At 38.3% G+C, this 57,671-nt stretch carries 58 protein-coding genes and 1 pseudogene (1 of these 59 only partly in view); 22 read left to right on the top strand and 37 right to left on the bottom strand.

From position 1 onward, the window contains the following. Positions 1-235: 235 nt before the first annotated feature. Positions 236-817: an RNA polymerase sigma factor gene (locus tag LV716_RS17215; RefSeq protein ID WP_163419010.1), complete on the top strand. Its 582-nt coding sequence runs from the start codon at positions 236-238 to the stop codon at positions 815-817. Positions 818-1,064: 247 nt separating this feature from the next. Here the strand turns inward: LV716_RS17215 and nth are convergent, their stop codons facing one another. Further along, the gene (gene nth / locus LV716_RS17210) at positions 1,065-1,727 is read right to left on the bottom strand and encodes an endonuclease III (protein WP_163419009.1); all 663 of its coding nucleotides are present in this window, start codon (positions 1,725-1,727) and stop codon (positions 1,065-1,067) included. 55 nt (positions 1,728-1,782) lie between these two features. Between nth and bcp the strand changes: the two genes are divergently transcribed. Continuing rightward, a complete protein-coding gene (gene bcp, locus LV716_RS17205) occupies positions 1,783-2,235 on the top strand; it encodes a thioredoxin-dependent thiol peroxidase (protein WP_163419008.1) in 453 nt (150 codons plus the stop codon). Positions 2,236-2,307: 72 nt separating this feature from the next. Here the strand turns inward: bcp and LV716_RS17200 are convergent, their stop codons facing one another. After that, positions 2,308-3,765: a TonB-dependent receptor gene (locus tag LV716_RS17200; protein WP_163419007.1), complete on the bottom strand. Its 1,458-nt coding sequence runs from the start codon at positions 3,763-3,765 to the stop codon at positions 2,308-2,310. 87 nt (positions 3,766-3,852) lie between these two features. Here LV716_RS17200 and LV716_RS17195 point away from each other — a divergent pair, with 87 nt between their 5' ends. Together LV716_RS17195 and LV716_RS17190 are read left to right on the top strand one after the other, a co-directional pair. Next, positions 3,853-4,617 carry an MBL fold metallo-hydrolase gene (locus LV716_RS17195; protein WP_163419516.1) on the top strand — a complete coding sequence of 255 codons (765 nt, stop codon included), beginning with the start codon at positions 3,853-3,855 and terminating at the stop codon, positions 4,615-4,617. Between the two features lie 4 nt (positions 4,618-4,621). After that, a complete protein-coding gene (locus tag LV716_RS17190) occupies positions 4,622-5,116 on the top strand; it encodes a hydrolase (protein ID WP_163419006.1) in 495 nt (164 codons plus the stop codon). Here LV716_RS17190 and LV716_RS17185 read toward each other — a convergent pair. The 10 genes from LV716_RS17185 to LV716_RS17140 form a co-directional block, all read right to left on the bottom strand. After that, positions 5,113-5,772: an alpha/beta hydrolase gene (locus LV716_RS17185; RefSeq protein ID WP_163419005.1), complete on the bottom strand. Its 660-nt coding sequence runs from the start codon at positions 5,770-5,772 to the stop codon at positions 5,113-5,115. The genes LV716_RS17190 and LV716_RS17185 overlap by 4 nt on opposite strands. 10 nt (positions 5,773-5,782) lie before the next feature. Beyond that, complete coding sequence (locus LV716_RS17180) at positions 5,783-6,106, bottom strand: hypothetical protein (RefSeq protein WP_163419004.1); 324 nt, start codon at positions 6,104-6,106, stop codon at positions 5,783-5,785. A gap of 4 nt (positions 6,107-6,110) precedes the next feature. Then, positions 6,111-7,364 (bottom strand): dihydroorotase family protein, encoded by a 1,254-nt coding sequence (locus LV716_RS17175; protein WP_163419003.1) that lies wholly within the window; start codon positions 7,362-7,364, stop codon positions 6,111-6,113. Then, the gene (locus LV716_RS17170; RefSeq protein ID WP_233759173.1) at positions 7,361-9,283 is read right to left on the bottom strand and encodes a BatA domain-containing protein; all 1,923 of its coding nucleotides are present in this window, start codon (positions 9,281-9,283) and stop codon (positions 7,361-7,363) included. The genes LV716_RS17175 and LV716_RS17170 overlap by 4 nt, the downstream gene beginning before the upstream one ends. A 297-nt stretch (positions 9,284-9,580) precedes the next feature. After that, positions 9,581-11,140 (bottom strand): BspA family leucine-rich repeat surface protein, encoded by a 1,560-nt coding sequence (locus LV716_RS17165; RefSeq protein WP_163419002.1) that lies wholly within the window; start codon positions 11,138-11,140, stop codon positions 9,581-9,583. Positions 11,141-11,407: 267 nt separating this feature from the next. Then, positions 11,408-12,415, bottom strand: coding sequence for a glycosyltransferase (locus LV716_RS17160; protein WP_163419001.1), 1,008 nt, complete (start codon positions 12,413-12,415; stop codon positions 11,408-11,410). 31 nt (positions 12,416-12,446) lie between these two features. Beyond that, positions 12,447-13,385: a PD40 domain-containing protein gene (locus LV716_RS17155; RefSeq protein WP_163419000.1), complete on the bottom strand. Its 939-nt coding sequence runs from the start codon at positions 13,383-13,385 to the stop codon at positions 12,447-12,449. Beyond that, positions 13,382-14,017 (bottom strand): SGNH/GDSL hydrolase family protein, encoded by a 636-nt coding sequence (locus LV716_RS17150; RefSeq protein WP_163418999.1) that lies wholly within the window; start codon positions 14,015-14,017, stop codon positions 13,382-13,384. The genes LV716_RS17155 and LV716_RS17150 overlap by 4 nt, the downstream gene beginning before the upstream one ends. 44 nt (positions 14,018-14,061) lie before the next feature. Next, entirely contained in the window at positions 14,062-14,643 is a 582-nt protein-coding gene (locus LV716_RS17145) for a hypothetical protein (protein ID WP_163418998.1), read from the bottom strand. Between the two features lie 10 nt (positions 14,644-14,653). Continuing rightward, the gene (locus LV716_RS17140; protein WP_163418997.1) at positions 14,654-16,141 is read right to left on the bottom strand and encodes a S10 family peptidase; all 1,488 of its coding nucleotides are present in this window, start codon (positions 16,139-16,141) and stop codon (positions 14,654-14,656) included. A gap of 138 nt (positions 16,142-16,279) precedes the next feature. On the opposite strand from LV716_RS17140, the gene LV716_RS17135 reads away from it, so the two are divergent. Next, entirely contained in the window at positions 16,280-17,416 is a 1,137-nt protein-coding gene (locus tag LV716_RS17135) for a Gfo/Idh/MocA family protein (protein ID WP_163418996.1), read from the top strand. 1 nt (position 17,417) lies between these two features. Here the strand turns inward: LV716_RS17135 and LV716_RS17130 are convergent, their stop codons facing one another. The 3 genes from LV716_RS17130 to LV716_RS17120 form a co-directional block, all read right to left on the bottom strand. After that, entirely contained in the window at positions 17,418-18,581 is a 1,164-nt protein-coding gene (locus LV716_RS17130; protein WP_163418995.1) for a serine hydrolase, read from the bottom strand. Between the two features lie 12 nt (positions 18,582-18,593). Next, the gene (locus LV716_RS17125; protein ID WP_163418994.1) at positions 18,594-19,187 is read right to left on the bottom strand and encodes a hypothetical protein; all 594 of its coding nucleotides are present in this window, start codon (positions 19,185-19,187) and stop codon (positions 18,594-18,596) included. A 103-nt stretch (positions 19,188-19,290) separates the two neighbouring features. Continuing rightward, complete coding sequence (locus LV716_RS17120) at positions 19,291-20,109, bottom strand: LytTR family DNA-binding domain-containing protein (protein ID WP_163418993.1); 819 nt, start codon at positions 20,107-20,109, stop codon at positions 19,291-19,293. 332 nt (positions 20,110-20,441) lie between these two features. Between LV716_RS17120 and LV716_RS17115 the strand changes: the two genes are divergently transcribed. Together LV716_RS17115 and LV716_RS17110 are read left to right on the top strand one after the other, a co-directional pair. Then, positions 20,442-21,989 carry a phosphatase gene (locus LV716_RS17115; RefSeq protein ID WP_163418992.1) on the top strand — a complete coding sequence of 516 codons (1,548 nt, stop codon included), beginning with the start codon at positions 20,442-20,444 and terminating at the stop codon, positions 21,987-21,989. 85 nt (positions 21,990-22,074) lie between these two features. Next, complete coding sequence (locus LV716_RS17110; RefSeq protein ID WP_163418991.1) at positions 22,075-23,892, top strand: cytochrome-c peroxidase; 1,818 nt, start codon at positions 22,075-22,077, stop codon at positions 23,890-23,892. On the opposite strand, the gene LV716_RS17105 is transcribed toward LV716_RS17110, so the two are convergent. Then, positions 23,889-24,653 (bottom strand): TIGR02757 family protein, encoded by a 765-nt coding sequence (locus tag LV716_RS17105; RefSeq protein WP_163418990.1) that lies wholly within the window; start codon positions 24,651-24,653, stop codon positions 23,889-23,891. The two genes, LV716_RS17110 and LV716_RS17105, sit on opposite strands and share 4 nt — an antisense overlap. A 10-nt stretch (positions 24,654-24,663) precedes the next feature. Continuing rightward, positions 24,664-25,326 carry an ABC transporter ATP-binding protein gene (locus LV716_RS17100; protein WP_163418989.1) on the bottom strand — a complete coding sequence of 221 codons (663 nt, stop codon included), beginning with the start codon at positions 25,324-25,326 and terminating at the stop codon, positions 24,664-24,666. Between the two features lie 155 nt (positions 25,327-25,481). Here LV716_RS17100 and msrA point away from each other — a divergent pair, with 155 nt between their 5' ends. From msrA to LV716_RS17085, 3 genes are read left to right on the top strand one after another with little or no spacing between them, the layout of a single operon-like run. After that, the gene (gene msrA / locus LV716_RS17095; protein ID WP_163418988.1) at positions 25,482-26,042 is read left to right on the top strand and encodes a peptide-methionine (S)-S-oxide reductase MsrA; all 561 of its coding nucleotides are present in this window, start codon (positions 25,482-25,484) and stop codon (positions 26,040-26,042) included. Positions 26,043-26,046: 4 nt separating this feature from the next. Continuing rightward, positions 26,047-26,646, top strand: coding sequence for a GTP cyclohydrolase I FolE (folE, locus tag LV716_RS17090; protein ID WP_163418987.1), 600 nt, complete (start codon positions 26,047-26,049; stop codon positions 26,644-26,646). 40 nt (positions 26,647-26,686) lie between these two features. Next, on the top strand, positions 26,687-26,962 hold the full coding sequence (locus LV716_RS17085; RefSeq protein WP_163418986.1) for a hypothetical protein: 276 nt from the start codon (positions 26,687-26,689) through the stop codon (positions 26,960-26,962). A gap of 101 nt (positions 26,963-27,063) precedes the next feature. Here the strand turns inward: LV716_RS17085 and LV716_RS17080 are convergent, their stop codons facing one another. The 9 genes from LV716_RS17080 to LV716_RS17040 all read right to left on the bottom strand — a co-directional run bounded on the left by LV716_RS17080 (position 27,064) and on the right by LV716_RS17040 (position 35,793). Further along, positions 27,064-27,687 (bottom strand): GTP cyclohydrolase, encoded by a 624-nt coding sequence (locus LV716_RS17080; protein ID WP_163418985.1) that lies wholly within the window; start codon positions 27,685-27,687, stop codon positions 27,064-27,066. Positions 27,688-27,803: 116 nt separating this feature from the next. Beyond that, on the bottom strand, positions 27,804-30,206 hold the full coding sequence (locus tag LV716_RS17075; RefSeq protein WP_163418984.1) for a TonB-dependent receptor: 2,403 nt from the start codon (positions 30,204-30,206) through the stop codon (positions 27,804-27,806). A 204-nt stretch (positions 30,207-30,410) separates the two neighbouring features. Further along, positions 30,411-30,659, bottom strand: coding sequence for a hypothetical protein (locus tag LV716_RS17070; protein WP_163418983.1), 249 nt, complete (start codon positions 30,657-30,659; stop codon positions 30,411-30,413). Positions 30,660-30,759: 100 nt separating this feature from the next. After that, the gene (locus LV716_RS17065) at positions 30,760-31,275 is read right to left on the bottom strand and encodes a DUF6787 family protein (protein ID WP_163418982.1); all 516 of its coding nucleotides are present in this window, start codon (positions 31,273-31,275) and stop codon (positions 30,760-30,762) included. A 30-nt stretch (positions 31,276-31,305) separates the two neighbouring features. Further along, complete coding sequence (locus LV716_RS17060) at positions 31,306-31,752, bottom strand: DUF6146 family protein (RefSeq protein ID WP_163418981.1); 447 nt, start codon at positions 31,750-31,752, stop codon at positions 31,306-31,308. A 69-nt stretch (positions 31,753-31,821) separates the two neighbouring features. After that, on the bottom strand, positions 31,822-32,463 hold the full coding sequence (locus LV716_RS17055; protein WP_163418980.1) for a DUF937 domain-containing protein: 642 nt from the start codon (positions 32,461-32,463) through the stop codon (positions 31,822-31,824). A 74-nt stretch (positions 32,464-32,537) separates the two neighbouring features. After that, entirely contained in the window at positions 32,538-33,488 is a 951-nt protein-coding gene (locus tag LV716_RS17050) for a D-2-hydroxyacid dehydrogenase (protein ID WP_163418979.1), read from the bottom strand. A gap of 78 nt (positions 33,489-33,566) precedes the next feature. Beyond that, the gene (gene serC / locus LV716_RS17045) at positions 33,567-34,631 is read right to left on the bottom strand and encodes a 3-phosphoserine/phosphohydroxythreonine transaminase (RefSeq protein WP_163418978.1); all 1,065 of its coding nucleotides are present in this window, start codon (positions 34,629-34,631) and stop codon (positions 33,567-33,569) included. Between the two features lie 115 nt (positions 34,632-34,746). Next, positions 34,747-35,793 carry an acyl-CoA reductase gene (locus tag LV716_RS17040; RefSeq protein ID WP_370637441.1) on the bottom strand — a complete coding sequence of 349 codons (1,047 nt, stop codon included), beginning with the start codon at positions 35,791-35,793 and terminating at the stop codon, positions 34,747-34,749. Positions 35,794-35,881: 88 nt separating this feature from the next. On the opposite strand from LV716_RS17040, the gene LV716_RS17035 reads away from it, so the two are divergent. From LV716_RS17035 to LV716_RS17015, 5 genes and pseudogenes are all read left to right on the top strand, one after another. Beyond that, entirely contained in the window at positions 35,882-36,235 is a 354-nt protein-coding gene (locus LV716_RS17035; RefSeq protein ID WP_163418976.1) for a 4Fe-4S dicluster domain-containing protein, read from the top strand. A gap of 292 nt (positions 36,236-36,527) precedes the next feature. Then, a complete protein-coding gene (gene ychF / locus LV716_RS17030; RefSeq protein WP_163418975.1) occupies positions 36,528-37,622 on the top strand; it encodes a redox-regulated ATPase YchF in 1,095 nt (364 codons plus the stop codon). Between the two features lie 112 nt (positions 37,623-37,734). Next, positions 37,735-39,584, top strand: a pseudogene (locus tag LV716_RS17025) (DNA topoisomerase IV subunit B). 30 nt (positions 39,585-39,614) lie between these two features. Continuing rightward, positions 39,615-42,242, top strand: a complete 2,628-nt coding sequence (locus LV716_RS17020; RefSeq protein ID WP_163418973.1) for a DNA gyrase/topoisomerase IV subunit A — start codon at positions 39,615-39,617, stop codon at positions 42,240-42,242. 66 nt (positions 42,243-42,308) lie between these two features. Then, a complete protein-coding gene (locus LV716_RS17015) occupies positions 42,309-43,265 on the top strand; it encodes a sterol desaturase family protein (RefSeq protein WP_163418972.1) in 957 nt (318 codons plus the stop codon). A gap of 150 nt (positions 43,266-43,415) precedes the next feature. On the opposite strand, the gene LV716_RS17010 is transcribed toward LV716_RS17015, so the two are convergent. From LV716_RS17010 to LV716_RS17000, 3 genes are all read right to left on the bottom strand, one after another. Beyond that, positions 43,416-44,225: a TerC family protein gene (locus LV716_RS17010; RefSeq protein ID WP_163418971.1), complete on the bottom strand. Its 810-nt coding sequence runs from the start codon at positions 44,223-44,225 to the stop codon at positions 43,416-43,418. A 2-nt stretch (positions 44,226-44,227) separates the two neighbouring features. Continuing rightward, a complete protein-coding gene (locus tag LV716_RS17005; protein ID WP_370637439.1) occupies positions 44,228-44,581 on the bottom strand; it encodes a DNA topoisomerase IV in 354 nt (117 codons plus the stop codon). 67 nt (positions 44,582-44,648) lie between these two features. Further along, complete coding sequence (locus tag LV716_RS17000) at positions 44,649-45,044, bottom strand: helix-turn-helix transcriptional regulator (RefSeq protein ID WP_163418969.1); 396 nt, start codon at positions 45,042-45,044, stop codon at positions 44,649-44,651. Positions 45,045-45,332: 288 nt separating this feature from the next. Here LV716_RS17000 and LV716_RS16995 point away from each other — a divergent pair, with 288 nt between their 5' ends. The 3 genes from LV716_RS16995 to LV716_RS16985 all read left to right on the top strand — a co-directional run bounded on the left by LV716_RS16995 (position 45,333) and on the right by LV716_RS16985 (position 47,553). After that, positions 45,333-46,442 carry a M14 metallopeptidase family protein gene (locus LV716_RS16995; protein WP_163418968.1) on the top strand — a complete coding sequence of 370 codons (1,110 nt, stop codon included), beginning with the start codon at positions 45,333-45,335 and terminating at the stop codon, positions 46,440-46,442. Positions 46,443-46,542: 100 nt separating this feature from the next. Then, complete coding sequence (locus LV716_RS16990) at positions 46,543-47,022, top strand: Lrp/AsnC family transcriptional regulator (RefSeq protein ID WP_055392737.1); 480 nt, start codon at positions 46,543-46,545, stop codon at positions 47,020-47,022. 15 nt (positions 47,023-47,037) lie between these two features. Then, positions 47,038-47,553 (top strand): DinB family protein, encoded by a 516-nt coding sequence (locus LV716_RS16985; protein WP_163418967.1) that lies wholly within the window; start codon positions 47,038-47,040, stop codon positions 47,551-47,553. Positions 47,554-47,563: 10 nt separating this feature from the next. Here the strand turns inward: LV716_RS16985 and LV716_RS16980 are convergent, their stop codons facing one another. After that, complete coding sequence (locus LV716_RS16980) at positions 47,564-47,902, bottom strand: hypothetical protein (protein WP_163418966.1); 339 nt, start codon at positions 47,900-47,902, stop codon at positions 47,564-47,566. A 97-nt stretch (positions 47,903-47,999) separates the two neighbouring features. Further along, complete coding sequence (aroB, locus tag LV716_RS16975) at positions 48,000-49,055, bottom strand: 3-dehydroquinate synthase (RefSeq protein ID WP_163418965.1); 1,056 nt, start codon at positions 49,053-49,055, stop codon at positions 48,000-48,002. A 90-nt stretch (positions 49,056-49,145) separates the two neighbouring features. Here aroB and LV716_RS16970 point away from each other — a divergent pair, with 90 nt between their 5' ends. Next, positions 49,146-50,318 (top strand): proline dehydrogenase family protein, encoded by a 1,173-nt coding sequence (locus LV716_RS16970; protein ID WP_163418964.1) that lies wholly within the window; start codon positions 49,146-49,148, stop codon positions 50,316-50,318. Between the two features lie 41 nt (positions 50,319-50,359). On the opposite strand, the gene LV716_RS16965 is transcribed toward LV716_RS16970, so the two are convergent. From LV716_RS16965 to LV716_RS16945, 6 genes are all read right to left on the bottom strand, one after another. Continuing rightward, positions 50,360-50,734: a DUF4258 domain-containing protein gene (locus LV716_RS16965; protein WP_163418963.1), complete on the bottom strand. Its 375-nt coding sequence runs from the start codon at positions 50,732-50,734 to the stop codon at positions 50,360-50,362. A gap of 6 nt (positions 50,735-50,740) precedes the next feature. After that, positions 50,741-51,940, bottom strand: a complete 1,200-nt coding sequence (locus LV716_RS16960; protein ID WP_163418962.1) for an alanine dehydrogenase — start codon at positions 51,938-51,940, stop codon at positions 50,741-50,743. Positions 51,941-51,984: 44 nt separating this feature from the next. Then, positions 51,985-52,527, bottom strand: coding sequence for a hypothetical protein (locus tag LV716_RS16955; protein ID WP_163418961.1), 543 nt, complete (start codon positions 52,525-52,527; stop codon positions 51,985-51,987). Between the two features lie 83 nt (positions 52,528-52,610). Continuing rightward, positions 52,611-52,745: a hypothetical protein gene (locus tag LV716_RS18485; RefSeq protein WP_255674274.1), complete on the bottom strand. Its 135-nt coding sequence runs from the start codon at positions 52,743-52,745 to the stop codon at positions 52,611-52,613. Between the two features lie 169 nt (positions 52,746-52,914). Continuing rightward, positions 52,915-53,340 (bottom strand): tRNA (adenosine(37)-N6)-threonylcarbamoyltransferase complex ATPase subunit type 1 TsaE, encoded by a 426-nt coding sequence (gene tsaE / locus LV716_RS16950; protein WP_163418960.1) that lies wholly within the window; start codon positions 53,338-53,340, stop codon positions 52,915-52,917. Positions 53,341-53,343: 3 nt separating this feature from the next. After that, positions 53,344-54,888, bottom strand: coding sequence for a PglZ domain-containing protein (locus LV716_RS16945; protein WP_163418959.1), 1,545 nt, complete (start codon positions 54,886-54,888; stop codon positions 53,344-53,346). 36 nt (positions 54,889-54,924) lie between these two features. Here LV716_RS16945 and LV716_RS16940 point away from each other — a divergent pair, with 36 nt between their 5' ends. The 3 genes in view from LV716_RS16940 to LV716_RS16930 are tightly spaced (at most 23 nt apart) and all read left to right on the top strand, a layout consistent with a single transcriptional unit that may run on beyond the window. After that, a complete protein-coding gene (locus LV716_RS16940) occupies positions 54,925-56,151 on the top strand; it encodes an HD domain-containing protein (RefSeq protein ID WP_163419513.1) in 1,227 nt (408 codons plus the stop codon). A 23-nt stretch (positions 56,152-56,174) separates the two neighbouring features. Beyond that, positions 56,175-57,200 carry a UDP-3-O-(3-hydroxymyristoyl)glucosamine N-acyltransferase gene (gene lpxD, locus LV716_RS16935; protein ID WP_163418958.1) on the top strand — a complete coding sequence of 342 codons (1,026 nt, stop codon included), beginning with the start codon at positions 56,175-56,177 and terminating at the stop codon, positions 57,198-57,200. Beyond that, positions 57,193-57,671, top strand: partial view of a bifunctional UDP-3-O-[3-hydroxymyristoyl] N-acetylglucosamine deacetylase/3-hydroxyacyl-ACP dehydratase gene (locus tag LV716_RS16930; protein WP_163418957.1) — the start only. 934 nt of this gene lie beyond the right edge of the window; only the first 479 of its 1,413 coding nucleotides appear in the window; it begins with the start codon at positions 57,193-57,195; its stop codon lies off the right edge, out of view. The genes lpxD and LV716_RS16930 overlap by 8 nt, the downstream gene beginning before the upstream one ends.

Below are 57,671 nucleotides of genomic sequence, written 5' to 3'. Positions count from 1 at the left end.
AGTTTCAAAGATACGCTACACCACACTTAATACGTATATTGTATCAGTTAACATCTAAAAATGCCCAGATCACAACATAGTTTTTTCACGGGCAGACTGTTTTTCTATATTTGATGTGTAATTAAAAAGCTGATAGGCCTATACAGAAATAATTACTTTTTTATAATTAACTAATAACTCTAAGTCCTTCTTTTTTAAGGGAGAGACTGTGTGTTTAACCAAAAAAGTAATTTGTATGGAACTACAGATTGATGACTCAATATTAGTAAAAAACTATATTTCTGGAGATGAAAAAGCTCTAGAAGTTCTTATCAACCGACATAACCAAAGAATCTCAAGTTTTATTTATTCTAAAGTAATGGACAGGGATGTCGCCGAAGATATCTTTCAGGACACCTTCATCAAAGTAATTAAAACACTCAAAAGAGGTTCATATAGTGAAGAAGGTAAGTTTTTGCCTTGGGTTATGCGAATTGCACACAACCTTATTATAGACCACTTTCGTAAGAACAAAAGGATGCCCAAGTTCGAGGGTAGCGATGATTTTAATATTTTCTCGGTCATTCATGATGATAAACTGAATGCAGAAAAACAACTTATCAAAAACCAGATAGATAGTGATCTTTCACTATTGATAGATGAGCTGCCAGAAGACCAAAAAGAAGTATTGGTCATGCGAATCTATAAAGACATGAGCTTCAAGGAAATCTCTGAAAACACAGGGGTAAGCATTAATACAGCTTTAGGGAGAATGCGATACGCTTTGATTAACTTAAGAAAGATAGTTGAACGTAATAATATCGTTTTAACGAATTAATCTGCATTAGGTCGAACATAGCAATATTTCCATTTTAGCGGCGTTATCTAATTGTAACATTAATGCTAGAATATGGAAAACATTTACTCTGAAGAACAAGAAACCGTTAAAACGGTAAAAGCAACAAGAGAAACCATCAATTTCTTGCTTAGCTATTCTAAATCAATTGATGTAGTCGATTGTAAAAATTACAAATTTGAGATCACGTTAAATTAGTACGTGATACTTAAACCAAAAAGAGCCGCAATTAGCGGCTCTTTTTGGTTTTATAGTATTCATTGAGCACCAATTTACGACCAATTGTCCGCGTGATGATATCCTTTTCCAGGTTCCATCCCCTAGCTGGGGAATATTCACGACCATACCATATAATCTGTAAATGTAATCGATTCCACAACGCTTTTGGGAACAAGCGTTTTGCGTCCTTTTCAGTTTGTACCACATTTTTTCCATTGGTGAACCCCCAACGGTACATAAGTCTATGGATATGCGTATCCACAGGAAAAGCAGGAATCCCAAATGCTTGCGATACTACTACACTGGCAGTTTTATGACCAACGGCAGGCAATTCTTCCAATAGCGCAATATCTTTTGGCACTTCTCCATTATATTTTTCTATTAAAATTTTGGAAAGTCCGTGAATACCTTTCGATTTCATTGGAGATAGCCCAACCGGGCGTATGATGTCCCTTATTTCATCAACCGAAAGGCGGACCATGGCATGCGGATTATCGGCCCTTTCAAAAAGTAATGGGGTTATCTTATTTACACGAACATCCGTGCTTTGGGCAGATAAGAGTACAGCGATCAATAAAGTATAGGGGTCTTTATGGTCTAGAGGTACTGGAATTGTGGGATAAAGTTCATTCAATGTATCAATTGTGAAATTTACTTTCTGTTGTTTAGTCATTTTTGTTTAATTTTATGAAAAATAAGTTAAACAATAAATTTAAAGTTGAATACATATGAATATGTTAAAAGTAGGGGATAAAGTACCTGAATTTTCTTCAAAAGACCAAGACGGGAACACGATAAGTCTTAGTGACTACAAAGGAAAGCGATTGGCCATTTTTTTCTATCCGCGAGCAAATACACCAGGATGTACCGCAGAAGCCTGTAATTTAAGGGATAACTACAAACTTTTACAGGAACAAGGACTGGAAATACTGGGAGTAAGCGAAGATTCAGAAAAAAAGCAAGCGAACTTCAAGAATAAATATGATTTCCCTTATCCATTACTGGCAGATGAAGACCATACCGTAATAGAAACGTTTGGTGTATGGGGACCGAAAAAATTTATGGGTAAAGAATATGATGGATTGCATAGAACAACTTTTGTAATCGATGGCGAAGGTGTTATCGAAAAAGTCATCGAAAAGGTAAAAACGAAAGATCACGCGGCACAGCTTTTGGACTAAACACTGCCAAATATGTAAAAACGGCACAACCTTTTTGGAAGTGCCGTTTTTTATTTTCAAATATGATAGCTTTTAAGCTTCTTCTTTTTCCTTTAAAACTTTTCTTGTAAAGAGTCGTTTTTCTTTTATAATATCTGCAATACCTTCAGGGATCATTTCTTCCCAACCTTCTTCAGCATTTATAATTCGTTTTAGGACATCCCTGGAAAAGATATGCATGATATCTGGATCGTAATCTATAATATCCATTACCTTCCCATTATACTTGAAGAATTTGTAGAGCTCTTTCATTCTTGGATGCACCTTCACATTATTGCTCGTCATAACCTGCCCTGTATTCACATCTTTCATGGGGTATAGATAGACTTTTAGGTCTTTAAAGAAGAGTTTTCCAAACGCTTCAAGAATACCACCGCTCAAATCACGATAATATTTTTCATCAAAAACATCGACCAAATTATTGACTCCCATTGTAAGTCCAATTTTGGCCTTGGTATAATTATTAAAGTACTCCACCAATTTGTAATACTCTTGAAATTTGGATATCATCACTGTATGACCAAGCGAACTTAAAAGTTCTGCCCTGTCCATAAAATCCTGTTCATCAATTTCGCCCGATGCTTTTAGGTTGGAAAGGGTAATCTCAAAAATAACAATGGTGTTCTCATATTCTACCGTTTGTTCCCTTATGAAAATGTCATACGATTTCTGGAACATATCCATGTTCACTTTCGTAACAGGTCTGAAGCTACCTCGCAATGCCAAGATATTCTTTTTATAAAGCAAAGAGGCAGGTAAAAGGTTGTTTCCATCAGGTCCGAACATTACGGCATCCGTCATGTCGTTACGGATGAGCTGTAAACTCATAAGCCTGTTATCGACTTCCTTAAAATGTGGCCCGATAAAATTCACCATATCGATCTCAATAGTATCCTTATCAATATGATCGTATAGATATTTTAAGAGTTTCTTTGGTTTATGGTATTTGAAAAACGCCCCGTAAATTAGGTTTACGCCCAGTGTTCCCAAAGTTTCTTGTTGCAACCTTGCCTCATTTTGTTTAAAACGAATGTGAAGAATGATTTCGTCATATTCCTTTTGTTTGGGATCTAGTTGAAATCGTATTCCTACCCATCCATGTCCTTTATAGCGTTTTGAAAAATCGATGGTAGCTACCGTATTGGCAAATGAAAAGAACAGATAATCCGGATTGTTTTCACGACTGATGCGCTCCTCTACAAGATGCATTTCGTGGGACAGCATTTTCTTTAGCCTTGACTGCGTAACATATCTTCCATCTTCTTCGATTCCATAAACCGCATCACTAAAAGATTTGTCATAAGCACTCATTGCTTTTGCAATGGTTCCAGAAGCACCACCTGCCCTAAAGAACTGTCTGGCCGTTTCTTGGCCCGCACCAATTTCGGCAAAGGTTCCGTAGATATTTGGGTTTAGGTTTATTCGTAAGGTCTTGGCCTTTATCGAAGGAGTATTTTCAAAGGCATGTTGTTTACCAGTGGCAGTGGACATGAGCTATATTTTATAAAAACAAAGTTACACTCTTCATCCAATCTATTAAATAAATAAGTTATAATTTTGATTTTAATGGATGATATGATGACCATTACTTTTTTAGGAACGGGCACCTCTCAAGGAATTCCCATAATTGGTAGCAATCATCCGGTATGCCTGAGTAAGGATCCAAGGGACAAACGGCTAAGGGTCTCTGTTCTCGTTTCTTACAATGGTTTTAATTATGTAGTGGATTGTGGCCCCGATTTTAGGCAACAAATGCTAACAAACCCAATAGAAAAACTGGACGGTATTCTCTTCACCCATGAGCATGCGGACCATACGGCTGGCATTGATGATATCCGTCCTTTCTTTTTTAGGCAAGGGGATATTCCAATTTATGCCCATAACAGGGTCATTGACTCCTTAACCAGACGTTTCGATTATATTTTTGCTGATGAAAATAGGTATCCGGGAGCTCCTGCGGTCAGGGTCAATGAAGTCGTAAATAATCAACCAATAGCACTGGGAGGTCTAAAAGTAATTCCCATTGAAGCATATCATAATCGATTGCAGGTGTTTGGCTATCGTTTCAAGGATTTTGTTTACCTAACGGATGTAAAGCGTGTGGATGAACATGAAATTGAAAAAATAAGAGGTGCAAAGGTACTCGTGGTCAATGCACTTAGAGAGGAACCGCACCATTCCCATTTTAATTTAGAGGAGGCACTGGCTTTTTCAAAACTGGTCGGAGCCGAAAGGACGTATTTTACCCATATCAGTCATTTACTTGGGTTTCACGAAGAAGTGGAAAAAAAACTTCCCAAGAGTGTATTTTTGGCTTATGATAACTTACAATTGAAGATTTAAAATTATGAAGAATAAGATTTTTTTATACCTATTTATTTTTGCCGCATTGATTGCATTGTACCAGTTCGTGAGCACAAACAATATGCAAAAGGCATTTTATTCCGATGCGGAAAGTTTGAAAACCGAAATTTCTGATTTAAAGGATTCGTTACAACAGTCACAACTGAAAATATTGGATGTTCAGTACTTTTCTTTAGAGAACAATGATGATGCGCTTGCCTATTATGACCATCTAAAACTAAAGAATCCGTCACGCTATATCGAAGATAAATTATTGGAAACCAACGAAAAAAAAGGCGATAACCCCTTAATTCCTTATGAAGGGATGGAAAGTGACTTCAAAATAAATAAAATAAAGATTATCAATCATAGATGGTTGTTGGCGGACTTTTCCGATGGAAAATATTGGGGCGATTTAATTATTAAGTATGAACTCAAAGATGATTTGGGTGTCGATTTTACTTTGATGGACCACCTACTTTACACTAGGAGCAATTAGATGTTGTTAACCAACCACGCCTTAAAAGAGTGAAAATTTTGGGGTGACACGCCATGTCCTATGGGAAACTCCTCATACTGGTGATTTATATTCAGGCCCTTTAAAAAATCTGGTATTCGCTGCGCCCATTCCACAGGGATTACCTGATCTACCTGCCCGTGCGAAGCATAAATATTTAAACCGCTGTAATCTTTGGTTTTATAACCATCCAAAAGAATGTCTTCGTTGATATAACCGCTTAGTGCAATTACATTCTTTACTTTTTCTGGAACAGAAAGGGCTACGGAATAACTAAGAATGGTACCTTGGCTAAAGCCTAAAAGTGTTATGTTTTCTTCATCCAAATCATAGGCTTCGCATGCCTCATCAATGAACGCTATTATTTTATCCCTAGATATTTTTGCCTGTTCATTATCGCTCCATTTACCTTGTTCTGCATCAAAATTAATGGCATACCAGGCATGGCCAAAAGGTTCAAGGTCGTAAGGCGCCCTAACTGATATTATTGTTAACTCTTCAGGCAGCTCAGATGCAAAAGAGAATAGGTCTTCTTCATTGCTTCCGTAACCATGAAACATAAAAACGGAAGGGGCTTTATCAGTTTTTACAACAGAAGGACGCAGTAAGTATTCTAAGGACAGCGGGGTGGGGGACATTATTTAACAATTAAGGGATAAAGGTAAACCATTTTTGAAAATAAGGTCCTAGCAGTGGCAGCAATGGTTTTTTTAGGTTCATTGCTCCAAGAAAACCATACAGAACCAGAATGAGATAAAAAATATACAGTCCAAATGAAGCCTCAATTACCTTTGTGAAGGTAAGGACTATTGCCAATGCATGATATATCAGATGAATCCCGAATGCTTGGCGAATATGGAAACGTGCAAACGAATTTTTGGGCTCCATGTTCATGGTGAGTGCAATAAGGCACCCCACTAGAGTGATATAGCTTATAATCGCGGTTGTTTTTCCTTTTTTTGCTTCTCCCAAAATATTAAATCAAGATTTGATTGTTGTTAACCGCTCCGTACACTTTTCCTTTTAGCGAGCTGCCCAAAAACATGCTATTTTTAGAGGTGGAAAGTATATTTTCTTCTTCAAATGAACCTTCGCCATTAGGATCAAAAAGTGTCAGGCAGGCTTTTTCTCCTTCTTTCAATAGCGGTGTATTTAATCCAAAACGTTCCCTGCCCTTGGTTAACAGTGCTATGGTCTCTTCCAGATCAAAAAGTTGGTTTAAACTTCCAAATGCAGACTCCAAACCAATGGTTCCATCAACTGCATTGTCAAATTCAATCTTTTTTTCTTCAACGGCAATAGGATTATGGTCAGATGTTACAAAATCGATAATACCATCTTTAAGTCCTTTGATCAACGCCTTACAGTCAGTTTTGCTTCTAAGTGGCGGAGAAACTTTATAGCTTGTATCAAAATCTTTTAAGCTTTCATCCGTAAAAATCAGGTTATGAATGGAAACACTACAGCTAACGTTCAACCCTTTTTTCTTTGCATTGGCAATCAACTTAACAGAATTTGTGGTTGAAATGGTGGGGATATGTAGCTTTCCCCCGGTATATTCCAAAATAAAGAGATCTCGTGCAATCTGTAACTCTTCGGCCAAGTCAGGAATTCCTTTAAGCCCCAAAGAAGTGGAAACCTCACCTTCATGTACAATTCCCTTTCCCCTTATTTGCCCATCTTGCGGATAGGAACATATGAGACCATCAAAGTTCTGCGCATATAAAAGTGCAATTTTTAATAGGTTTGGATTGGCAACTTGTTTTTTAAAATCATAATAGGCTACTGCACCGGCATTTTTCATATCAAAAAGTTCCGCCAAATCTTTTCCTTCGGAGCCTGTCGTCAAGCATCCTAAAGGATATAGGTTGGCAGTACTGCCGTTTCCCCTTTCTTTTAGAAAAACAATGGCTGAACTTGTATCCGGTACGGGGTTGCTGGTTGGATTTAACAAAATGTCCGTAAAACCACTTTTGCCAGCAACGAACAGACCGTTTAAAATGGTTTCACGCTCTTCAAACCCTGGCTCTCCAAAACTGACACCGGTATCGAACCAACCTAACGAAACATGAAGGTTTTTATAATCGACCACTTTTGTTTTGGAAGGAACGTCCACAGATGTAGCAATCTTTTCAATGGTTCCATTTTTTATAAAAATGTCCCGCTTTTTTAAATGTAAGGCCGCATTTTCTGGACAAACTATTTTCACAGACTTTAGCAGAATGTTCATGTAACAAATTTTTGAATAATTACCTCAATAAGCGCGAGTAGTAGCGCTAAAATAACAAACCATTTCCAATACGCCGTAATACTGCTCTCGGTCTCAAGAAACTCGAACAACGAAGCGACGGAATCTTGATTGCGTGCATTGCCAATGTTTTCCAAATCCAAATAATTGAGCTTGCTCTCTGTCCTGGGGTAATTGAAACTTATATTCTGTATGGATTGTCCCTGCCTGGTAATACTAAAGATGCCATCTACCGTAGGGTCATCATTAAAATTGAGCCTTACCTTATTTGGAAAACTTTGTTGAAACGGAATAAATTCATATCCTTCCTTTGAAACATTCAAGATATCATCCGCCCCTAAATTCAAGGATATATCCACCGTAGTAGCTTGTCCAATATTATGATATGGCTCGGATGTTTTAAGCCCGAATGCTGCCATATTATAAAAGGTGGGAACGATTAAAGGAGAGTTTTTAAAATTTGAGTTGTTATCTTCCAATGCAGCAGAAAACAAATAAAAACCATCAATACCGGACAGAAATACATCGCCACTCTCTAAAGACAGGATTTTAGGTGCACGTGTCCGTGTCCTAAAATAGCGCTTCACGTTTGGATACTGAAAGTTGTAGACTTTTTTTTCAAACACATTTTTGTACAACGGATGCTCAAAGGATATTGTGGTTATTTTTTTACTGATATCACTGCCCTCATCCAGTTGTGTAGCAAAAAAGCTTGAAAGAAATTGATTGTAAGAGGTAAGGTCACTTTCAGCAGAAGGAACAACGATGATGGTCCCCCCATTTTCTTTAAAAGTTCGGAGTACTTTTTGCAAGCTGTTGGGAATAGCTGGTAAATTATCCAGAACCACTACGTTTTGTTCGTCCAAAGTACTGTAATCCAATTCTCTGAGCCTATATGTATTCAGTGTAAATTCCTCTTGGTTAAATAAACGGTCCAGGTAGTTGCTGTTGGAATCGTGTACGGCCAAAACTTTTATCTTGTCCTTTTTATTGATGTTAAAGAAGAACTGGTTGTCATAGGACAACCCATTGTCGGTAATCTTTAGGGTACCGTTCAATGCTTCACCTTCGGGGATTGTAAAAGTTACTTCTGCTTTACCATTAGCGTTAAATTTTGCGGAGGTTTTCGCAATCAATACCTCGCCATTATAAAGTGATATGGGAACATTCTCTTCATCGACACCTCCGGAAAGCAGTGCAGAAATCGAAGCCGGGGCAGCTTGATTTTCTGTTAGGTATATCGAGTCCAACGAGATATTCCGGGTTTCCTTTGGACGAATAGGCACTAAATAATTCGTCGTAGCAGAATCCAGGGCACTATCCGTAGTATACATGCTCTCTTGAAAATCGGATAGCAGTATCAAATCTTTAATGGTGTTTGTGCTCTTGGAGAACAGGGTGTTTGCTTTGAGCTGAATTTCATTAAACCCCAGCTGCCTATGCGAATGGGGGAGCGAAAGTAAATTGTTCTGTATATCCCTAATGGTAACCTCTCTATATGTTTTTTCGTTCGTAAAAAGACTAAAAACACTTTCAGGATGACTGTTCTTGATCAATTCCTGTACCGATTTTTCCAATAACGAAAGTCCGTTGCTTTTAGCTTGCATGCTGAACGAATCATCTAAATACACCACGGTTTCCTTTTGTTGCAATGCTGTCTTTTTTGAGGAAAAGGGTTGTGCAAATGCAATGATTATGGCTGCAATCAATAAAAGTCGTGTTAAAAGTAGGAGCCTTTTTTTTAGCGTATTACTTTTCCTGGACTCCGAAACTACCTGCTGTAGCATGGCTACATTCGTAAATGGTGTTTTTTTAAATCGCCGTAATTGAAAAAGATGGATTAAAATAGGAATGAGTAGAAGTACTAAGGCCCAAAGGATTTCTGGATGTTTAAATTGCATTCCCAATTTTGATTGAACAAATATAGGAATTTACATTAAGTTCTGATGTCGGATATCTGATATCTGATATCAGATATCCGACATCAGAACTCAGAATTTGGACATCGGTCTTCAAAGGATAAGTTATGAGCTCAAAGCCCAAAGGGTTGATTTTTTAGAGGTCAGACTTCACATACAGGCAAGTTATAAGCGTAGTTCATTCTACTTAAATCAACAAACCACCGGAAAGTACAAAGTTGCTTTCCAGTGGTTTTTTCCAGAGTTTTTCGGGCACTGCCCAGTGTTCAACAAACTATTTTAATCACAATCGGTAGGGGTATGGCCAGTAATTTCCCATTGATGATCGACATTCAGAAAACCAAGAGCAAAAGCTACATCAAAATAATTACAATATTGCACGCCCTCTGCGCCCAGTTTTACACCGGACTGTACCTCTTGATCTTCCCACCCTAAAATCGTGTTTGAAAAGTTAACGGCGGACATCCCGGAATCATCGAGCATTCCCGTCATATCTGTAACGTTGACTATGTTCCATGCCCCCAGATCTTGGTCGAATGCCGTGGTACCAAAGAACATTTCATACATACTTTGAACATTGCCAACATCCCAGTTAGCGCCAATGGGCTGATTGAAACTGTCAGCAACGAAAAACATAAAATCCATATTGGTGACCTGGCTTACATCCCAACTGCTGATATCCTGATTGAATTTATGATTGTAAGAAAAAGTACCTGTCATATTGGTTACCTGGTCTACGTCCCAACCGTTAATGTCCTGTTTGAAATCCGCATTGATAAAAGCATTTTCGAGAGATGTACATTGGTCAAGGTTGGGGTTGTCCTTTGCATTTATAGCTACAAAATCATCCAGTAAGTTTAGATAAAGCATCTCCTCCATGCTCTTCCATGCTGTGGTGCCCCATTGCTCCACGGTTCGCAAAGCGATCTGTTCATCAAAGGTCAATCGGTCCATTTGTCCCTTTAGGGCCACGGGATAGGTGCCCGGAGTTTCATATTGGTGGCCCAAGTCTCCTTGGACGGTCATATGTTCCTCTGCCTGTCCATCGCCCCAATCAATATGAAAATCCACATCTCCGACTTCCCCATAAACTTTTATGAAAAATTCCTCGTTGGCGCCAACGGTCTCCAAGGTAAAGATAAAGGAGGCTGGGTCATTTAACAGGTCCCCGATAACGTTCTGTACGGCTATGTGTACGGTAATTTCGGCCGTGCCCCCGTTGCCATCGGAGACGGTCACGGTGATGCTGTGCTCGGTGGCGGTCTCGTAGTCAAGGGTTTTGCCCTCCGCCAAGGTGATCAGGCCGTTTTCATCTATGCTGAACAGTCCTTCATCGTTTCCGTCCGTTATCTCAAAGGTGAGCGTATCGTCCGCATCTGCATCGGTGGCCGTCACGGTAAAGATGGTGGATTCATTGTTTGCATCCTCGTCCACTTCTGTTGTTGTGGTCTGGTTGGTGATCACCGGGGCGGTGTTCTGCGCTTCGGTTTCGGTCACGGTAAAGGTGCTCCCGGTCACGGTCTCACCACCTACGCCAACACTTACTGCTCCTGTTGTCGCACCCTGGGAAACGGAAATGGTAAGCTTAGTGGTAGTGGCGACACTAACCGTAGCTGTAGTGTTCCCAATTTTCACGGTATTGGATGCCGGTGTTGTACTAAAGTTGGTCCCGTTAATGGTCACCTGTGTGCCAACAGGCCCGGAACTGGGCGTAAAACCGCTTATGGTAGGTTTCTCTACGGTCGTTGGCGATGTTGTTCCATTATCATCACTGGAACAGGAGATGATGAACATCCCAACGGATAACATCATCAGGACTAAAAAATGTATTTTTTTCATGAGTTGAATATTTTAATATTACAGCATGCAAGAAAAGTGTAATATGAATAGGTCGCCCATGTCAATTGACGGATGCAGGGTTTGGGTTGACGGATGGGGGGTATTGGGTTTCAAAGTTTCAGAGTTTCAGAGTTTTGAACGGGCTGAATCGGACATCAGATATCAGAATTCATTTCATTCTAACACGAACCACTAATAACTAAAATCAGATATCAGACCTCTGACTTCTGACATCCGTCATCAGACATCTGTCAACTATTAACCATTTCAACAGAAGAAAAAATAATCCTCCATGGGGGTTTGGTTCAACCCATTTAAATACCTCTTGATCTCCTTTTGTGCTTCTTCATTGGCAACGGTGATAATACTTTGGGGTTTGGATAATCTTTCCAGGATTGAAAAGTGTGATAATTCTTGGTCATAGATTTTTTTATTGATTTTCTTTGGATTATCACATAGCCAAACAAATTCAATGCCTTGTTCCAGAAGCTTTTTAGCAATGTTTTTTCCTTTAAATCCTGCACCCCATATCACCAATGGGCGCTTAGAATCGTAATCCAGTTTTAGAAAGTAATGTAGCTTAATGTCCAAGAAATAGTTTTGTGCATAATGTTCACTGGTTCTGGAGGTTCTGCAGTCATAATCTCTCCATAGATGTAAAACTTCATTACATGGAATAATTTTCAAATCGTTCTCATAAAACCGAAACGTTAGGTCATAATCTTCGGGGTACCGGTCAGGCTCAAATGCACCGCATGAATCTAAATCGTTTCTAAAAGCCATCCAACAAGGGGAGGGGATAACACATTCTTTATAGATTTCCGTATAATTGGTTCCTTTTGCAGTCAACTGGTTCAACCATATTTCGTAACGCTCATAACCGTTGCTGATGCCCCTCTCTGAAAAATAGTTAACCTGCCCAACGGCGATATGTCCTTCACCTGTTTCTATCAAGGAATTGACCATGGTTTTAATCCGATTGGGTTTCATGATATCATCTGAATCCATTCGGGTAATAAAAGTTCCTGAACTTTTGGAGTATGCAGTTTGTAAGGCGGGTATAATTCCTTTTCTTGTATTCTTGAAAACTTTTATCCGTTCATCATGTTCAGTGTAGGAAGTGACCAAATTCATACTGGTATCCTCAGAATGGTCATCAATTGCAAGTACTTCCCAGTTCTGGTATGACTGATTTATGATAGAATCCAAGCACTCGGTTAAAAAATGAGCGGTGTTTTTAAATGGAATTAGGATACTGACCAATGTACTCTGCATTTGGTGGACTTAACTTATATGTTAGGGGAGTTTACTTTTCCAAAAGACTAAACCGGGCCTTATAAAGTCTACTATTCCCATTTTCATAAGCTTCGAGCATTTCTTTCAACTCAGAAATCGTATTGATTTTCATATTTGAAGATGCACTTCTCCTACTGGTAAAATAGAGCATATTTTGTTTTTCATCTACGAACGGACAATAATCCATATATTTTGAATTTATGTTCGATGGTAGTGGTTTAGCTTTGGACCATTGGCCAGAACTGTTCTTGGTACTGATATATAAATCACCGCTTCCCAGTCCATCCTCGCGATTATATCCACCAAAAATCATAAAGGTATCATCTTTTGAAATATAGGCATTGTATTCAAATCCTTTTGAGTTGATATTTTCATCCAAAGCGATAGGGGTACTGTAAGCATTATTTTTCCATTCACTGAAAAAAATATCATCTCTTCCCAGAGCTCCCGGACAGTCACAGGTAAAGTACAGATTCCCGTTTTTTGATACGGTAGGATAAAATTCATTGTTTTCAGAGTTTACGGGCGCACCTAGATTTTTGGGTTTGGACCAGGTATTATTGGGCGCGGACCTTTCTACAAACCAAATATCAAAGTCTTTTGTAGAAGTAATGGAATCGTGAAGAGGTCGATTGGATACAAAATAGAGACGAAGGCCATCAGGAGAAAGAAAAGGTTCTAAATCTTTATACGCGCCAGAAAAACTCGCAACACTTAGCGTTTTCCATTCATCATTGACTTTGACCATCTTTGAGATTACGGACTTTTCCTCGGTTTGGGATTGAATGGTAAAATAAGCTTCGGAACCGGAAGCATCCATGGTAAAATCCCTTATTTTATCAAATTCCCTTAAAATTTCAAATGCAGGTTTCACTTTTACGATTTCCTGTGCATCAGCATTAAGAAAGGAAATGAAGAGTAAAACCAGAATGAAACATTTTTGGTTCATTTTAAATCTTTTAGTGTTTTAATGAGTATTCCATCCACTAGTCCTGCCATAATTAAATATCCTTTTTTAGTTGGATGTACACCATCTTCAGCCAAATCTTTAGGTAGTCCATTGCGGTCATCTGCCATAGCGGAAAAATAATCCACGTAATGAATATTTTGGGCAAGGGCCATTTTTTTCAATAATGAATTAAGTTTAGGAATTTTAATGTTGGGCTCCTTTCCTGGACGCCATCCATAATCAAAAGCTGGGAGAACCGAACATACAATAGGATAAATCCCGTTTGCTTTGGCCAGTTCTACCATGGAGAGAATATTGTCCCTAATTTGCTCTAAACCTATAGGACCGGTATTGCCCGCTATATCATTGGTCCCTGCTAGGATGATCACTATTTTTGGATGTAAATCAATAACATCTTGCCTAAAACGTAATAACATTTGTGGTGTTGTTTGACCACTGATACCACGGTTTATATAGGGTTTGCCATCAAAAAAATCAGGATGGGCAACAGACCAACCTTCAGTGATGGAATTGCCCATAAAAACAACGCTATTTTCAAGTATAGAATCAGCTTTCAATGCTTGATTGGCTTTTCGATATTTATTTAAATTGGGCCAATCTTGGGCTATCATTGTAGTTATTGATAAAAAAAATAAAATTGCCAGTGCCTTCAATGCTATTTATTTTTTGGTGGCGTAATCATGATGTGTGCCCTATGTGTACCTGGATCCATTAGCCAAGCATGTCCTGGAGGGGTAGGCGTAGTGGGCAAACCTGTTGATGCTCCTGTAGCAAAAGGAATATAAAAAACATAGCGTACATAAGGATTCTCAATTTCTTTTGAATCGGGATTTACCATTCCTGTGAATACGCATAAAGTTGATTTGTCCGGCATTTTAAGCTTCCCGGCTTTTACCTCCTTTTCACGAATGTCAAAGATTTCCTGAAACTCTTTACCCTCTGCTTTTAATTCTCGCCCTCTGGCCATAAAAGGTTCTAAATCTTTGTGGTATGCAGCGGTGGAGAACTTTTCTTTTTTGGGATCGCTTGCCAAGGCAATGTAATCGTTGGTGCCTTCCCTTAGCGTTACAAAATTCCCATTAGCATCATATCCATAGACTTTGGCACCTTCTTTATAATCAGTGGGTACAGCCATCAATGCTGTTTTTATCTGCCATTCTTTAGTCTGGATTTCTTGTGACAATCCAATTTGAAAGACCAATAATAAAGCAGCACCTAAAAAAATATGCTTATTCATTTTAAACTATTTAATATTTTGCACTTTTTCCTTTTGTCGTAGTCCTTAGAATAAAGGAACGTATGTCATCATTTGCTTTTTGCAAATCTTCACGTCTTAAATACATCATATGTCCAGAACGATACCCTTTAAATTCGAACCTATCTTTCATACGGCCACTAGGATCCACTTGCCACATGGTATATTTTGCATTGAAATAGGTTGTGGCACCATCATAATAACCAGATTGTACCAAAACATTTAAATAGGGATTTTGTGTCATTGCCTGTCTAAGGTTGTCTCGGGTTTCATCATCTTCATTGTTCCATGGATGCACAGGCCCAAACATGTTATACTTAATGTCAGTTTTGAATTTTAACTCTTCCTGTAAATAGTAGTTTATAGCTGGAGTAAAACTGTGCAACCACGAAGTAATCTCCGAGTTGTAATCGGGACTACTGCCAAAAAGCTGTTTATCCATCCCTAAATATCGGCTGTCCAGTCGCCCGACCGTGTAACCCCCTTTATCTTTTAGTAGGTTTTTCCAGAAAAATCTGGTAGGGACATCCAAATTATGATCTAGGATGTCTTTCTCTTTCAATCCAGAATATTGTGCCATCTTTTTGGCAACGCTGTTACGTTCAGCATCAGAGATAAAACCACCTTTGGCAATTGCAGGAATCAGTGTATTTATGGTATATTCTTCTGCTTCTGGTAAAACTTCCAACAAATCTTTACTTTGTAAATCGGATGGGAGTGCCTTATGATGCCACGCCGCTGCTGTAAAATATGGAAGGTTCAAAGCGCTTGAAACAGGTCCGCCTACACGTATAACTTTATAATCTGCAGGTGATACCATGATTACACCATTAAGGTACATCCACTGTTGGTTCTGTAAAGCTAATGAAAGTCCCATCACACGGGTTCCTCCATAGCTTTCTCCAATAATATATTTTGGGGAGCGCCAACGGTTGTTTCTGGTAACGAATGTATTCAACCATTCCGCTAAATATTTGATATCCGCGTTTATTCCAAAAAATTTATCCCGATCTACTTTTTCACCTTTTTCGGGTATGGTTCGTGAATAGCCCGTATTTGCGGGATTCACATAAACGATATCAGTAACATCAAGTACCGAAAATGGATTTTCCTTTACGCCATAGGGTTGGATGGGATAACCTTCATCATCAATTTTGAGGGTGCGTGGTCCGGTATAAGCAAGGTGCATCCAAACAGAACCCGAACCTGGTCCGCCGTTAAACGAAATCAATAACGGTCGTTCGGCCCTATTCTTAACATTGTTCCTGGTATAATAGGTATAATGTAAGGAAGCTGTTGGCTCTCCCATTTCGTTCCATACAGGTTGGGTCCCAGTGGTGGCCGTATAGCCAAAACTTGTACCGTTGATAGTTACATTGTGCTGTGTGGTAATGGTGGTATCAATGGGTAATTTCCTGTTTTGGGCAAAAATGAGAGCACTGCAAAATAAAATGCAAAAAGAAAGATTGAATTTTTTCATTTGTATTGGATTAGTCTGGACTTAAAAATAAGTATTTTAAAGGACAATCTTTCTATTACCAAAGAATCACAAATACCTAATGATCAATACGTATTGGGTTATTTATTTCTAACTTTAGATACTACGAATACTTGACATATGGAAAAACTATCAAGAAGGGACTTTAATGCTACGCTGGCAAAAGGAGTGGGAGGTGTTACGTTATTGGCAACTACTCCTTTGGCATGTGCTATGGGGAATGCACAAAACAAGAAGAAATTAGGAGTGGCTTTAGTAGGGCTAGGTAGCTACAGCACATATCAACTCGCCCCAGCCTTGTCGGACACGAAACATTGTTATTTGGCGGGTATTGTCACCGGCACCCCAGAGAAGGAAAATGCTTGGGCGGAAAAATATGGAATTCCCAAAGAGAATATATACAACTATCAGAATTTTGATAACATCGCAAAGAATGATGCTATTGATATCGTGTATGTGGTTTTACCAAATAGCATGCATGCCGATTTTTGCATTCGCGCTGCAAAAGCAGGAAAGCACGTTATCTGTGAAAAGCCTATGGCCATGAATGTTGAAGAATGTGATGCGATTATAAATGCATGCAAAAAAGCGGAAGTGAAACTCGGCATGGGATATCGCTTACATTCGGAACCCTATACCCAGGAAATTAAACGATTTGTAAAGGAAAAAACATTTGGAGCCGTCAATTATATTTCGGCGGATGCTGCTTATCGTTCTACCTCAAATCCCAACCAGTGGCGGTTGAATAAAAAATTATCTGGAGGTGGCGCACTCATGAATATGGGACTGTATGCTATTCAAAGTGTTATTTATGGTACAGGGGAAAATCCAATTTCTGTTTCTGCACAGGAGTTTAGTACAAGACCAGATTACTTTAAAGATACAGATGAGACCATAACTGCCCAGTTCGAATTTTCAAGTGGTACGACCGGGAGCATAATGACATCACATAACATTAGTGCAAATCGACTTTTTGCCTCATGCGAACGTGGATGGTTTGAACTAGACCCAGCTAGTACTTACATACCTTTGGCTGGTAGAACTTCCAGCGGCACACTGGATTTTCCACAAGAAAGCCAGCAAAAAATACAAATGGACGATTTTGCAAAGCATATCTTATTAAATGCTCCTAATCTAGCACCAGGTGAAATGGGCAAGCGGGATATGATGATAGTAGAAGCAGTTTATGAGTCCATTGCCAAAGGTGGTGAAAAAATTAAGTTGGATTTTGAAACTGATTATGGATTTGGGGGATAACCTATTCCAATAGGGTTTGGTATAGTCTTTCCCTTACTTCAACCAGTTTTGCATGCAAGGGACTACCGGTAACAGTACCGATATTGATGGCTATAAACATATATAAGTTTTTCTCTGGGAAGTATCTTAACTCGCAGCCAGCTCCCAGTCCTCCTCCAGTATGGCCATAGAACCTTTGACCTGCAATTTCGTTTGATCCTAAACCTAATCCATAAACCGGCTTTCCATCTCGCATAACCCAAGTCATCATTTCCTTTAGGGTAGCTTCCTGCAGTAGCTTTCCTTCCAAAAGACCCTTCAAAAACAGAATAGCCTCTTGTGTAGTCGTTACAATGCCATCATCTCCTACCATATAAGCTACGTTCTGCTGCTGCACAAATGATACATCTTCCAAAATCCCATTGCTATAGCGGTCCCAATAACTATTGGGAAGCTTTTCGTTCTTTAGTTTTCTCGGTGAGATTTGATAGTAGGTGTTTTTTAAACTCAGGAGTTTAAAAATATATTCTCGTATGAAGTCACCATGATCTCCCGTGACTTTATCGACAATCATTGAAAGCAATACATAGTTTGAATTTCTATAGGAATACCGGCTTCCGGGTTCAAAGTCAAAAGGTTTCCGCTTTATGTAATTAATGTAGTCCTCGCCTTTAAAAACAGTTTCCGGATGTTGTAACAACGTGGCTGTATAGTTGGGATTAAAATTGTATTCAGGAATTCCAGAAGTATGGTTCAAAAGCATCCTAACGGTGATTTCATCTGCACGCTGAATCATTTCGGAAACCCTTGAATCCAAATATTGTGTGATGGGATGGTCCAATTGAAGTTTACCCGTTTCATAAAGCTTCAAAACAGCTACGGCCATATAGGTTTTGGCAACACTTTGGAGGTAGTGAAGGTGATCATTGGTCATAGGTTCGTTTTTCTCCAAACTTGCCAATCCTTCGCTGTGGAGCCACCAACCATTGTTATCTAAAATTGCAATACTGGCACCAGGGCATCCATTTTGAGTAAGTTCTTCAAGTATTCTTGAAACCTTTTGGCTTTTTGGATGATTTTCATTTATTGAAATTGAACCCTTTTTCGAGGTTGAAGAAGTTTGTTGCGCTTGATTGTTTTGCGCAAGCATCAAAACACAAACGATAAAGAAAATTGTTTTTTTCATGACAACAGGGATTTAATCTTCAAAATGAATTCTTGAGCCTAATTCCAGTAGGGTAAATGGAACCACAGGAACGCTCGTATTGTAATTCATAGCAAGTATGAACTGATAGTTGGTATAGGGAGATACATAAATACTTTCATCAAAAGTATCGTAACCGAAGCCGATACCAGTGGGTATGACAAACATGCCTTTCCCTTTTTTTCCAACGTTTGTCCATCCATCAGAAGTTGGTTTAAACGAATCCACAGGCCTTTTGACAAAAAGATAACCTACTCCCAGCTTCACTTCCCCAAATGCATCAGAAAACAGGTCGGGTCTCCAAACGGCTTGGGAATGAACCAATAAACCGCCTCCAACACGTTTATTGCCATACCATGATATTTTGAACTGCTGTACCCAATCTCTATTTCCACTATGACTTACTTCGGTTCCTATCCCGATTCCTATATTGGAAAACAACTTTTTGTTTTTAAACGGCAGTGAAAGAGAATGGAACTCAATGCTTATCATCAAAGGAAAGTTTCTATGGTTGTCCGTAGAAACACTTTGTGCTTTTGTACCTATGACCAGAAAAAAGCTGGTCAACGATAGAATAATTGCTTTCATTTTTTTGATTGATTTGATTCCCAAAGCTAAAATTGAAACCCTTTGGAAATCAAAGAAAATGATGGGTTTTCCGGTGAAATGTGGCAAAAAAAAGGATGGACTGTCAATCAAGATTCCGAAACCACCGCTTAAATGTCGGGGCCTTAGTACGACTCACCATAATTTCTAGGGGTATGGAGGGGTTGAGGGTTAAAGCAACACTAAGCTTCCCATTTTCGCGTCTTTGAAACCCGGTAATGGTATTTCGGTTCACGACATATTGTCGATTTAGGCGAAAAAACAGTTTTTCGGGTAGTGTACTCGAAATTTTTTCCAAGGTGGAATCCAAAAAGTATTGTTTTCCGGTGTTGGTAAAAACAGCTACATAATCCTTTTCAACGGAGAAACCCAAAATATTGGAGAAGGGTAAACGAACCTCCATCTTTCCCTCTCTCACTAAAATTCCCTTATTCAGTTTCTCTTTTTCTGACTTGACCTTTTCTTCTGTTCCCTGCCATTTGTAATAATAATGAATCATAATGTAGATAGCATTGATTACGAAGAACCAAATGGATATGATAAATAGGTCATGGGAATAAAAACTTGGGTGGGCCCATTTACCTTTTACTATTAGACTGGACAACTCGGTCAAAAAACTAATAATAAAGAGGCCAACAAAGGTGGTGAGCAGAAATTGAACCGTGACACGTTTGATGAATCCATCGGCATAGGGCATCTTATTGTCCAACCATAATATAACCTTTCTTGCTCCTAACCAAGCTACGTATCCAGTGAGGGTGTCCAGTGTATAGGTAAATATGAACCACCAATTGAATTGTACATTGGAATATGTCAAATAGTAGTTGAAGCCGCTTATAAAGGGAATAAGCACCAAGAAAAGTGGAATATCGGGATAATATGTGGAGGTACGCTTTTTAACCAAAGGAGTATCACTTTAAACATGCCTAAAATAGGATGTTGAGTCTTCAAATAAAAATACTGGAATTCATGATTGTATTTAAAAGTTTGATATTCAAAGATTTAAGTTTCGGTCTAAAAGTAACTTTCGAGTTGTGACCAAGTTTACAAATTGAATAGCATGGCACAATTATTAAGACCTTATCTAAATAATAACATTCTCTTAACTTTTTAACATTTTAATGAAGTTTAGTTTTACTTATCACCATATTTAATTAACGGTCGCTGGGCGTTCTCATGGGTATTTTTGTTACGAATCCTTATAAAACAATATACTTTCTAAACCTAAAAACACAAATGAGAACACTTAAAAATTTACTTTTATTGGGCGGTTTGATTGCAGTAACTTCTTGCGATAAAATCGACGATTTCATCGGCGGAGGTGGCGATGACGATGATCCAACTACAGAGATGGAGCCTCTAGTTGCTTCTGTAGTACCAGATGGCGTATTTACTTTAAAAGGTGAATTCGCCAACAGTGCTGATTTAAATATGATTATGTCATCCGCAGACATTTTACCTTCCGATTCAACTTTCGTGTATGGTTCCTTTATGGATGGTGCAGCACTTTATCCAAATGGTGATGGTAACTATGCTTTTATCAATAATCTAGAATCTGATTACTCCATTGCAAGAATTATGATGAATTCTGATTTACAACCCTACGAAGGCGAGTATATCGTAAGTGCTACCGCTACAGCTTTTACGGCGCAGTGCTCTGGTTCATCCATCACTGTTGAAGAACATGGTTTTGGCCCATTATACCTATCTGGTGGTGAATGGGGCGGAAATGCAAAGGGTGTTTACAGAGTTAATCCTTTCCGACCTTCTGAAAATAGAGTTGAAGCGGAAAGACTTCCTGCCTTAGGAGAATGGTCAACGGAAAATGCTGTTGTTATTGGTAAAGATGCATATCCCGGTCGAACAGTTGTTTTTATGGGAGATGATGATAGTAATAACACTTACCCTGAGGGGCATTTTGCAATGTATGTTGGAGGTCTAGGAGACCTAAGCGGCGGAGACCTATATGTGTTACGTGGAAAAAACCCTGTAGAGACAGGAATAGGTGAAGGAGGTCAGTTATTTGAAATGGGTATGGCTGAAGACATTGCTTATGATGTAGAATGGGTCAAAGTAACTGAGCGTACCATTGCTGAACTAAATCAAGAAGCTATTGATTCCTTGGCTATCGGTTTCCAAAGAATTGAGGATATCGATTGGAGAAGAGGTTCTGCAGAAGCCAACAGACAAGTTTATTTTAATGCTACTGGTAGAATACGTAACGACAATCCTGATTTGAACAATCGAGGGACTGGCTTTGGAAGGGTTTACAAAATAGAGTTGAATCCTGAAAATCCAACTGGTGACGCAAAATTGACCGTAGTTATCGATGGAGACAAAGAAGGTGGTAAAGGAGATGGAATGCACTCTCCAGACAATATTTTGGTAACCGAGAACTATGCTTATATCCAAGAAGACCCTAATGGATATGCCGATTTGAATCCACAAATTACGGGCTTTGCTAAGCTATGGCAATATGACTTAAATACTGGAGTTGTTAAAGAAGTTCTAGAATGCAATCAACAAGGTGCGGCGGCATTGGGTTATGGTGTTACAACGAGCAATTGGGAAATTACCGGTCTGATCGATGTAACTGAAATTATCGGTGCTTCTGAACCAACTTTCATGGGAGGAGCCCAAGTTCATGGTTGGAATTTTTCGACTACACCAGAAACTGCCGTAAGAGCGGACGGACTTAAATTTGTAGACCCAACTGCTATCGATGAAGGTTCTGCGCGCTTAGAAGGTTCATTCTTGTTTAAGTTAACAGGTCTTCCAAGATAGTTTGGACTGTAAAAGTTAAACATAAAAGGTTCCCGAATTCGGGAACCTTTTTGGTTCTCACATTCAACATATTACTATGAAATCTATGAAGTCATTATATCTCATCTTATGTTTATTGGTTTTGTTTTCCTGTAAACAGGAAAAAAAGTTGGTTAAGGTAATTTCTGCGGATAAAGAATCAATGCTCAACGAAGAAATCAGAAACCACTACTTTAAAACATTGGATAGTGCTGCGCATTATATCCAAAAGGTGGACACGCTAAAATCACTAGCCGAGAATAAAACCAACTTCTTAAAAAGTAGGGAATGGTACAAGCGTAGCGAGCCTATGCTTATTGCCTATGATTATGAGAACTATCTTTCTATGAACGCCCCAAATTTACTGAAGGTAGAGATTGATGATTATCAAGACATAAAAGTTTTGAAACCTAAGAGCTATCAGGTTTTGGAAGAGCTGTTATATGCTGAAGAAGGATTCGATAATAAAGAACTCCATTTTGTTGCCGAATATTTGAAAGTACGGATTCCCTACATCAGAAAAAACCACATACTCATTACCCAGCGTGATCGCCACCACTTAAAGATGATACGTGATGCCATTGTCAATATTGCAACGAAAGGTATTACTGGATTTGATTCACCAATGTTGGCCAACTCACTAAATGAGGCAGTTTATAACTACGAGACCATTAGTACAATATTAAACCTATATGAAGAAGCTTTTACGTCGAAAGCGGTATACAATTCGTGGGTTCAAGAACTAGAGAAAACTATCTCTGATTTGAATGCTGGTGATTTTGACAGTTTTGACCGTTATAAATTCATTAAAGACCATACTAACAAACAATTACAATTGGTCAATAAGACTGCTGATGATTGGAACATTGCATTGAACACTTCACGATCTCTAAGCCCCACGGCAACAAATCTTTTTGACAAGGATTTTTTCAATATGAAAATGTTTTCAATGCAACGCTCGCCTGAGATTACCAAAGAGCGAATTGAACTTGGTAGGGCATTGTTCAATGATGAATCTCTCTCTAGCACAGGAAATATAAGCTGTGCTACATGTCATCATAAAGAAAAGGCGTTTACCGATGGTTTAAAAAAGGGAAGGGGCATAAATGGGATTGAATTGAAGCGTAACACTCCAACATTGACCTATTCTGTTTTTCAGCGCACTTTTTTTTATGATGGTCGTGCCGATGGGTTAGAGGACCAAATTGTAAATGTGGTCAATGATGAAAATGAGTTTCATTTGGATTTAAATACGATGGAGCAGCGTGTCAAATCAAATCCAAAGTATACAAAAGAATTTGATTCACTTTATAATGGTAAGGTTACCAACCTGAATGTACGCCATGCTATTGCAACATATATTCGAAGTTTAGCACCGTTTGATTCCAAATTTGATAGAAATATTCAAGGTTTGGAAGAAACTTTAACAGATGAAGAAGTGTTGGGCTTTAACCTTTTCATGGGTAAAGCGGCCTGTGCTACTTGCCACTTTCCACCTGCTTTTAATGGTACTGTTCCACCTAAGTATATGGAAACCGAATTTGAAAATCTTGGTGTGCCAGAAAACGCAAGTTTTGAACACCCAGTTTTAGATACTGATCCAGGACAGTACTATCCTTACAAGGTTGAAGAGAAAAGAAACTTTTTTAAGACTTCAACCGTAAGAAATGCGGAAATAACAGCTCCGTACATGCATAATGGTGTCTATACTTCTCTTGAAGAAGTGATGGAGTTTTATAATGTAGGAGGTGGGCAAGGAATGGGACTTGACGTTCCTTACCAAACGCTTCCAGCCGATTCTCTTAGTTTAAATGAGAAAGAAATCAGCTCGATCATTGCTTTTATGAGCACACTTACAGATAAAGCATACGAGAAAAACAACTAGAATTTTTCAAATACCCCTAATCCGAACAGCGCAAAATCATATTTAACTGGATCCATTGGGTCCAGTTTTCTTAGGTTTTTATCCAGCTCTGCCAGAGCTTTAGCATCGTTTTGTTTTCGTTTTAGCAGTTTTAGTTTTCTGGCCACATTACCCGAGTGAACATCCAACGGACATGAAAGCTGGCTTGGTTTCAGTCCTCGCCAAATTCCGAAATCCACACCTGTACTTTCATCCCGTACCATCCATCGCAAAAACATATTGATTCGCTTTGCGGCGGAGCCTTTTAAGGGGTCTGAAACATGTTTCATGGTCCTGACTTCATGGGGTAGCTCAAAAAAACACTTCTTAAAATTGGATATGGCGGATTGTAACGAGTCGGTATCTTGATGTTGTACAAATATGGCTTCTAAACCATTATGGTTTTGATAAATGTTTTGAAGACTTTTTATAAAATATTGTAAATCATGGCCATTGAATGTTCGGTGTACAAAAGGTTCCAATCGATTCAAATCGGATTCCGAATGGTTCAGCACAAAATCGAAAGGGGCATTGTCCAACAGTTGCATCAATCTTGATGCATTGTTGATAATACTTTTTCGATTTCCCCATGCAATGGTCGCTGTTAAAAACCCACTGATTTCAATATCTTCCTTTTTTGTGAAGCGATGTGGAATTTGCAATGGATCATCTTCTAGAAATTTAGGATGATTGTACTGTTCAACCTTTTCGTCCAAAAAAGTTTTTAGCGCTGTTTTTGTCATAAAATAAAAATCAGGAAACAATCAATCCATCTACCATTGTCAATTTTCTATCCGCCATATTTGCCAATTCTGAATTATGTGTAACTAGTACAAAGGTTTGTCCAAATTCGTCACGGAGCTTAAAAAAAAGTTGATGAAGATTGTCAGCACTTTCAGAATCAAGATTACCACTGGGTTCATCTGCCAAAATTACAGATGGGTTATTGATCAACGAACGTGCAACCGCTACGCGTTGTTGCTCTCCACCGGACAGCGCATTGGGCTTATGATGATATCTATCCGTAAGGCCTAGAAAGTCCAAGAGTTCCTTAGCTCGTTTTTCGGCTTCTGTTTTTGAGGTCTTTTTTATAAATGCAGGGATACAGACATTTTCCAATGCAGTGAACTCTGGTAATAATTGATGAAACTGAAAAATGAAACCAATATGCTCGTTTCTAAAACGTGCTAGATTTTTATCGTTGAGCTGGGTAACATCCTTTGTGTTTATGAACAAGGAACTATCTTTTTTGTTGGAAGGTGAATCCAAAGTTCCCAATATTTGTAACAATGTAGTTTTGCCAGCTCCAGATGCACCTACAATAGATACAACCTCGCCTTGTTTTATCTCTAGGTCAACACCTTTTAAAACTTGGAGTTCACCGTAGCTCTTCTTTATGTTACTAGCTTTGATCATATATAGTGTATTGTGGGAATGTAATCATTACCATCGAGCAAACAAAAATCGGAAGTTTTAATTAAAGTTTTTGGATATGACTGCGACTAGTTATGAAAATTTTATCATTGTTTTTAAGTTACAGAACCATTAAGTTTGTTTAACTTTACATAGAAATGAGTAAACAAAATAATATTCTAATAGAGACTGCTATATTCGCTGGCGGTTGTTTTTGGTGTACAGAAGCTGTATTTCAGAGACTTAACGGTGTACAAGAAGTAATTTCTGGATACACTGGCGGTACAATCAAGAATCCAGCCTATAGAGAAATTTGTACTGGTAGAACCGGACACGCAGAAGCAATCAAGATACTATTCGACCCTACTTTAATTTCTTTTAATGAATTGTTGGAGGTGTTTTTTGCCACTCATGATCCTACAACGCTGAATAGGCAGGGAAATGACGTAGGCACCCAATATAGAAGCGAAATTTTTTATACCAACACAAAGCAAAGGGAAGAAGCGGAGAAATTTATTGCACTTCTGGAAAAAGAACGTGTTTTTGGTTCTCCTATAGTTACTGCAATTTCTGAGGAAAAAGTATTTTATAAGGCGGAAGAGGACCATCAAAATTACTATAATGACAATAGCAATCAGCCCTACTGTCAGTTTATCATTGACCCTAAAATCAAAAAGTTAAACAAGCATTTTTCAAATAAGCTAAATACAGTTATATAAGAATATGGCACCATATCAAAATCTTGAAGAGTACAACATTACCATAACCAATGATATAAAGGAACGATTCTCTAAAATTATTGGTGAGATAGGAGAGGACGTTGAACGTGAAGGGCTTACAAAAACTCCTGAGCGTGCAGCAAAAGCTATGCTCTTCTTGACCCAAGGCTACAAACAAGATGCTGCCGAAATTCTAAAAGGTGCAATGTTCAAGGAGGATTATGACGATATGGTCATTATAAAAGATATAGAACTGTATTCCCTCTGCGAACACCACATGTTACCGTTTTTTGGGAAAGCCCACGTAGCTTATATACCCAACGGGCATATCGTTGGATTGAGTAAAATACCGCGTATAGTTGATGTTTTTGCGAGAAGGTTACAAGTTCAAGAACGTTTGACGCACGACATTCTAGAGTGTCTTAACAATACTTTAAAGCCTAAAGGTGTCGCTGTAGTGATAGAAGCCTCACATATGTGTATGATGATGCGCGGTGTACAAAAACAGAATTCCGTGACCACAACATCAGGCTTTAGGGGGCAATTTGAAAAGATAGAGACGCGTAATGAATTCCTTAAACTCATTAGTTCGGATTTATCGTAGTTAATTTTTTCAAGTCGTTGCTATTTGCTATTTTCCCTTCATGACAGAAGAGAAGGATTTAAAATACCGCAATCTTTTTTTAGGATTATTATTTGACGGCATTGGAATGTTGTCCTTTGCTATCCCAGCAATTGGGGAATTCTCAGACGTAATTTGGGCACCTATGGCCGGTTGGTTAATGACCCGAATGTACAAGGGAAGAATAGGACAGGCTGCGGGAGTGGTAACCTTTGTCGAAGAACTTGTTCCTGGAATGGATGTGATACCTTCGTTCACCATTATGTGGGTCTACACCTACATCTTTTCGAAAAAGTGAACAAAATAAAATCGAGAGAACTAAAAGAGTAAGTCCTCCCGATTTTAACTAACAAACTTACATGAACTTTCGTTTATTCCGTTGTCAAACTAATGATTGATTTACTCAATATTTAAGACAAATTCCAGGGTAAAATCATCTTCACCAATATCGGTACCTGATGTAGATGTCTTTTCACCTGGTTGATGTTGGAGTATGACCGTGAATGTTCCATCTGTAGTTGTACCTGAAGCAGGAGTTGTCCAAGAAGTTGACAAACCTACGGGGTTCCCATTCTCATCTTGGTCATTGTAATTGATTGGATCAGAAGCCGTATCTATGTTACCATTCCCTCCTGGGCTATCAAAAGCATCTTCGGTGAAGCTAAAGAAAATCTGGTGTTCATCATCTTCATCCTTTATTTCATCTCCTATATCTTCAACATCATCAGGATCTAAGGCATTTAAAATTTCAAAAGTCAAGGTATACTGCGTATCTGCCGCAAGGGTAATTTCATCAAGTACTTCCAATTCTGCTGTGCCCAATCCGTCGGAATCCACGGCTCTAGCCCTAACCTCATCACTGGAGTCTGCATCATTGGTGAAAATAAGGGTGACGTTTGTAATTACCTCTAATTCTTCTTCTTCTTCGGGAGCATCGTCATCATCACTACAACTGGTGATAGCGAAAGCGGCAAATAGAAGGGCCAATAAACGGTAATTCATAAATTTTTCAATTGTTTTCATTTTTACTTTTTTTATTTGTTTACTAAATTTAAAATGTTTGAATAGTTACTGCCAGATTTGAAATAGTCATGGTGGTCTAGTTATCTTAGGCCTAGTTGTAGGGGGTTTTTGTTCCATCATCTTTTTTTTGCTTTTAAAAAATAGTTCAAGGTAAATAGGATATTTCTACCAGGTTCATCCGCGAAGTATCTCATTTCATTGAGATAATCACGATAACTGGTATTTAATAGGTTTTGGGCCGTAATACTACCGCTTAGGTTTTTCCATTTGAAATTCCACGATAAGTCTAAAAGGAAGTATCCTTCTGGTGCATCTGCAAAATCAAAAATCTCTGAATCTGTTGTAATTTCAACAGTTCTATCTACCAAATCTTCGGGTGTTACCGTTCGTGGTGCTTGGAATTGTTGAAAGGTATAGCTAGGGCGAATCGTCCATTTAGATGAATCCAACATCCATAATTTACCTTGGTCCCACCGCAGTTCAAAACTTGTTGAAACGGGAGGTTGATTTATCAAGGGCTCATTGTCACCTATATTTCTTGACCATAAATAACTAAACCCAAAAACTCCAGAAATATTCTTTGTCCAATCTTTTTTCCAACTGTAATCACCTCCAAAGAACAGCGCATCTACCTGATCGAAAATAAAAGCGGGCATGGGCCCCCGGATGGTTCCGAAAACACCAATGGGTCTATCAAAAATGTAATTCTCAATATAGTGGGAGTAGATGGTTAGATTATGTGTGTTATCGTTTTTAGAGGTCTGGAATTCATTGATAAATTTATAGCCTCTTTCCGGATTTACGTCGCTTTCGTCCAAAGGAACTACCTCACTTGTACTCAATTGACCGTTGGTATCCGAGAATCGTAACAAACCAAAGGTAGTCTTAAAACCATGTTGTCCAAAACTGAACAATTCTTCCATGTTCGGGGTACGCCAAGCAGTGCCCAAGTTTGTTCTGAAGGTACTGTTTTCAGAAAGTTGTCGTACAAATCCCAATGATCCTGTAAAGTTGGTGAAGTTGTAGTTATCCCTAAAAATATCCTGATTGGTTTCTCTACCCCTAACATCGTTGGTTTCATAATCGAACCGCAATCCTGCTTCCAAAGTATTCCTTCCAAATTGAAAGCTCTCAATGGCAAAGGCACTGAATCTATCGGTATTATAGTTTGGAATAAATGGAGTGGTCTGTGTACCGGGGTTATTGTCGTTATTTTGACTGAAATATTGAACACCCAATAATCCGTCCAATCCGTTCCATTTAGAATGTTTCCATTCCAGTTGATAATCTAGGGTAGTCAAATCAAGATCTATGATGGGAAGCTCAGAATTTCTTCTTACATCAAATTCATCTCTTTTATTAAGTTGTACGCCGCCTATTAGGGTAAGTCGTGCTCCTTCTTTGTACCACCAATTTACTTCAGCTTTTGCCAAATGATGTTGTGTGGTTTGATTGGGTTCATTAATATCGTATGAGAAGGGGTTTATAAAATTGGGTTCATCCGAATTAATAGCCCGAATAAAGGACTCAGGACTACTTGCTATGGATGATCGCAAAAGTGCTAAATTTTGGTCTACAAAGCTATAGTTGATTTTAAAATCCCACTTGTTCAAGTGGCGAAGCACACCAAAACTAAATGCCTTTTCTTCTTTGCCCGAATTGGTCAAACTATAATCCGGAGCATTACGGTCACCGATTCTAGTATAGTTTCCATTTGCGAAAAAGCTCCAATTTTCGGTTCCGCCCCCAACTTCTAGATTGGTATTGTAGCCGCGACCGTTAGTTTCATAGCCTGTACCAAATTCTGCGTATAACGGGTTGTTTAAAAGTAAGGGGTTCGGTTCAATAATTATGGCACCGCCCAAAGCTTCGGGTCCATATCTTACACCTGCCGCGCCTTTAACAACGGTTATGCTATTTGCCGATGAAATATCAATTTCCGGTGCATGATCTGTTCCCCAATTTTGAAAACCGTGCTTTAGACCATTGTTCAAAACCAAGATTCGATTTCCGTACAGTCCATGTATAACGGGCAATTGGACATTGTTTCCGGTAGAAATGAATGTCAATCCTTGTTGTTGGGATAAAACAGCTGCCAAAGATTGTGTGGAACTGCTGGCAATTTCTGATTTACCAATAGTTATCTGTGAAATTGTTTCGGTACCCTTTTCTTTTGTTCTTTGCGCCTGTATGGTGACTTCCTCTAGACCTGTCACCTTTTGCGTCAAGTAAAAGTGAATATTGGAATCATGTTCATGCTCCTTAGTTGAATCTGCATAACCCACGCACGAAATGATGAGAGTATTTTTTTCTGAACACAGACCATCAATACTAAAATGACCTTCGGCATTGGTACTGGTGTATTTTTTGGTACCGTCAACTTTAACTACAGCATAGGGGATAGGTTCTTTGGTATCCACATCCAACACCTTACCACTAACCGAATATGTACACGGGTCTTTCTGTGCCACCGTAAAGAATGAAATAAATAGAAAAAGTAATAGAGGCCGTAGCTTCATTATGATTTGTTATCCAAAAGGGGTTGATAAGTATTATGATTTTTTATTGAATAGTCATAATCTATGAAAAGACTAGTGTGCATCATGCTATTGACATATTCTACATTAAAAACCATAATTTAACTTAAAAGAACTTAAGACACTGGTTAGAAACATTAATCAACCTAGCATCAATTTTAATCTTAGGTAATTTTTGAGAAATTCTTATAAAGAGGGAGGTGGTCTACCAAAGAGTCGAAACGTATTGGACGCACTGGAAAAAACTTGGGATTTTTCCTTGAAGCCCTTAATTTCTAGAATGCTATTGCCATTAGAGCAGATAAGTTGTAAAGGAATCTCCAGGCCAGAAGATTGACTTTCAAGTGCGATGTCACAGATTTCACAATTTTCGATAGCATCACAGTCATCATCTTGATGAGCGTATACGTGCAATGCCGATACTTTGATAAGCATCAAAAGAGTAAAAAATAAAAGGCCAACAATCCTTTTCATCTGCAACATGGTGCAAAGCTATATAAATTAACAGATTATATTATGTTAATAAAAATATAATTTAAGGAATCAAGAACCCTAAACCCATACGTTTGAGCATCTTTTTTTCAAAATTCCAGAAAAATTGAAACTGTCCAAAGAGCCATCCAAAGAAAACCAAAAGTATTTGATAGATAGGAAAAATAAGAAGAATACGTGCTGTCCAAAAAACCCATCCGCTTACTATACCTTGTTTTAGTCCAATCATTTCGGTTAATGGTCCAGCTAACTTACCGGAAATACTTCCTGTAATCGCAAATACAATAAATATGGCAATCATCTCCCATCGCTGTTCCACGGGCCATTTATTGGATAATTTCTTAAAACACCAAAGAAAAAATTTTACCATTATAAAACAAAGTAAAGAACCGATACCGAGTGTGAAAAGCCACTCAAAAACTGTATTGTTCAGGTCTAAAAGGTGTAAAAACCTCCTTGAAATGAGGTATGCGGTAAGTATGGTTAGGAAAATACCCAGAAAAGGGAAAAGTAATTGCCAGTTCTCAGTAATATCCCACCTTTTTTTAATTTTCTCCATCAAAGTAAATTCGATGGCAAAAATAATACATTAAATTCTAGGAAAGAAAGGTCCCAACCGCTGATTATACTTTCGTTGGAAGTAAATAAAATAATTATAGAGCTTATAGTTTACCTCGTATCCGTAATCTATGTTAGAGTCATAATTGATTTGAAGCTCATATAAATTAGGATTGTACCGTTGGGGCTGCATCACCCTTTGGTTCCAATTGATTACAAGAATATTGTTTCTGCTTTCCAAAAAGCTTTGGGAGTAGTAGCCTTGTGGCTGGGCTATGCTTAAAAGCCAAGTATTGAATCCCGGGTCGATAATTATGATTTCGTACTCAGATTCTTCATCTTTAATTTCTACGGCGTCACCCTCCTCAATATCAAAATAAGCTTGTTCTTGTTTGGAAATCTCCAGTACTTCTTTTTGTGATGAACAAGCTATTACCGAAACAAGGACGATAAATAAAACTAAAATTCTCTTTTTCATAGTAATAAGATACAAAAAAAGCCATTTGGAATTCCAAATGGCTTCATTAAATATTGTTAAGGCAGTTACTTACTTGCCGAATAAACCTCCCAATACTCCTCCAAGACCACTGCTTTTTTGATTTCCACCACCTAAGACCATTCCGGCCAAATCGTCCATAATACTTCCATCTCCATCAGAATCCAAAAAACTTTCAATGAGTGACTGTTGTTTATCCGCAGCACTGTTGCCTCCCATGAGTCCACCTAAGAGTCCGTTTAGGCCATCGGGACTATTTACATTTTGTTGTTTGGTCTGTTTACCCAAATAACCCAATAAAATTGGAGCGGCTATTTTCAATATTTGTGAAATTGAGCCTGCATCTATTCCAGACTTACTGCTCAACGCATTTTCAACCTGTGGTTGTTTAGCTCCAAATACATGACCTAAAATACCAGCACCATCATCCATTACACCTTGGTCTACACCGCCACCGAAAAGTCCGCCAAGATCATCTAAAATACCACCATCATGTTTTGATGAAAGCGCACTCATTAAACCTTGCGCACCTCCAGGTGTTGAAGTATTTTTTTTCATGGCCCCCATTAAAAGTGGCATGGCCATACTCAATACCTCTGCAGTTTTGTTTTCGGGTTGACCGGTTTGGCCGGAAACACCGCTAATTAATTGTTTGCCCATTGGGCTGGTCAATAAGTCTAATAATCCTGACATTTTATAGTGTTTAGTTTATGGTACAAAATACAAAAAAGAATGTATTGAACATCTTTGGTACCTGAAAAAACGGATTAGTTTAACAAGTCTATTATTTGATGTGCAAGTTCTAAACTGATACGTTCCTGAGCTTCTACGGTAGATGCTCCGGTATGAGGAGTCAAAGATATTTTTGGATGCATCAATATTCTGATTTCTGGATTGGGTTCAGATTCAAATACATCCAAACCTGCAAATGCTATCTTTCCGTTCTCTAAAGCATCTATTAAAGCGACTTCATCTAAAACCCCACCACGTGAAGCATTTACAACTGCTGCTCCGGTTTTCATTTTCTCAAACTCAGCTTTACCAAGCACGTAATTTTTCTGCGTTGGGACGTGTATTGTAATGAAGTCGGAATTTTTAAGCAACGTATCAAACTCACTATTTTTTAAATTGAAATTTATGGTTTGTCCGTCATAGAAAGAAAGTTCCAAGGAAGCCTCAGCGGTATGATGGTCGTTATAAAGGACTTTCATTCCTAAACCCAATGCCATTTTAGCGGTGGCTTGTCCTATTCTTCCAAAACCGATTATCCCCAAGGTTTTACCTCTGAGTTCTGTTCCCCCGGCATAGTTTTTCTTTAATTGCTTGAATTTGCTATCGCCATCCAAAGGCATGTTTCTATTTGAATCGTATAAAAATCGCACACCGCTCAATAAATGGGCAAATACAAGTTCTGCAACAGATGCTGAGGAAGCGGCGGGAGTATTGATTACATGGATACCTTTTGATTTTGCATGAGCTACATCAATATTATCCATACCTACACCACCACGGCCTATCAACTTTAAACTTGGACAAGCATCAATCAAGGATTTTCTGGCTTCGGTCGCACTTCGTACCAATAGCCCGGTTATTTTATGTTCGTTGATAAAGTTGGAGAGTTGTTCTTTTGCCACTTTGGTCGTAATGACTTCAAAACCTTCTTTTTGAAGTAAATCGATTCCTGATTGAGCAATGCCATCATTGGCCAATATTTTCATAAATGTTGAATTGTTGGTTCTAAGTGTTAAATTTTTCCTGACCTGTTTTTAAGATTTTAGTTTCGCTTAACGCCTGAACTAGCCTTTCTTTTCGAGTTCGCTCATAATATCTACCAATACTCCTACGCTTTCAAGTGGTAGCGCATTGTACATAGATGCCCGATAGCCACCTACCGATCTATGGCCATTAATTCCATTGACTCCGGCTTCTTTACATTTTTCATCAAAGATTTCCCTTAAAGAGTCATCGGTTATATTAAAAGTGGCATTCATGATAGAGCGATCTTCCTTGGCGGCAAAACCAGAAAAAACTGGATTTAATTCTATTTCAGAATAAATAAGATTGGCTTTTCTTTCATTTATTTCCTCGATTGCAGCAATACCACCAAGGTCTTTTAGCCATTGCATGGTCAGCATGGAAACGTAAACCGGAAAAACAGGTGGCGTATTGAACATACTGTCTTTTCCAATATGAACAGCATAGTCCATCATTGAGGGTACCTTTCGTGAAACTTTGCCCAAAATATCCTCTTTTACCACAATTAAAGTAGTTCCTGCCGGACCCATATTTTTTTGAGCACCAGCGTAAATCAAATCAAACTTTGAAAAATCCATCTGGCGTGAGAAAATATCGGAACTCATGTCGCAAACGAGTGGAACATTGGTCTTGGGGAATTCCTTTATCTGCGTTCCAAAAATGGTATTGTTGGATGTTAAGTGTAGATAATCCAAATCTGAGGGAATGGAATACCCTTTCGGTATATAATTGAAGTTTTGATCTTGTGACGAGGCCACTTCGACTACTTCACCAAACAATTTAGCTTCCTTTATGGCTTTTAAACTCCAGGTACCTGTATTTACATATCCTGCTTTTTTGTCGAGCAGATTAAATGCAGCCATTAAAAACTGCATACTTGCCCCGCCTTGAAGGAACAATGCTTGATACCCTTTTCCTTCCAAGTCCAGAAGCTCTAATGCCAAAGAACGTGCGTTTTCCATGATGGCGACAAACTCTTTGCTTCTATGGGATATTTCTATCAGGGAAAGACCCATTCCATCCAGTTCCATAACGGCTTCAGAAGCTTTGAGCATTACTTCTTGTGGTAAAATGCAAGGTCCTGCGCTAAAATTGTGCTTTTTCATATCTTAATCATCTAGTAACCCACTAAAAAGTTGAGTTGGTTTTTATTGTTGAATCAAGCGATAAAGGTCTTAAAAATTCTTGGATATGGAAACTACTTTAAGCTCTTCGAGTCTTTTAAAGTTGTAATAGAAACTCCAAGGTGTCTACTCCATCAGCGTAGTCATTTAACTTTGGTTTTTGAGTTTCACCAAAATCAACTTCATTTGAAAACAATCCTTTGGAAACTACACATTGAATATCGTCCTTTTGTAGTTCTAACTGTTCCTTTAGCTTGGGAATTGAATCATAATATTCATAAAATAAGGAAGCTATGGGGGAGGAGAGGCTCTTATCTTCTTTTAGTACTAAGAATCCGTTATCCAAAATCTTAAATTCGCTCATAAGATAAACTGCCTTGTTGTAATCGTAATTATTGGCGTATTTATGCTGATGGATTATTTCCTGAAAATTGAAAATAACTTTAAAGAATTCATCAAAATCATATCCTTCTGGAACATATAATTTGGAAACATTCCTACATCCGAGGCCGTAATACCTAAAAACATCTTCTCCTAATCGCTGAAGCTGTTCTTTAGTTTCTTTTCCTGTCAATACAGCGACTGCATTTCTGTTTTTGCGGATGATGTTTGGTTTTTTACCAAAATAATACTCAAAATAGCGACTGGTATTGTTGCTTCCAGTGGCAATCACAGCATCATATGTTTCAAATGTTCCTTCGGTAAACGTTATACAATGGTTTAAACCAGGTTCTTGTTTGATCAGATATTCAGCAAAAAAAGGTAGAAGCACGGTATCATTCGAGGATAGTTTTGCCAAGACATTGTTACCGCTTAAAAGTACACACAGAAAATCATGGAATCCCACTAGGGGAATGTTTCCCGCCATAACGATACCAATGGTTTTTGGTTCTTGTTCTTCCTTAAGATGGTAACGAGAAAGCCATTCGGTTAGGTTTTGATGGGTCAATTCCCTCGACCATTGCTCAAGGGAAAACAGCACATTTTCTCTTGTGAACCAACCATTTTGCTGTCCTGCCTTAAGAATTATATGCTCTATATCCGCATATGTTCCACTTTCATCGGTTTTATGGTTTTCACAGAAATCCTTAAGGTAAATTCCAAGATTAACAAAAGCTTCCAATATTGATTCGTGTGCCATCATTATATTTGTACACTAAACTACTAGGGTTTATTTTTGTGTAAAAATAAGCATGCCAAAATGATTACGGCATACTGAGAAAAAGAAAATTATGGCAATCATTATAACAGACGAATGTATAAATTGTGGTGCCTGTGAGCCTGAGTGCCCCAATACCGCAATTTATGAGGGAGCGGATGAGTGGCGTTACAGTGACGGCACTTCGCTTTCCGGTGATGTGGTCCTGCCAGATGGCAAGGCTGTCAATGCCGATGAAGTACAAGTTCCTATTAGTGATGAGATTTATTACATATCTCCAGATAAGTGTACAGAGTGTATGGGCTTCCATGAAGAACCCCAATGTGCAGCAGTATGTCCGGTAGATTGTTGTGTCCCTGATGAGGATATTGTAGAAACAGAGGAAGAACTGCTTGGAAAACAGAAGTTCATGCATCCAGATGGATAGCAATAAAAAACCCTTAATTTAGCCCGAATCAAAAAGATTCGGGTTTTTTATGCAAAAGAAAGAAGAAGCATATAATGGATTTTGGAAGAAAGCGGGGTGCTTTCTTTCGCTAATTGCCATTTTTACTATAATAGCAAGTATCGGATATGCACTTTACGTGTTTTTCATTCGTCAAATTTTGTATTGATAGAATCACTTCAACATCAAAAACTTCAACTTATATTTGCACGCTGAAATTGGTAAACGGATTTCGGTAGCCAGAAATCTGAATTCTTAAATCTAACATCTCATCATGAAAGCCGGTATTGTAGGATTGCCCAATGTAGGAAAGTCGACCTTGTTCAATTGTTTGTCCAATGCGAAAGCACAAAGTGCCAACTTCCCGTTCTGTACCATTGAACCCAATATTGGAGTGGTCAATGTTCCCGATACCCGCATAGAAAAGTTGGAAGAGCTGGTCAATCCAGAACGCGTTATTCCAGCAACAGTTGAAATTGTAGATATTGCCGGCTTGGTAAAGGGTGCCAGTAAAGGAGAAGGATTAGGAAATCAATTTCTGGGAAATATTCGAGAAACCGATGCCATTCTCCATGTGCTTCGTTGTTTTGATAATGACAATGTTGTTCATGTCGATGGCTCCATAGACCCAATACGGGACAAAGAGACCATCGATATGGAGTTGCAGTTGAAAGATTTAGAGAGCGTAGAAAAGAAATTGGACAAAGTAAAACGAGCAGCAAGGACAGGAAACAAAGAGGCCCAGAAGGAAGAAGCCGTCCTTTCCATATTAAAGGATGGACTGGAGGCGGGTACCTCTGTGCGTGCAATTTCAGTGAGCGATGACGACCGAATCGAATATGTAAAACCGTTGCAGTTGATTACGGACAAACCCGTAATGTATGTTTGCAATGTGGATGAAGAGGCGGCTGTTGATGGTAACACGTATGTAGAAAAAGTAAAACAAGCCGTGGCCAAAGAAAATGCTGAAGTTATTTATCTGGCTGTTGGCACAGAAGCTGATATTACCGAATTGGAAACCTATGAAGAACGCCAAATGTTTTTGGAAGATTTAGGTCTATCCGAGCCAGGTTCAGCCAAATTGATTCGGGGAGCATACAAGTTATTGGATTTGGAAACCTACTTTACGGCAGGAGTCAAAGAAGTTAGGGCTTGGACCATTCCTGTAGGCGCTACGGCGCCCCAAGCCGCGGGTGTTATCCATACTGATTTTGAGAAAGGATTTATCCGTGCAGAGGTAATCAGTTATGATGATTACATTAATTACGGAAGTGAATCCAAAGTAAAAGAGGCAGGGAAAATGCGGGTGGAAGGCAAGGAATATGTGGTCAAGGACGGCGATGTTATGCATTTTAGGTTCAATGTATAATTTTTAATGGCAATACCGTATTCTATCAACAGCTTTTGTTGATTACTTTCTGCGCCGCACACTTCTAGTTTTGTTGCTAAATTTTATATTAGCGAGGATTAACCCTTAATTAATGGCAGATACCAAGTATACCGAGGATAATATTCGTTCCCTGGACTGGAAGGAGCATATTCGCATGCGTCCAGGAATGTATATTGGTAAATTGGGAGACGGTTCCTCTGCAGATGATGGTATTTATATCCTTTTAAAAGAAGTAATCGACAACTGCATCGATGAGTTTGTTATGGGTGCGGGTAAGACCATTGAGATTGCTATTAAAGAAAATACAGTTCATGTTCGTGATTATGGCAGGGGCATTCCTTTGGGAAAAGTAGTGGATGTAGTTTCCAAGATGAACACTGGGGGAAGTACGATACCCGGGCATTTAAAAAATCTGTTGGACTCAATGGTGTGGGTACAAAAGCGGTAAATGCGCTTTCCAACTTTTTTAAAGTGGAATCCGTAAGGGACGGACAATTAAAGACCGCTGAATTTAACGAAGGTAACCTAATGCATGAAGAATTGATGGATTCTTCAAAACGCCGCGGTACCAAAGTCAGTTTTGTTCCTGATGAGTCCATCTTCAAAAAATACAAATACCGAAATGAGTATGTGGAGCGCATGCTCAAAAATTACGTATATCTCAATCCAGGCCTGACCATTATTTTCAATGGTGAAAAATTTCATTCGGAAAACGGATTAAAAGACCTGCTAGAGGAAAATAACAACCAGGAAGATTTTTTGTATCCCATAATCCATTTAAAGGGTAATGATATTGAAGTTGCCCTTACCCATAGCAGAACACAGTACAGTGAAGAATATCATTCTTTTGTAAACGGACAGCATACTACGCAAGGAGGAACCCATCAGGCAGCATTTCGGGAAGCTTTGGTAAGAACCATTCGCGAACATTATGGGAAAAACTATGATGCTTCCGATATTCGGAAATCAATTATTTCTGCCATAGCCATAAAGGTCATGGAGCCGGTTTTCGAAAGTCAGACAAAGACAAAATTGGGCTCAACGGATATGGGCGGTGATTTGCCTACCGTTCGGACTTACATCAATGACTTTATTGGCAAGTATCTAGATAATTTTTTACATAAAAATCCAGATACCAAAGACGCAATCCAGAAAAAGATTGTGCAGGCGGAAAAAGAACGCAAGGAGCTTTCTGGAATTCGAAAACTTGCAAGAGATCGCGCCAAAAAAGCTAGTCTACATAATAAAAAACTTCGGGATTGTAGGGTTCACCTTCAAGATATGAAGAAGGATAGGCGGTTGGAGTCCACACTGTTTATTACCGAGGGTGATTCTGCATCTGGATCCATTACCAAATCTCGTGATGTAAATACCCAAGCTGTTTTTAGTCTTCGAGGAAAACCATTGAATTCCTATGGAATGTCCAAAAAGATTGTTTACGAGAATGAAGAATTCAACCTGCTACAGGCTGCACTCAACATAGAGGATTCCATGGAGGATTTGCGTTATAACAATATTGTAATTGCCACGGATGCCGATGTGGATGGAATGCATATACGATTACTATTGATTACCTTCTTTCTACAGTTTTTTCCTGAATTGATAAAAGAGAACCACCTCTATATCTTACAGACTCCGCTTTTTAGGGTGCGCAATAAAAAAGAGACCATTTATTGCTATAGCGAAGATGAAAGGCGAGATGCCATACAGAAGCTCACGGGCAAACCTGAAATAACACGATTTAAAGGTTTGGGTGAAATTTCCCCAGATGAGTTTAAGCACTTCATAGGAGATGATATTCGTTTGGAACCAGTAATGCTGGATAAGGCCATGAGTATCGATAATCTATTGAAGTTCTACATGGGTAAAAATACACCGGATCGCCAAGAGTTTATAATAAACAACCTTAAAGTAGAACTTGATTTAGTTGAGGAAAATTAATTGTAAACCAGATAAATGTATGTTTTCTAAATGAATGAAAATGAAGAACTGAACGATGAAGGGTTAGAAAACCAACAGGTCTCCCAGGATACATTGACCAAGGTAACGGGAATGTACAAGGACTGGTTTTTGGACTACGCATCCTACGTTATTTTGGAACGAGCTGTTCCAGCTATAGAAGATGGTTTTAAACCAGTTCAGCGCCGGATAATGCACTCCTTAAAAGAACTGGACGACGGTCGTTACAATAAAGTTGCCAATGTAGTTGGGCATACCATGCAATATCATCCCCATGGTGATGCGAGTATTGCCGATGCCATGGTCCAAATAGGGCAGAAGGATCTTCTTATCGATACGCAAGGGAACTGGGGCAATATCCTTACTGGCGACAGTGCGGCAGCATCACGATACATTGAAGCTCGGCTCTCAAAATTTGCGCTGGACGTCGTGTACAGTCCCAAGATTACGGATTGGCAATTGTCTTATGATGGTAGAAAAAAAGAACCTATAAATCTTCCGGTTAAATTCCCGCTTTTATTGGCACAAGGTGCGGAAGGTATTGCTGTAGGTTTGTCTACCAAAGTGCTGTCTCATAATTTTAACGAACTTATCGAGGCTTCCATAAAACATCTCAAAGGGCAGCGCTTTCAATTATTTCCAGATTTTCCAACCGCTGGGATCATTGATGTTACCAATTATAATGAGGGTATGCGCGGCGGAAAGATTCGTGTTCGCGCCAAAATTTCTACGTTTGATAAAAATACCTTGGTCATCAATGAGATACCTTATGGAACCAACACATCTTCCTTGATTGATTCCATCCTCAAGGCCAATGACAAGGGGAAAATCAAAATAAAAAAGATTGAAGACAACACAGCAGCGGAGGTTGAAATTCTAGTGCACCTGCCGAGCGGAATTTCTCCGGATAAGACCATAGATGCATTATATGCCTTTACAGCCTGCGAATCTTCCATTTCACCATTGGGCTGTATTATTGAAGATAATAAACCTTTGTTTATCGGGGTTAAGGAAATGTTGATCCGTTCCACGGATTATACGGTGGAACTATTGAAGGCTGAGCTTGAGATACAGCTTAGAGAGCTGGAAGAGCAGTGGCATTTTGCGTCGTTGGAGCGTATTTTTATCGAAAACAGAATTTATCGGGATATTGAAGAAGAGGAAACATGGGAAGGAGTAATTGCAGCTATAGACAAAGGCTTAAAACCCTTTACAAAAAATCTGAAAAGAGCGGTAACGGAAGATGATATTGTTCGCTTGACCGAAATTCGTATCAAGCGTATCTCTAAATTTGACTTAGAAAAAGCACAACAACTCCTTGATAGTTTGGATGAGCGTATTGCCCAGACCAAACATCATTTGGAACACTTGGTGGAGTATGCTATTGACTATTTCAAAGAACTCAAGAAGAAATACGGAAAAGGGCGAGAACGCAAATCGGAAATAAAGGTATTTGATGATATTGAGGCAACAAAAGTCGTCATCAGAAATACCAAACTATACGTAAATCGGGAAGAAGGCTTTATAGGTACTTCGCTTAGGAGAGACGAATATGTCACAGATTGTAGTGACATTGATGACATCGTTGTTTTTACCAAGAAAGGCGAGATGATGGTTACGAAGGTGGACTCAAAAACGTTTATTGGGAAGAATATCATCCATGTAGCGGTCTTTAAGAAAAAAGATAATCGGACTATCTATAATATGGTCTATAAAGATGGCAGGGGAGGTCCCAGCTACATCAAAAGATTCAATGTCACCAGTATAACCAGAGATAAAATGTACAACTTGGCCGGAGGCAAAACAACGGCCGAAGTATTATATTTTTCGGCAAACCCTAATGGCGAAGCTGAAGTTATTACTGTAATGCTAAGACAGTCTGGCAGTATTAAAAAGTTAAAATGGGATTTGGATTTTGCAGATTTATTGATAAAGGGAAGAGCATCCAAAGGAAATCTGGTCACCAAATATCCCGTTAAACGAATTGAACTGAAAGAGAAAGGGGTGTCAACGCTAAAACCACGAAAAATATGGTTCGATGATATTGTAGGCCGCTTGAATGTTGATGGGAGAGGAGAGCTTCTAGGTGACTTTAAAGGAGAGGATTTACTGTTGATAATCGACCAAAAGGGAAAAGTAAAGACGATATCACCTGAGTTGTTGACGCGATTTAACGACGATATGATCGTATTGGAAAAATGGAATCCAAAAAAACCAATTTCCATAGTTCATTATGAAGGTGAAAAAGAACGCTATTACATCAAGCGTTTTTTAATCGAGAATCCGAATAAAGAAGAACAGGTCATTTCTGAACATCCTAAATCCTTTTTAGAGTTGGTTTCTACAGACTGGCGACCGGTGATTGAAATTGAATTCCCAAAACCAAAGGGGAAAGAAGCCAAGCCTAATCAAGAGGTGGATGTAGAGAATTTTATAAGTATTAAAGGAATAAAGGCAATAGGAAATCAATTGACAAGTGAGAAAGTCAAAAACATTAACGTTTTGGAATCGCTACCATTCGAAGAGCCAGAAACACAGTTAACCAATGACATAGAGGTAGTTGATGAAGAGTCCATAGGCTTTACCGATGATAGTATAGAATCAAAAGATGAAGGTTCTGATCAAACAACTTTGTTTTAGTGCATTTTTCTACCTAATTTACCGTCTAAGTATTATACACGCTAACCCATTACTTAATATTTTTTTATGGATTTCACCAACCCGTTAGTTTACGGAGTTCCCGTTTTTATTGCCTTTATCCTGTTTGAACTTACTTATAGCAAAACTCATGGTGATGACCATTTGTACAATTGGAAAGATTTGGCCGCAAGTGGTTTTATGGGAATTGGCTCTGCTATTCTTGGCCCTTTGTTTAAGGTTATCTTTGCTATTGTCCTTTTTGAAGGGGTTTATGAGCTCTGTAATCCCATGGTAGATGGAGTACGGAGCAACTTTCTGGGTTATGAATCTTTCGGGTATGCGTGGTATGTTTGGATTTTATGTCAGTTAGCGGATGATTTCACGTACTATTGGTTTCATAGGGCCAATCATGAAATACGGGTTCTGTGGGCCGCACATATTGTCCATCATTCTTCGGATAATTTTAATTTAGGTACCGCGGTACGAAACGGTTGGTTCACTATTTTGTACAAGCCATTGTTTTATATGTGGATGACGGCAATTGGATTTCCACCAGAAATGGTAGTGGTCTGTCTTGGTATCGAAGCTTTATGGCAATTTCAATTACATTCCGTATACGTTCCCAAACTTGGCTTTTTGGAAAAGATTTTCAATACCCACACCATGCACCAGGTTCACCATGCTCAAAATGTAGAGTATTTGGACAAAAACCATGGCGGGTTTTTGAATATTTTTGATAAAGTATTCGGGACTTGGAAAGAGCTGGACGATGATATTGATGTAAAGTATGGTGTAATTCATTCGCCTGAATCTTATAACCCTGTTGTGATACTCACCCACGAGTTTAAAGATATTTGGAACGACATGAAGAAATCCAAAAAACTATCCCATAAACTTATGTATGTCTTTGGACCTCCAGGATGGAGCCATGATGGCAGTACACTTACTGTGAAACAACAGCAAAAATTGCATTACGAGCATAAAAAACTACATCCCAAACTTTCTTTTAACCGTCCTAATTAAGTTTCAACTTTAAAATTAATCAGTAGGTTAAGATTGACTTTAATCAGTGGTGGGTAGGGAGTTTATAAATTACTTTTTACCTAACCAAAAGCTATACAAAAGATTATGCGTGTATAGCTTAATGAATTATAGAAGTCTTCATAGAAGGAATTACTCTTCCGCGGTGGCTTCTTTTACTTTATTCTTTTTCATCCTCAAATCAAAGAACTCCACCATTATGGAAAATGCTATGGTGAAGTAAAGATATCCTTTGGGAATGGCTCCTATTTCATTGTCAAAAACTACAAGATGGGATAGATGCGCTGCTTCGGTAATAAGCATAAAACCAATCAATATAAGAAAGGATAGCCCGAGTACTTGTACAGATGGATGCCTATTGACAAATTCGCCAACAGGATTGGCGAACAACATCATTATAACAACCGATATGACCACTGCAGTAATCATCAATATCAAGGCGTCCGTTGGGTTGGGGGAAATACCATTGGTCATCCCAATGGCGGTCAAGATGGAATCAAAAGAAAAAACGATGTTGATTATCGTTATCTGAACAATTGCATTGGCCAACGAATTTGACCGCGATTTGGTCACTTCTCGCTCGTCATGCCCTTTATCCTCAATTTTTTCTCGAATCTCTTTAGTACTCTTATAAAGTAAAAAGAGTCCACCGGCGAATAAAATAACTGCTTGCCAACTCAACCCACCCGTTATCCAAGACTCATCAAGAATAAGAAAAGGCTTTTTCATTTTGGTCAGCCAAGTAATTCCAAATAAGAGTATAATTCGCATCCCCATTGCCAAAAACAATCCAAGGTTAGTGGCTTTTTTCCTATCCTTCTTTTCAAGTTTTCCAGCGGCAATGGAAATAAATATAATATTATCTATTCCTAGAATGATTTCTAAAAAGGTCAAGGTCAACAATGCCATCCAGGCATCGGGACTGGTGAAAATCTCAAACATGGTCAGTTAATTTTAAATGCGGTCCCCTTAAACTTGCGTTTATCGTTAACGGCGTTATATTCAAATGTATAGGAAGAATCTGAAGTAGTCAATATTTTTATGTGAATCGATTTTTCTTCAGCTTTGTTTTTTGGATTCTTGTTTTTAAGAATGTATTCGCACTCATTTATCCATCTAACCGAAGAAGTGTCCTGTTTTCCTTCAAAATAATCGATTTCCGTATCTAGGGTTCTAAAAAAGGTGGTTTCCTTTTCCTCTCCATCAATATTACTTTTAAAAGAAAATTCCCCTGTTTTAAAATCGCTACAATTACGCTGTGGAGGAGCACTACATGAAAAAAATACAATTAGGCCCAAAAAACAAAATACCCTTTTTATCATGTATGCAAAGAAAGTGTAAAGAACTGAAAATTGACAGCTAGTGCTAATCATTTTTTACCTCATATGATTCAAAAGTGCCATCTGTATAGAATATTACAATTTTTGAAGGGGTAGCGTCTTTTGTTTTGTTTGTTGATATGGGAAAGACTTCTTTGGGCAGTTGCTTGTTATACTGCAAAGCTTCCTTTTGGATAGGGGAAATGTTTTCATCTTTTTGAACAGCGGGAAAAGTGCCCTTACCATTGAGCAACCAATATAGGTTTACCTCAGGATAGGTTTTAATCACTTTCAAAATAAAATCCAAACTTGGTTTATTTCTTCCGTTGAGCAAATGGGAAATACTGGAACGCTGTACGCCAATACTGTCGGCAAATGTGGAAACCGCAAGCTCGTAATGGTCGATTATTATTTTAATGCGTTCTGTAATCTCCTTGCTCACAAATGTAAACGATTTAGGCGGTAAAGATATTGATTATTGAATCCAAAACGAAAATAATTAACCTAAATACTTATTAAATATTTAAATAAAAATATCATATAATATATTTTAATTATTTGACTTTAAAATATTTAAGTATTATTAGAAAGTACGACCCAAAAATGATTTACATTTGTGAAAATAAATACATTACCGAGTACAATTTGTAAATTATCGAATACAGAGATTGTTTACAAATGTAATTTATAGTTGGTTTACTTTTGTAAATCTACTAATATACATGACTTCATGGTGAACCATTTTACCTACAAAGAAAAATCAATCAAAGGCCGATATGTTACTCAAGAAATGCTCATGGAAACATGGCTGCCTACATTGGATACTTCACTAATCAAAGAAGAAGGACTTTCTCAAATGGGCAGCACTATTTTTTCGATTACCCTTGGCACTGGTAAAAGAAAAGTATTACTATGGTCGCAAATGCATGGAAACGAATCTACCACTACGAAGGCTGTATTGGATATGGTCAATTTTCTACAGTCCGATGAAGTTCTGGCAAAGTCAATCTTGAACAATTGCACCTTATTGATTATTCCAATCCTTAATCCCGATGGTGCCAAACTTTACACACGTGCAAATGCAAATGGAACAGATTTGAACCGTGATGCCAAGGAACTATCTCAACCGGAGAGTAAGGTCTTAAGAAAAGTGTTCGAAGCATATAGGCCGGCATATTGCTTTAATTTACATGACCAGCGTACTCTTTTTAGTGCAGGCAAATCAAGACATCCAGCTACCGTATCTTTTTTAGCTCCTGCCAGCAATCCAGAACGTGATATTACACCTGCTAGGGAAATTTCCATGAAAATTATTGTTGCAATGGCAAAGCATTTAAATCAATACATTCCCTATCAAATAGGAAGATATGATGATGGATTTAACGAAAACTGTGTTGGAGATACGTTTCAGATGCAACAAGTCCCTACTATTTTGTTTGAAGCAGGGCATTACCCGAAGGACTACGAAAGAGAGAAAACCAGGGCGTTTATTTTTCAATCACTTCTAAGAGGGTTGGAAGTAATTTCCAAAAATGAAATAGATGATTTTAAAACATCGGATTATTTTGAAATTCCAGAGAACGAAAAGCTTTTTTATGATATCATAGTAAAAAATGCACATACACTTAATCCAAGCCTGAATGAAAATGAAGTTCTAGGAATTACATATAAAGAAGTTTTGAATGAAAACAGCATTTTATTTCAACCAGAAATAGTTTTTGTGGGATCGCAGGAAGGATTTTTTGGTCATGAAAGCTTTGATTGTAGCAAACGTGATGATTTTCAGACGATATCTTCCCGACAAGAAGTTTTGGATTTGATTCTTTCAGTAAAAAAATAAGTACTATAATAGCTTGATTTCTTACGTTTTGTTTAAAAAAAGCACATTTTCTTTACATATAATTTCTTAATTAACTAATTTTGTTGAAAATTTTGATAGAATGAGTAAAGTAAAATTAGACGAAATAGATCATCAGATATTAGATATGTTGATTGACAATACCAGAACCCCGTTCACGGATATTGCCAAAAAGCTTTTGATTTCTGCAGGTACAGTACATGTTAGGGTAAAGAAGATGGAAGAATCTGGAATCATAAAAGGTTCTTCGCTTACCTTGGATTATGTTAAGTTGGGATATTCATTTATAGCTTATGTGGGCATCTTTCTAGAGAAAACCCATCAAACAAAATTTGTACTGGAACGTCTTAACCAGATTCCATACGTTACCGTTGCACACATTACTACAGGTAAATTCAATATCTTCTGCAAAATACGGGCAAAGGATACTACACATGCAAAAAATATTATCTTTAAAATTGATGATATCGATGGCATTAGTAGAACCGAAACCATGATTTCTTTAGAAGAGAGCATTAACGATAAAAAACGTTTGATGCATACTATTTTTAATGAACTGTAACCAGTTTCTTTTAGTATGCTAAGTTCAGATTTGCCAATTTCTGAATACGATTCGTATTACCATAGTTATATCCAAGCTCTGGGAGACGCCCCTCTAATGGACGAAATTGAAGACGGGCAATCGAAATTTTTATCTTTTGTAAACGATATCGCTGAGGATAAACTTCACTATGCGTATGCAGAAGGGAAATGGACTGTATCCGAGGTTTTGATGCATATTGTTGATACAGAGCGCATATTTCAGTATAGGGCATTACGCTTTGCAAGAAATGATGGTACTCCTTTGGCAGGTTTTGACCAGAACGATTTTGTTCCGGAATCCAACGCTATGGCCAAATCAAGGGAAGAAATATTGACTGAATATGCTGCCGTGAGGGCTGCAACAATAGCCTTGTTCAAATCTTTTGATGAGGCATTGCTCAAAAGGATGGGTATGGCAAGTGGGTCACAAATGAGTGTGCGTGCGATGGGTTTTATTATATGTGGCCATCAGGCACATCATCTAAAAGTGATTCGCAACCGTTATTTATAAAAGTAATGTTCTAGTATAGGCCGTCAGTATCTAAATCGGAGTCCAGTTCTAGCTCTGGGTTTTCAAATTCCTCTTTTTCAGAATCGAGTACGGCTTCAGGCTTTGTATCTTTTTCCAGTTCCTTTTCCATATTTTCTTCAAAATTGGCAATGAAATTGGAAAGACTTTTACTGATTTTCACCAAATATATGGTGTCTTCGGTTCGTACTTCAACTGCCTCTATAATTTCACCATTAGGTTTTTTGAGGGTTATGATATCATCATCTCCATAACCATAGGGATAGGTATCTATTAAGACTGCAGCCGTTTTGCGGTCAAGTTTTTTGTAATCGATTAGGATTCGTTTCATGCTAAGAATATTTTTTGGTTTGTTATCCTAAGCTATGAATTTTTAGAAGTCGCTTTCGCAAAGAGTTGTAAAAGATAAATAATAGTATATGTAGCGGTTATTCTTTGTAGTAAGCAAAAGCTTTTTGAAAAATATCCTCAGGCACCTTGACATCTGTAATGGCTGTTCCAATAGTTTGGAGCAATACAAAGTTGACCTCTCCATGCGAATTTTTCTTATCGTACTTTAAAAGTTCGAGAACGGCCTTAATATCCTCTTGATTAAAATCCACTTTATCAAAATATTGCAGAAAAACTTCCTTGATTTCTTGTAACGATAATTTTGATAGTCCCTTAAGTTCATGGGAAAGATAACCCTCTAAGATCATCCCTATGGCAATAGCTTCACCATGTAGCAGTGCTTCCTTATCAGGGTGCTCCAAAAAATAAGATTCAATGGCATGCCCCAAAGTATGCCCGAAATTTAAGATTTTACGGATACCCTGTTCAGTTGGATCTTGGAGGACCACCTCATTTTTAAGGGCAATGGATTTCATGATACAGTTTGCCTCAGCGAAATTGCCACCGTGTACTAAGTTTTTCCAGTACTCGGCATCTTTTATAAGACCATGCTTCAACATTTCGGCATACCCGCTTTTTAACTGTCTGTCTTCAAGCGTATTCAAAAATTTTGGAAATACCAGTACCATTTGGGGCTGATTGATAACCCCAATTTGATTTTTTAATGGGCCAAGGTCTACCCCGGTTTTTCCACCAACGGAAGCATCTACCATAGACAGTAGGGTAGTAGGGATATTGATGAATTTTATGCCCCTTTTAAAGGTTGAGGCCACAAAACCGCCCAAATCGGTAAGGACGCCCCCACCAAGGTTGATCAAAAGGCTTTGCCTATCCCCATCCTCATTGGACAATGCTTCCCAAAGCTTCAAACATGTTGCTATGGTCTTGTTTGCCTCCCCAGATTGGATTTCAAGAATGGCATCTATAGGGTGTGCCAATATTGTTTCAAAAAAAGATAAACAGTGTGCTTTGGTGTTTTCATCCACCAAAACAAATATTTTGGAGTAATTTTTTGTGGCAATATGTTGTCTTAGAGCAGCTTCCGCCAGCTCATTCAAATGTACCTCGTAAGAATGTGATTTAATAGACTCCATAATGCGATTTGTAGTGCAAAATAATGACTATTTTATTGATAGTGTTATTGGTTCACTACTTATATTTGAATCTTTAATATTTTGATAAAAATGCATCCTGATTTTGAGAATACCGCAATAGCGTTTCAGTTAAAAACAGACTCCCAATTGGAACGTGCTTATTTCTTGTTCAAACTTATTGGCAATGAACCCCTCGTAAGGATTGGAACTGCTGTGACCAATTTTGCAATCAAAGCTCATTTACCAGTTGAAGGTTTGATAAGGGCAACAGTCTTCGACCATTTTTGTGGTGGTGTCAATGAGAATGATTGCCTTCCCATTATAGATAAAATGTACGAAAAGGGAGTTTATTCCATTTTGGACTATTCGGTGGAAGGAAAGGAAATTGAAAATCAATTGGACTTTACTTTGGACAAGGTATTGGAAGTACTGGACTTTGTTAAAAAGAAAGAGGCTATCCCTTTTGCCGTATTTAAACCTACTGGCTTTGGACGCTTTGAATTATATGCCAAAGTAAGTGCCAAAAAAGAGTTGACCCAGGATGAATCTGCCGAATGGCAACGAATTGTAGACAGGTACGACAAAGTTTGTAAAAAGGCACACGACCTCAATGTGGCACTTTTGATAGATGCCGAAGAAAGTTGGATGCAAGATGCTGCAGATGCCATTGTCCTGGAAATGATGCGAAAGTACAATAAAGAGAAAGCAGTAGTTTTTAATACGGTCCAAATGTACCGCTGGGACCGTATGGACTACTTGAAGGACTTGAACAATACCGCCGCATTGGAAAACTTTAATATTGGACTAAAAGTGGTTCGCGGTGCTTACATGGAAAAGGAAAACGAGCGTGCCAAAGAGCACGGTTATAAAAGTCCCATTTGTGAATCCAAGCAAGCAACCGACGATAATTTTGACAATGGCGTATCCTTTATAATGGAAAATTTAGAACGGATTTCCATTTTTGCGGGTACTCATAATGAAGCAAGCAGCTTGAAATTGGTAGACTTGATGAAGAAACGCAACTTGGATAATGCAGATTCAAATATCTGGTTCGGTCAGCTTTACGGCATGAGCGATCATATCACATATAATCTCACTGCTGCTGGATATAACGCTGCCAAATATGTGCCATATGGACCTGTAAAAGATGTGATGCCCTATTTAATACGAAGGGCGGAGGAGAATACTTCTGTAGCCGGGCAAACTACAAGGGAGCTTTCGCTGTTGCATAAAGAAAAGAAAAGAAGAAAACTAGATATTTAAATTGATTGTGTAAACGTTTTAATAAATTCACTACAAAAATTTCATTTAGCTTTCTCAAGGGTTTCAATACGTACTTGTTGATTGCAGCTTTTTGCTTCTAAAATCCAATCCTCTTCATCAACTTCATACTCAATAAAATAAGTCTTACAAGGTTTGGACTTTGTATCGCTTTTCCCAAAATCAATATCCCCATCCGTTAAAAATGATCGTATCAACAGCGAATCTTTTGCTGTTTTCCCAATAGACCCTGAAAAAACCAAAGGCTTGGAGCGCATATCTTTTAAAACCCTACAATTGGGAAAATAACAGAAATCAATGCCACTTTCACCGGATTTTTTCTTTAGGAAGAACACAAGAAACACGATTCCAATGGATAGTCCAACAAGATACCATCCCAAGCGTTTTAAGAATGCCATACAGTTTTAGAAAATAAGAAAGTTAATATCATTATAGGTGAGTCCAAACCAATCCCCAACCGATTTATTTGTCAAAATACCGTGGTACATATAAAGTCCATTACGAAGTCCTTTATCAAAACGCAATGAATGTTCCAGGCCACCATCTTCGCCAATCTTTAAGAGGTAAGGTGTAAAAATATTACTGATTGAGATGGTAGATGTCCTAGGGTATCTGGCAGGAATATTAGGTACTCCATAGTGAATGACGTCAAACTTTTCTACAGTCGGCTTATCGTGACTCGTAATTTCGGAAGTTTCAAAACACCCGCCCATATCAATGCTCACATCTATGATTACAGCACCCTTTTTCATATGTTCCACCATGGTACTGGAGACTACGATAGGAGAGCGGTCCTGACCTCTGGTAGCACCAATGGCAACATCGCAACGTTTCAAGGATTTCAATAGATTTTTTGGCTGGATGGTAGAGGTGTAGACCGTTTGGTTAAGGTTGGTCTGAATATTGCGCAATTTTGTAATAGAGTTATCGAATATTTTAATATTTGCCCCAAGCCCCAAAGCGGAACGCGCCGCAAATTCGCCCACTGTTCCGGCCCCAATGATAACAACTTCCACGGGGGGTACACCGCTGATATTACCGAACATTAACCCGTTTCCTTTATTGGTCGTGGCCATCAGTTCCGATGCAATCAAGATAGAGGAAATTCCCGCAATTTCACTCAGAGAACGCACGGCAGGGTATTTACCATCTTCATCTCTGATATATTCAAAAGCTATGGCGGTAAGCCGCTTTTTGGCCATCGCCTCAAAGTATGATTTTGTCTGAGTTTTGATTTGTAAAGCAGAGATAATAATGGTCTGCGGATTGAGCAAATCAATTTCCGATAGGGTAGGAGGCTCTACTTTCAGCACCAAGGGACACGAAAACACTTTTTTGGTATCCCTACTGATTTCTGCTCCAGCATTGGTATAATCCGTATCCGAAAAATTGGCACCATCCCCGGCACCAGATTCTATAAGTACCCGATGCCCATGCGCAGTAATGGCATTAACGGCATCTGGAGTTAGACATATACGCTTTTCCTGATACTGGTTCTCTTTGGGAATGCCTATAAAAAGTTCTCCTTTTTGCTTAAGCAGTTCTAAAGTTTCCTCTTGGGGCAGTAATTGTTGTTTGCTAAATGGAGAGGACGGTTGACTCATAGGATGTACATCTGAATATTACGCTAAAACGTAATTAAACAAATTTACATATTTTTTGAAAGGGTCTTTTGGCTTTTTTCCAGCTTTTCGCGCTCCTTGCGTAGTTCCTCTTTTTCTTTAAGGATTTGGAGTTCGGTATCCATAGCCTTTAAATCGATACCATGAACATATTTATCTACCAATTTTACTCTAATAAAATAAACTATAGGTATTACGACCATACTTACAGCAATAACGTACAAAATCTCATTCTCGTCTGCTTTCTGAGAATTTTCGGTTGTTACCGTATATAGTTGAAAACTATACATTGAAATCGGAATCAAAATAGCGTGATACCACCACTGTTTGCAGGTAACAAACCAAATGATTAATAAAATCAAAGGAATAAGCTTAATCAAATAGAACCAAACTGCAGTGCGTGCATCTCCAAATCCATTTGAGGTGATTTCAAATAACACAAAATTTAAGGATTCTGTATCATTTGGCATATACTTATAAGAATAGAATAAGACAGGGGATAGAGCTATAAACAAGGTAATTAGCCCTTCTATTATAAATCTTTTTCTTGCCTTTTTTTTATCGCGCATATTGTATTAACTAAAGATGCCTGATTTTATTGCATGAAAAAACCCCTTTAAAAGGGGTTTAAAAGATATACTTTTAATACTTTCTATCTTTTGCCAATTTTCAACTTGTCAACGCTAACTGTCTGATCTGGATTAATGTCCATAACATTAGTTGAGATAGCGGTCATTGCCAAGAAAGCAATAGCTAGAAAGCCAAAAAAAACTTTTTTAGTGTTCATCGTAAAAGAGTTTTTAGGTTAATAAATGAATTCATTTCAAGAACGAATGTAAGAAAATATATTAACTTCCTACGCATTTTACCGATAAAAATTGCATTTCACCTTAAAAAAATGCTTTTTATCGATAAAATTGTTGTTCATCGAAACTGTTAAACAATATATGACCTATTTATTGGTACTTCTTGTTAAACTCGATTGAGCGGGTGTTTTCATCGATAAACTGTAAGTGGATGTTTACGGCTTCTTCAGGTATTAACGACGCTATCTTTTCGGGCCACTCCATAAAAATCCAAGTATCAGTACTAAAATAATCCTCTAGTCCCATGTCAAGGGCTTCGGCCTCGTCTTCAATTCTATAAAAGTCAAAATGAAAGGCAATTTGTTCATTTTTCTTGTTGTAGTATTCGTTTACTAAACCAAAAGTGGGACTATGGGCAATACCATCTCCTCCCAATGCCGCAACTATCGATTTTATTAAAGTAGTTTTTCCAACGCCCATATCACCATAAAAACACAGTATTTTACTTTTTGATCCGTGGATAATTTTCTTCGAAATTGCTTGGAGTTGATTTAGTGTAAAAGTTAAGGGTTTCATATACTACTTGGCGTCTAAAACTACAAAAGGAACAACCATCTCTTCCAGCGAAACCCCACCATGTTGATATGTGTTACGGTAATACCCAACATAATGATTATAATTATTAGGGTAGGCAAAGAACAAATCGTTTTTAGCAAAAATATAGCAGCTACTTAAATTAATATTGGGCAGGTGTATGCTTTGCGGATTTTTGCTCTCTAGAACATCTTTGTTCTCATAGGTTAGGCTTCTTCCGGTCTTGTACCTTAGATTGAGGCTGGTTTCCCTGTCCCCAATAACCTTAGAAGGTTGCTTTACATTTATGGTGCCGTGGTCTGTTGTAAGGATCAACTTCATTCCCATAGCTTGGGCTTGCTGTACAATCTCTAATAAAGGTGAGTTTTTAAACCAGCTTAGCGTCAATGAGCGGTACGCTTTATCGTTGGCCGCCAATTCTTTGATGACTTCCATTTCGGTTTTGGAATGGGACAGCATATCGACAAAGTTGTAGACCAAAACGGTTAGATCGTTATCCTTTTGTGATTTAAAGTTTTGTGCCAATTGTTTTCCTTGCCGTAGACTACTTATTTTATGGTACTCCCATTTTAAGTCCAATCCAAGTCGTTTTAACTGGGCTCCAAGAAACTCTGCTTCAAATAAGTTTTTACCCCCTTCATCCGTGTCGTTTTTCCACCATTCTGGATGTTGCTTTTCCATATCCAACGGCATAAGGCCAGAAAATATGGCATTTCTGGCATACTGTGTTGCGGTTGGCAAAATACTAAAATAAGATGCCTCGTGTTTTTTCTTGTAGTGAACGGTCAGGGTCTCTTCAAAAGACAGCCATTGATCATATCTTAAATTATCGATAACGATCAATAAGGTCTTGTTTCCTTCTAACTCAGGCTGTATTTTTTTTCTGAAAAGTGTGTGCGACATTATAGGACCATTGCTTTCCTTGAACCAATCACTATAATTTTTGTCGACAAACTTACTGAACTGGGAATTTGCTTCAACTTTTTGGGACTCCAGTATCTCAAACATACCAGAATCTTCTATTTCTTCCAATTGTAATTCCCAATAAATGAGCTTTTTGTAAAGCTCTGTCCATTCCTCATGGCTGTTCACCATAGAAAGGTCCATGGCAATCTTTCTAAACTCTTGTTGGTAGTTTGAAGTGGTCTTTTCAGAAATCAATCGGGAGTTGTCCAGACTCTTCTTTAAGGACAATAAGATTTGATTGGGATTAACAGGTTTAATCAGGTAGTCGGCAATTTTGGAGCCGATGGCCTCATCCATGATAAACTCTTCTTCACTCTTGGTGATCATGACCACTGGAATGGACGCATCGAATTTTTTAATTTCCGTTAAGGTTTCCAGTCCCGAAATCCCTGGCATATTTTCATCTAAAAAAACAATATCGAAAAATGCTTTTTTTATTTCCTCTAGCGCATCTTGACCGCTTTGGCTTGTAACCACCTTATAATCTTTATTTTCAAGAAAAAGAATATGAGGTTTTAGTAGGTCGATCTCGTCATCGACCCAAAGAATAGTGATCTTGTTCATATAGTGTTTATCTTTGTGGAATTAAAACAAACTTCCTTGGCCCAAACCAATAAGCTCAAAGTTTTTAACGATCCAATTTACGGTTTTATTGGAACTCCAAATGAACTTATTTTTAATCTGATCGCCCACCCCTATTTTCAAAGGTTGCGTAGGATTTCCCAAATGGGGATGTCCTATCTTGTATATCCAGGGGCACACCATACCAGATTTCATCATGCCTTGGGAAGTATGCATTTGATGACCAAGGCAATTCAAGTGCTAAAGTGGAAAAATATTTCTATTACAGAAGAAGAGGAGACAGGTTTGCTTTGTACAATTTTATTACATGATATTGGACATGGACCTTTTTCCCATGCGCTTGAAGGTTTCATAATCGATAATTTGAGCCATGAACATCTTTCTCTGGAGTTTATGATGGAATTGAATAAGGAGTTTGATGGACGTTTAACAACTGCCATCTCTATCTTTAAAGGTGAATATCACAAACCTTTTATGAACCAATTGGTGGCCAGTCAACTGGATATGGACAGATTGGATTACCTAAAACGGGATAGTTTTTATTCTGGTGTCACCGAGGGCAATATTAACTCGGAACGGCTCATTTCCATGTTGAACGTTATAGATGGGAATTTAGTGGTTGAAGAAAAGGGTATCTATGCCATAGAGAAATTCTTGATGGCCCGAAGGTTTATGTATTGGCAGGTTTATCTGCACAAGACAAGTCTTGTGGCAGAGCAGTTGTTGATTCGGATTATGAGGCGAGGTAAAGAACTATTATCTCAAGGACATAAAATAACGGCAAGTATTCCGGTCTTGTTTTTTCTAGAGAAAGATACCACTACTACATTTAATAAAGAAATCTTGAAAAACTTTGCTCGATTGGATGATGTAGATATTTTGGGAGCTATCAAAGCTTGGCAATATCATGATGATTTTGTCCTTTCAAAAATGTGCCAGATGCTGCTCAATAGAACGTTACTTCATGTAAAAATCAAGAATAAACCTATCGATTCCCTGAAGATGTCCGAAAAACTAAAAGATGTTATGAATCAGTACAACATCTCTGAATCTGAAGCCACTTACTTCGTGTTTCACGGACAAATCCTGAACAAGGCTTATAACGAAAAAAAACAAACCATCAATATTTTAAAGAAGAATGGCAAAGTTACAGATGTCCTTAAGGAGTCTGATCAGTTGAGCCTTAAGGCATTATCAAAAACGGTAACAAAATACTACAGTTGTTACCCAAAAGAAGCCGTTTAACAAATTTTGTTACTTTTGCAGAAATGAAATTTACAGCCACCCAAATTGCAGGAATCTTAGAGGGAGAAATTGAGGGAAATCCTCAAATAGCTGTACATAAATTATCTAAAATTGAAGAGGGAGAAAAAGGTTCCCTTACTTTTTTGGCTAATCCAAAGTATACCTCATACATTTATTCCACAAAAGCATCTATAACAATAGTAAATAAAGAGTTTGTCCCAGAACAGACCATTTCTACAACACTGATCAAGGTTGATGATGCCTACAAGTCGTTCTCTAAGCTTTTAGAGTATTACAATCAGGTTAAAAACAACAAAGTGGGCATAGAGAGCCCTTCATTTGTTTCGGAAAGTGCAGTATACGGGGAAGGTTTTTACCTCGGCGCTTTTTCGTACTTAGGCGATAATGTTGCCATTGGCAACAATGTTAAGATATATCCCAACGTATACATTGGAGACAATGTAACTATTGGAGAAAACGTAGTTGTCTTCGCAGGTGCAAAGATTTATTCCGAATCCATTATTGGTGACAATTGTGTTATTCATAGTGGTGCTATAATCGGTGCAGATGGTTTTGGATTTACACCCAATGACAAAGGGGAGTATAGTAAGGTACCGCAAACAGGAAATGTAATCTTGGAAGAAAAGGTCGATGTTGGAGCAGGAACCACGATTGACAGGGCCACATTGGGTTCAACCATTCTGAGGAAAGGTGTAAAATTGGACAATCAGATTCAAATTGCACATAATGTTGAAATTGGGGAACACACGGCAATAGCTGCTCAGACCGGTATAGCGGGTTCCACTAAAATAGGAAAGTACTGTCTTATTGGCGGTCAAGTAGGAATTGTGGGCCATATTACCATTGGTGATAGAGTTAGAATACAAGCGCAGTCGGGTATAGGGAGAAATGTAAAGGATGATGAAGTTCTGCAAGGATCGCCCGCATTAAATTATGGTGATTACAATAAATCCTATGTTCATTTTAAAAATTTACCAAAACTGGTAAATAAAATCTCCGACATAGAAAAAAAAGTTGAAGGTGAGTAAAACAACTACCAAGCAAAGAACAATAAAAAATAAGGTAACCCTACAGGGTGTAGGATTACATACCGGCGAGAATGTCACAATGACTTTTGTACCCGCCAAAGAAAATCATGGGTTTGCCTTTAAAAGGGTCGATTTAGAGGGAGAACCCATAATCGAAGCTGATGCCAATTATGTGGTGAACACCCAACGTGGTACTAACTTGGAAAAAAATGGAGTCAAGATTCAAACATCAGAACATGTCTTGGCAGCTTTGGTTGGTTTGGACATTGATAATGTGATGATCGAGCTGGATTCCTCGGAACCACCCATTATGGATGGATCTTCTAAGTATTTTGTTAAGGCATTGGAAGAAGCTGAAATTGTAGATCAAGAACAAGAACGAGAAGAATATATCGTAAAGGATGTAATCTCTTACAAAGACGAGGCCACTGGCAGTGAAATAACGGTTATACCATCCAACGAATATCAGAT

This window comes from Flagellimonas sp. HMM57, from assembly GCF_021390175.1.
GTDB lineage: Bacteria > Bacteroidota > Bacteroidia > Flavobacteriales > Flavobacteriaceae > Flagellimonas.
Note: the sequence above shows the minus strand (reverse complement) of the source record. Positions and strands in the feature narration are given on the sequence as shown.

Excerpts from the sequence above, each read along its gene's own strand:
- LV716_RS17215 (WP_163419010.1), top strand. The coding sequence starts at position 236 with ATGGAACTACAGATTGATGACTCAATATTAGTAAAAAACTATATTTCT.
- nth (WP_163419009.1), bottom strand. The coding sequence starts at position 1,727 with ATGACTAAACAACAGAAAGTAAATTTCACAATTGATACATTGAATGAA.
- bcp (WP_163419008.1), top strand. The coding sequence starts at position 1,783 with ATGAATATGTTAAAAGTAGGGGATAAAGTACCTGAATTTTCTTCAAAA.
- LV716_RS17200 (WP_163419007.1), bottom strand. The coding sequence starts at position 3,765 with ATGTCCACTGCCACTGGTAAACAACATGCCTTTGAAAATACTCCTTCG.
- LV716_RS17195 (WP_163419516.1), top strand. The coding sequence starts at position 3,853 with ATGACCATTACTTTTTTAGGAACGGGCACCTCTCAAGGAATTCCCATA.
- LV716_RS17190 (WP_163419006.1), top strand. The coding sequence starts at position 4,622 with ATGAAGAATAAGATTTTTTTATACCTATTTATTTTTGCCGCATTGATT.
- LV716_RS17185 (WP_163419005.1), bottom strand. The coding sequence starts at position 5,772 with ATGTCCCCCACCCCGCTGTCCTTAGAATACTTACTGCGTCCTTCTGTT.
- LV716_RS17175 (WP_163419003.1), bottom strand. The coding sequence starts at position 7,364 with ATGAACATTCTGCTAAAGTCTGTGAAAATAGTTTGTCCAGAAAATGCG.
- LV716_RS17170 (WP_233759173.1), bottom strand. The coding sequence starts at position 9,283 with ATGCAATTTAAACATCCAGAAATCCTTTGGGCCTTAGTACTTCTACTC.
- LV716_RS17165 (WP_163419002.1), bottom strand. The coding sequence starts at position 11,140 with ATGAAAAAAATACATTTTTTAGTCCTGATGATGTTATCCGTTGGGATG.
- LV716_RS17160 (WP_163419001.1), bottom strand. The coding sequence starts at position 12,415 with ATGCAGAGTACATTGGTCAGTATCCTAATTCCATTTAAAAACACCGCT.
- LV716_RS17155 (WP_163419000.1), bottom strand. The coding sequence starts at position 13,385 with ATGAACCAAAAATGTTTCATTCTGGTTTTACTCTTCATTTCCTTTCTT.
- LV716_RS17150 (WP_163418999.1), bottom strand. The coding sequence starts at position 14,017 with ATGATAGCCCAAGATTGGCCCAATTTAAATAAATATCGAAAAGCCAAT.
- LV716_RS17145 (WP_163418998.1), bottom strand. The coding sequence starts at position 14,643 with ATGAATAAGCATATTTTTTTAGGTGCTGCTTTATTATTGGTCTTTCAA.
- LV716_RS17140 (WP_163418997.1), bottom strand. The coding sequence starts at position 16,141 with ATGAAAAAATTCAATCTTTCTTTTTGCATTTTATTTTGCAGTGCTCTC.
- LV716_RS17135 (WP_163418996.1), top strand. The coding sequence starts at position 16,280 with ATGGAAAAACTATCAAGAAGGGACTTTAATGCTACGCTGGCAAAAGGA.
- LV716_RS17130 (WP_163418995.1), bottom strand. The coding sequence starts at position 18,581 with ATGAAAAAAACAATTTTCTTTATCGTTTGTGTTTTGATGCTTGCGCAA.
- LV716_RS17125 (WP_163418994.1), bottom strand. The coding sequence starts at position 19,187 with ATGAAAGCAATTATTCTATCGTTGACCAGCTTTTTTCTGGTCATAGGT.
- LV716_RS17115 (WP_163418992.1), top strand. The coding sequence starts at position 20,442 with ATGAGAACACTTAAAAATTTACTTTTATTGGGCGGTTTGATTGCAGTA.
- LV716_RS17110 (WP_163418991.1), top strand. The coding sequence starts at position 22,075 with ATGAAGTCATTATATCTCATCTTATGTTTATTGGTTTTGTTTTCCTGT.
- LV716_RS17105 (WP_163418990.1), bottom strand. The coding sequence starts at position 24,653 with ATGACAAAAACAGCGCTAAAAACTTTTTTGGACGAAAAGGTTGAACAG.
- LV716_RS17100 (WP_163418989.1), bottom strand. The coding sequence starts at position 25,326 with ATGATCAAAGCTAGTAACATAAAGAAGAGCTACGGTGAACTCCAAGTT.
- msrA (WP_163418988.1), top strand. The coding sequence starts at position 25,482 with ATGAGTAAACAAAATAATATTCTAATAGAGACTGCTATATTCGCTGGC.
- folE (WP_163418987.1), top strand. The coding sequence starts at position 26,047 with ATGGCACCATATCAAAATCTTGAAGAGTACAACATTACCATAACCAAT.
- LV716_RS17085 (WP_163418986.1), top strand. The coding sequence starts at position 26,687 with ATGACAGAAGAGAAGGATTTAAAATACCGCAATCTTTTTTTAGGATTA.
- LV716_RS17080 (WP_163418985.1), bottom strand. The coding sequence starts at position 27,687 with ATGAAAACAATTGAAAAATTTATGAATTACCGTTTATTGGCCCTTCTA.
- LV716_RS17075 (WP_163418984.1), bottom strand. The coding sequence starts at position 30,206 with ATGAAGCTACGGCCTCTATTACTTTTTCTATTTATTTCATTCTTTACG.
- LV716_RS17070 (WP_163418983.1), bottom strand. The coding sequence starts at position 30,659 with ATGCTTATCAAAGTATCGGCATTGCACGTATACGCTCATCAAGATGAT.
- LV716_RS17065 (WP_163418982.1), bottom strand. The coding sequence starts at position 31,275 with ATGGAGAAAATTAAAAAAAGGTGGGATATTACTGAGAACTGGCAATTA.
- LV716_RS17060 (WP_163418981.1), bottom strand. The coding sequence starts at position 31,752 with ATGAAAAAGAGAATTTTAGTTTTATTTATCGTCCTTGTTTCGGTAATA.
- LV716_RS17055 (WP_163418980.1), bottom strand. The coding sequence starts at position 32,463 with ATGTCAGGATTATTAGACTTATTGACCAGCCCAATGGGCAAACAATTA.
- LV716_RS17050 (WP_163418979.1), bottom strand. The coding sequence starts at position 33,488 with ATGAAAATATTGGCCAATGATGGCATTGCTCAATCAGGAATCGATTTA.
- serC (WP_163418978.1), bottom strand. The coding sequence starts at position 34,631 with ATGAAAAAGCACAATTTTAGCGCAGGACCTTGCATTTTACCACAAGAA.
- LV716_RS17040 (WP_370637441.1), bottom strand. The coding sequence starts at position 35,793 with ATGATGGCACACGAATCAATATTGGAAGCTTTTGTTAATCTTGGAATT.
- LV716_RS17035 (WP_163418976.1), top strand. The coding sequence starts at position 35,882 with ATGGCAATCATTATAACAGACGAATGTATAAATTGTGGTGCCTGTGAG.
- ychF (WP_163418975.1), top strand. The coding sequence starts at position 36,528 with ATGAAAGCCGGTATTGTAGGATTGCCCAATGTAGGAAAGTCGACCTTG.
- LV716_RS17020 (WP_163418973.1), top strand. The coding sequence starts at position 39,615 with ATGAATGAAAATGAAGAACTGAACGATGAAGGGTTAGAAAACCAACAG.
- LV716_RS17015 (WP_163418972.1), top strand. The coding sequence starts at position 42,309 with ATGGATTTCACCAACCCGTTAGTTTACGGAGTTCCCGTTTTTATTGCC.
- LV716_RS17010 (WP_163418971.1), bottom strand. The coding sequence starts at position 44,225 with ATGTTTGAGATTTTCACCAGTCCCGATGCCTGGATGGCATTGTTGACC.
- LV716_RS16995 (WP_163418968.1), top strand. The coding sequence starts at position 45,333 with ATGGTGAACCATTTTACCTACAAAGAAAAATCAATCAAAGGCCGATAT.
- LV716_RS16990 (WP_055392737.1), top strand. The coding sequence starts at position 46,543 with ATGAGTAAAGTAAAATTAGACGAAATAGATCATCAGATATTAGATATG.
- LV716_RS16985 (WP_163418967.1), top strand. The coding sequence starts at position 47,038 with ATGCTAAGTTCAGATTTGCCAATTTCTGAATACGATTCGTATTACCAT.
- LV716_RS16980 (WP_163418966.1), bottom strand. The coding sequence starts at position 47,902 with ATGAAACGAATCCTAATCGATTACAAAAAACTTGACCGCAAAACGGCT.
- aroB (WP_163418965.1), bottom strand. The coding sequence starts at position 49,055 with ATGGAGTCTATTAAATCACATTCTTACGAGGTACATTTGAATGAGCTG.
- LV716_RS16970 (WP_163418964.1), top strand. The coding sequence starts at position 49,146 with ATGCATCCTGATTTTGAGAATACCGCAATAGCGTTTCAGTTAAAAACA.
- LV716_RS16965 (WP_163418963.1), bottom strand. The coding sequence starts at position 50,734 with ATGGCATTCTTAAAACGCTTGGGATGGTATCTTGTTGGACTATCCATT.
- LV716_RS16960 (WP_163418962.1), bottom strand. The coding sequence starts at position 51,940 with ATGAGTCAACCGTCCTCTCCATTTAGCAAACAACAATTACTGCCCCAA.
- LV716_RS16955 (WP_163418961.1), bottom strand. The coding sequence starts at position 52,527 with ATGCGCGATAAAAAAAAGGCAAGAAAAAGATTTATAATAGAAGGGCTA.
- LV716_RS18485 (WP_255674274.1), bottom strand. The coding sequence starts at position 52,745 with ATGAACACTAAAAAAGTTTTTTTTGGCTTTCTAGCTATTGCTTTCTTG.
- tsaE (WP_163418960.1), bottom strand. The coding sequence starts at position 53,340 with ATGAAACCCTTAACTTTTACACTAAATCAACTCCAAGCAATTTCGAAG.
- LV716_RS16945 (WP_163418959.1), bottom strand. The coding sequence starts at position 54,888 with ATGAACAAGATCACTATTCTTTGGGTCGATGACGAGATCGACCTACTA.
- lpxD (WP_163418958.1), top strand. The coding sequence starts at position 56,175 with ATGAAATTTACAGCCACCCAAATTGCAGGAATCTTAGAGGGAGAAATT.